The organism is Myxococcus sp. AM010, from assembly GCF_013372585.1.
Lineage (GTDB): Bacteria > Myxococcota > Myxococcia > Myxococcales > Myxococcaceae > Myxococcus > Myxococcus vastator.
The window spans coordinates 1-55,786 of record NZ_JABXEO010000005.1 but is presented as its reverse complement, the minus strand read 5'-3'; the positions used below and the strand labels follow the sequence as shown (position 1 = coordinate 55,786).

Annotated in this window: 50 protein-coding genes and 1 pseudogene (1 of these 51 cut by a window edge); 23 read left to right on the top strand and 28 right to left on the bottom strand. The window is 70.3% G+C overall.

What is annotated here, in order from left to right; all coding sequences use genetic code 11:
• Positions 1-171, bottom strand: the beginning of a protein-coding gene (panD, locus tag HV826_RS04695) for an aspartate 1-decarboxylase (protein WP_163781340.1). The gene continues 222 nt to the left of window position 1, outside the view; only the first 171 of its 393 coding nucleotides appear in the window; it begins with the start codon at positions 169-171; its stop codon lies off the left edge, out of view.
• A gap of 106 nt (positions 172-277) precedes the next feature.
• Positions 278-1,120, bottom strand: a complete 843-nt coding sequence (locus HV826_RS04690; protein ID WP_176415799.1) for an LEA type 2 family protein — start codon at positions 1,118-1,120, stop codon at positions 278-280.
• A gap of 84 nt (positions 1,121-1,204) precedes the next feature.
• On the opposite strand from HV826_RS04690, the gene HV826_RS04685 reads away from it, so the two are divergent.
• The 4 genes from HV826_RS04685 to HV826_RS04670 all read left to right on the top strand — a co-directional run bounded on the left by HV826_RS04685 (position 1,205) and on the right by HV826_RS04670 (position 5,838).
• The gene (locus HV826_RS04685; RefSeq protein WP_176415798.1) at positions 1,205-2,722 is read left to right on the top strand and encodes an alpha/beta hydrolase; all 1,518 of its coding nucleotides are present in this window, start codon (positions 1,205-1,207) and stop codon (positions 2,720-2,722) included.
• Between the two features lie 13 nt (positions 2,723-2,735).
• Positions 2,736-3,473: an ATP-binding cassette domain-containing protein gene (locus HV826_RS04680; protein ID WP_163781336.1), complete on the top strand. Its 738-nt coding sequence runs from the start codon at positions 2,736-2,738 to the stop codon at positions 3,471-3,473.
• Complete coding sequence (locus HV826_RS04675; protein WP_176415797.1) at positions 3,470-4,642, top strand: ABC transporter permease; 1,173 nt, start codon at positions 3,470-3,472, stop codon at positions 4,640-4,642. The genes HV826_RS04680 and HV826_RS04675 overlap by 4 nt, the downstream gene beginning before the upstream one ends.
• A gap of 128 nt (positions 4,643-4,770) precedes the next feature.
• Positions 4,771-5,838 (top strand): DUF2804 domain-containing protein, encoded by a 1,068-nt coding sequence (locus HV826_RS04670; protein ID WP_176415796.1) that lies wholly within the window; start codon positions 4,771-4,773, stop codon positions 5,836-5,838.
• 15 nt (positions 5,839-5,853) lie between these two features.
• On the opposite strand, the gene HV826_RS04665 is transcribed toward HV826_RS04670, so the two are convergent.
• From HV826_RS04665 to HV826_RS04640, 6 genes are read right to left on the bottom strand one after another with little or no spacing between them, the layout of a single operon-like run.
• Positions 5,854-7,128, bottom strand: a complete 1,275-nt coding sequence (locus HV826_RS04665) for a hypothetical protein (protein ID WP_176415795.1) — start codon at positions 7,126-7,128, stop codon at positions 5,854-5,856.
• A gap of 21 nt (positions 7,129-7,149) precedes the next feature.
• Complete coding sequence (locus HV826_RS04660) at positions 7,150-8,514, bottom strand: DUF6986 family protein (RefSeq protein WP_176415794.1); 1,365 nt, start codon at positions 8,512-8,514, stop codon at positions 7,150-7,152.
• A complete protein-coding gene (locus HV826_RS04655; RefSeq protein WP_176415793.1) occupies positions 8,511-11,063 on the bottom strand; it encodes a M1 family metallopeptidase in 2,553 nt (850 codons plus the stop codon). Before HV826_RS04655 ends, HV826_RS04660 begins: the two co-directional genes overlap by 4 nt.
• A 13-nt stretch (positions 11,064-11,076) precedes the next feature.
• Positions 11,077-11,655, bottom strand: coding sequence for a Wss1p-related putative metallopeptidase (locus HV826_RS04650; RefSeq protein WP_176415920.1), 579 nt, complete (start codon positions 11,653-11,655; stop codon positions 11,077-11,079).
• 46 nt (positions 11,656-11,701) lie between these two features.
• Positions 11,702-12,289: a hypothetical protein gene (locus HV826_RS04645; RefSeq protein ID WP_255208134.1), complete on the bottom strand. Its 588-nt coding sequence runs from the start codon at positions 12,287-12,289 to the stop codon at positions 11,702-11,704.
• Positions 12,286-12,912, bottom strand: coding sequence for a hypothetical protein (locus tag HV826_RS04640; protein ID WP_368670836.1), 627 nt, complete (start codon positions 12,910-12,912; stop codon positions 12,286-12,288). The genes HV826_RS04645 and HV826_RS04640 overlap by 4 nt, the downstream gene beginning before the upstream one ends.
• 321 nt (positions 12,913-13,233) lie before the next feature.
• On the opposite strand from HV826_RS04640, the gene HV826_RS04635 reads away from it, so the two are divergent.
• Positions 13,234-14,619, top strand: a complete 1,386-nt coding sequence (locus HV826_RS04635; protein WP_176415791.1) for a DUF2156 domain-containing protein — start codon at positions 13,234-13,236, stop codon at positions 14,617-14,619.
• 3 nt (positions 14,620-14,622) lie between these two features.
• Here the strand turns inward: HV826_RS04635 and HV826_RS04630 are convergent, their stop codons facing one another.
• Positions 14,623-14,871 (bottom strand): DUF2171 domain-containing protein, encoded by a 249-nt coding sequence (locus HV826_RS04630; RefSeq protein WP_163781318.1) that lies wholly within the window; start codon positions 14,869-14,871, stop codon positions 14,623-14,625.
• 174 nt (positions 14,872-15,045) lie between these two features.
• On the opposite strand from HV826_RS04630, the gene HV826_RS04625 reads away from it, so the two are divergent.
• Genes HV826_RS04625 through HV826_RS04615 form a run of 3 tightly spaced genes read left to right on the top strand, consistent with a single transcriptional unit; the run spans position 15,046 to position 18,281 of the window.
• The gene (locus tag HV826_RS04625) at positions 15,046-16,359 is read left to right on the top strand and encodes a cytochrome-c peroxidase (RefSeq protein WP_176415790.1); all 1,314 of its coding nucleotides are present in this window, start codon (positions 15,046-15,048) and stop codon (positions 16,357-16,359) included.
• An 11-nt stretch (positions 16,360-16,370) separates the two neighbouring features.
• Positions 16,371-17,489, top strand: coding sequence for a metallophosphoesterase (locus HV826_RS04620; protein WP_176415789.1), 1,119 nt, complete (start codon positions 16,371-16,373; stop codon positions 17,487-17,489).
• Between the two features lie 15 nt (positions 17,490-17,504).
• Positions 17,505-18,281, top strand: coding sequence for a cytochrome C (locus HV826_RS04615; protein ID WP_176415788.1), 777 nt, complete (start codon positions 17,505-17,507; stop codon positions 18,279-18,281).
• Positions 18,282-18,287: 6 nt separating this feature from the next.
• On the opposite strand, the gene HV826_RS04610 is transcribed toward HV826_RS04615, so the two are convergent.
• From HV826_RS04610 to HV826_RS04600, 3 genes are all read right to left on the bottom strand, one after another.
• Positions 18,288-19,322, bottom strand: coding sequence for an acyltransferase (locus HV826_RS04610; RefSeq protein ID WP_176415787.1), 1,035 nt, complete (start codon positions 19,320-19,322; stop codon positions 18,288-18,290).
• A 4-nt stretch (positions 19,323-19,326) separates the two neighbouring features.
• Positions 19,327-20,493, bottom strand: coding sequence for a bestrophin family protein (locus HV826_RS04605; protein WP_176415786.1), 1,167 nt, complete (start codon positions 20,491-20,493; stop codon positions 19,327-19,329).
• 164 nt (positions 20,494-20,657) lie between these two features.
• A complete protein-coding gene (locus tag HV826_RS04600; RefSeq protein WP_176415785.1) occupies positions 20,658-21,389 on the bottom strand; it encodes a 2OG-Fe dioxygenase family protein in 732 nt (243 codons plus the stop codon).
• Positions 21,390-21,579: 190 nt separating this feature from the next.
• Here HV826_RS04600 and HV826_RS04595 point away from each other — a divergent pair, with 190 nt between their 5' ends.
• From HV826_RS04595 to HV826_RS04570, 6 genes are all read left to right on the top strand, one after another.
• A complete protein-coding gene (locus HV826_RS04595) occupies positions 21,580-23,667 on the top strand; it encodes a prolyl oligopeptidase family protein (protein WP_176415784.1) in 2,088 nt (695 codons plus the stop codon).
• A 119-nt stretch (positions 23,668-23,786) separates the two neighbouring features.
• The gene (locus tag HV826_RS04590) at positions 23,787-24,332 is read left to right on the top strand and encodes a hypothetical protein (RefSeq protein ID WP_176415783.1); all 546 of its coding nucleotides are present in this window, start codon (positions 23,787-23,789) and stop codon (positions 24,330-24,332) included.
• A gap of 165 nt (positions 24,333-24,497) precedes the next feature.
• Positions 24,498-25,898 carry a 3' terminal RNA ribose 2'-O-methyltransferase Hen1 gene (locus HV826_RS04585; RefSeq protein WP_176415782.1) on the top strand — a complete coding sequence of 467 codons (1,401 nt, stop codon included), beginning with the start codon at positions 24,498-24,500 and terminating at the stop codon, positions 25,896-25,898.
• On the top strand, positions 25,895-28,459 hold the full coding sequence (locus tag HV826_RS04580; RefSeq protein ID WP_176415781.1) for a polynucleotide kinase-phosphatase: 2,565 nt from the start codon (positions 25,895-25,897) through the stop codon (positions 28,457-28,459). The genes HV826_RS04585 and HV826_RS04580 overlap by 4 nt, the downstream gene beginning before the upstream one ends.
• A gap of 47 nt (positions 28,460-28,506) precedes the next feature.
• The gene (locus HV826_RS04575) at positions 28,507-28,956 is read left to right on the top strand and encodes a hypothetical protein (protein ID WP_255217039.1); all 450 of its coding nucleotides are present in this window, start codon (positions 28,507-28,509) and stop codon (positions 28,954-28,956) included.
• A gap of 197 nt (positions 28,957-29,153) precedes the next feature.
• Positions 29,154-30,155, top strand: coding sequence for an alpha/beta fold hydrolase (locus HV826_RS04570; RefSeq protein ID WP_176415779.1), 1,002 nt, complete (start codon positions 29,154-29,156; stop codon positions 30,153-30,155).
• Positions 30,156-30,219: 64 nt separating this feature from the next.
• Here the strand turns inward: HV826_RS04570 and rpsD are convergent, their stop codons facing one another.
• The 5 genes from rpsD to HV826_RS04545 form a co-directional block, all read right to left on the bottom strand.
• Positions 30,220-30,852: a 30S ribosomal protein S4 gene (rpsD, locus tag HV826_RS04565; protein WP_176415778.1), complete on the bottom strand. Its 633-nt coding sequence runs from the start codon at positions 30,850-30,852 to the stop codon at positions 30,220-30,222.
• 136 nt (positions 30,853-30,988) lie between these two features.
• Positions 30,989-32,428 carry an MATE family efflux transporter gene (locus tag HV826_RS04560; RefSeq protein WP_176415777.1) on the bottom strand — a complete coding sequence of 480 codons (1,440 nt, stop codon included), beginning with the start codon at positions 32,426-32,428 and terminating at the stop codon, positions 30,989-30,991.
• A gap of 11 nt (positions 32,429-32,439) precedes the next feature.
• A complete protein-coding gene (locus HV826_RS04555) occupies positions 32,440-33,141 on the bottom strand; it encodes an SDR family oxidoreductase (RefSeq protein WP_176415776.1) in 702 nt (233 codons plus the stop codon).
• A 74-nt stretch (positions 33,142-33,215) separates the two neighbouring features.
• A complete protein-coding gene (locus tag HV826_RS04550) occupies positions 33,216-33,779 on the bottom strand; it encodes a TetR/AcrR family transcriptional regulator (protein WP_176415775.1) in 564 nt (187 codons plus the stop codon).
• A 73-nt stretch (positions 33,780-33,852) separates the two neighbouring features.
• On the bottom strand, positions 33,853-34,908 hold the full coding sequence (locus HV826_RS04545) for an NAD(P)-dependent alcohol dehydrogenase (RefSeq protein ID WP_176415774.1): 1,056 nt from the start codon (positions 34,906-34,908) through the stop codon (positions 33,853-33,855).
• Between the two features lie 247 nt (positions 34,909-35,155).
• Between HV826_RS04545 and ppsA the strand changes: the two genes are divergently transcribed.
• A complete protein-coding gene (gene ppsA, locus HV826_RS04540; protein ID WP_176415773.1) occupies positions 35,156-37,537 on the top strand; it encodes a phosphoenolpyruvate synthase in 2,382 nt (793 codons plus the stop codon).
• On the opposite strand, the gene HV826_RS04535 is transcribed toward ppsA, so the two are convergent.
• Together HV826_RS04535 and HV826_RS04530 are read right to left on the bottom strand one after the other, a co-directional pair.
• Entirely contained in the window at positions 37,514-37,984 is a 471-nt protein-coding gene (locus HV826_RS04535) for a hypothetical protein (protein WP_176415772.1), read from the bottom strand. The genes ppsA and HV826_RS04535 overlap by 24 nt on opposite strands.
• Before the next feature lie 103 nt (positions 37,985-38,087).
• The gene (locus HV826_RS04530) at positions 38,088-38,969 is read right to left on the bottom strand and encodes a bile acid:sodium symporter (protein WP_176415771.1); all 882 of its coding nucleotides are present in this window, start codon (positions 38,967-38,969) and stop codon (positions 38,088-38,090) included.
• A gap of 190 nt (positions 38,970-39,159) precedes the next feature.
• Here HV826_RS04530 and HV826_RS04525 point away from each other — a divergent pair, with 190 nt between their 5' ends.
• Positions 39,160-40,452: a type I restriction enzyme HsdR N-terminal domain-containing protein gene (locus tag HV826_RS04525; protein WP_176415770.1), complete on the top strand. Its 1,293-nt coding sequence runs from the start codon at positions 39,160-39,162 to the stop codon at positions 40,450-40,452.
• 16 nt (positions 40,453-40,468) lie between these two features.
• Here the strand turns inward: HV826_RS04525 and HV826_RS04520 are convergent, their stop codons facing one another.
• Complete coding sequence (locus HV826_RS04520) at positions 40,469-40,867, bottom strand: hypothetical protein (protein ID WP_176415769.1); 399 nt, start codon at positions 40,865-40,867, stop codon at positions 40,469-40,471.
• Positions 40,868-40,993: 126 nt separating this feature from the next.
• Between HV826_RS04520 and HV826_RS04515 the strand changes: the two genes are divergently transcribed.
• Both HV826_RS04515 and HV826_RS04510 read left to right on the top strand, forming a co-directional pair.
• Positions 40,994-41,725, top strand: coding sequence for a helix-turn-helix domain-containing protein (locus HV826_RS04515; protein ID WP_176415768.1), 732 nt, complete (start codon positions 40,994-40,996; stop codon positions 41,723-41,725).
• Between the two features lie 3 nt (positions 41,726-41,728).
• Positions 41,729-42,079 (top strand): VOC family protein, encoded by a 351-nt coding sequence (locus tag HV826_RS04510; RefSeq protein ID WP_176415767.1) that lies wholly within the window; start codon positions 41,729-41,731, stop codon positions 42,077-42,079.
• 43 nt (positions 42,080-42,122) lie between these two features.
• Here HV826_RS04510 and HV826_RS04505 read toward each other — a convergent pair whose 3' ends face one another.
• From HV826_RS04505 to HV826_RS04495, 3 genes are all read right to left on the bottom strand, one after another.
• The gene (locus HV826_RS04505) at positions 42,123-42,530 is read right to left on the bottom strand and encodes a hypothetical protein (RefSeq protein ID WP_176415766.1); all 408 of its coding nucleotides are present in this window, start codon (positions 42,528-42,530) and stop codon (positions 42,123-42,125) included.
• An 81-nt stretch (positions 42,531-42,611) separates the two neighbouring features.
• Positions 42,612-43,529, bottom strand: coding sequence for a hypothetical protein (locus tag HV826_RS04500; RefSeq protein WP_176415765.1), 918 nt, complete (start codon positions 43,527-43,529; stop codon positions 42,612-42,614).
• Positions 43,530-43,661: 132 nt separating this feature from the next.
• The gene (locus tag HV826_RS04495) at positions 43,662-43,967 is read right to left on the bottom strand and encodes a DUF378 domain-containing protein (protein WP_176415764.1); all 306 of its coding nucleotides are present in this window, start codon (positions 43,965-43,967) and stop codon (positions 43,662-43,664) included.
• A gap of 240 nt (positions 43,968-44,207) precedes the next feature.
• Between HV826_RS04495 and HV826_RS04490 the strand changes: the two genes are divergently transcribed.
• Entirely contained in the window at positions 44,208-44,936 is a 729-nt protein-coding gene (locus tag HV826_RS04490; RefSeq protein ID WP_176415763.1) for a glutathione S-transferase family protein, read from the top strand.
• A gap of 57 nt (positions 44,937-44,993) precedes the next feature.
• On the opposite strand, the gene HV826_RS04485 is transcribed toward HV826_RS04490, so the two are convergent.
• From HV826_RS04485 to HV826_RS04475, 3 genes are all read right to left on the bottom strand, one after another.
• Positions 44,994-46,028 carry a rod shape-determining protein gene (locus tag HV826_RS04485; RefSeq protein WP_120598366.1) on the bottom strand — a complete coding sequence of 345 codons (1,035 nt, stop codon included), beginning with the start codon at positions 46,026-46,028 and terminating at the stop codon, positions 44,994-44,996.
• Positions 46,029-46,194: 166 nt separating this feature from the next.
• Positions 46,195-46,746, bottom strand: coding sequence for a putative ABC transporter permease (locus HV826_RS04480; protein ID WP_176415762.1), 552 nt, complete (start codon positions 46,744-46,746; stop codon positions 46,195-46,197).
• A 186-nt stretch (positions 46,747-46,932) separates the two neighbouring features.
• Positions 46,933-48,843 (bottom strand): hypothetical protein, encoded by a 1,911-nt coding sequence (locus tag HV826_RS04475; RefSeq protein ID WP_176415761.1) that lies wholly within the window; start codon positions 48,841-48,843, stop codon positions 46,933-46,935.
• A gap of 386 nt (positions 48,844-49,229) precedes the next feature.
• Between HV826_RS04475 and HV826_RS04470 the strand changes: the two genes are divergently transcribed.
• Positions 49,230-49,679, top strand: coding sequence for a hypothetical protein (locus tag HV826_RS04470; RefSeq protein WP_255208357.1), 450 nt, complete (start codon positions 49,230-49,232; stop codon positions 49,677-49,679).
• Positions 49,680-49,819: 140 nt separating this feature from the next.
• Positions 49,820-51,919: a cation:proton antiporter gene (locus tag HV826_RS04465; protein WP_176415759.1), complete on the top strand. Its 2,100-nt coding sequence runs from the start codon at positions 49,820-49,822 to the stop codon at positions 51,917-51,919.
• 10 nt (positions 51,920-51,929) lie between these two features.
• Here the strand turns inward: HV826_RS04465 and HV826_RS04460 are convergent, their stop codons facing one another.
• Both HV826_RS04460 and HV826_RS04455 read right to left on the bottom strand, forming a co-directional pair.
• Complete coding sequence (locus HV826_RS04460; RefSeq protein WP_176415758.1) at positions 51,930-52,649, bottom strand: glycosyltransferase family 2 protein; 720 nt, start codon at positions 52,647-52,649, stop codon at positions 51,930-51,932.
• Between the two features lie 81 nt (positions 52,650-52,730).
• Entirely contained in the window at positions 52,731-54,173 is a 1,443-nt protein-coding gene (locus HV826_RS04455; protein WP_176415757.1) for an aminotransferase class I/II-fold pyridoxal phosphate-dependent enzyme, read from the bottom strand.
• 188 nt (positions 54,174-54,361) lie between these two features.
• Here HV826_RS04455 and HV826_RS04450 point away from each other — a divergent pair, with 188 nt between their 5' ends.
• Together HV826_RS04450 and HV826_RS04445 are read left to right on the top strand one after the other, a co-directional pair.
• Positions 54,362-54,598, top strand: coding sequence for a SelT/SelW/SelH family protein (locus HV826_RS04450; RefSeq protein ID WP_238539988.1), 237 nt, complete (start codon positions 54,362-54,364; stop codon positions 54,596-54,598).
• A 369-nt stretch (positions 54,599-54,967) separates the two neighbouring features.
• Positions 54,968-55,786: pseudogene (locus tag HV826_RS04445) on the top strand (hypothetical protein); the annotation flags it as partial.

Here is a 55,786-nt window from a genome sequence, read left to right as displayed (position 1 = left end):
GGTCTCCAGGCGCGTGCCCTGGGTGATGTTCCAGACCGCGACCTTCTCGTTCTCCACGATGTCGGCGGCGCGGAGCAGGTCGCGGTCGATGGTGACGGACCCTTCGTAATCCAGGTCAGCCTGGGTGACGGTCGCGCGGTGGATTTTCGACTTGAAGAGGATGCGGCGCATGTGGGTCTGGACCTTGGAAAAAGCGGCAAGGACGCCCCACCGTAACGTCTGGGGCGCCCTGGGACAACCCTGCGTTCAGCTCCCCTGCCCGCAGTGCAGGCAGGCGTCACTTAACGAAATTGACGAGCTGACTGAGACTCAGGGGAACGCTCTGGGATTCCGAGGTGAGCTTGCCGTCCAGGCGGACCTGCGCATTTCCGCCCGAGCGCAGGGCCAGCGCCGCGTTCGCCGCGCGCGCGAAGTTGATGGTGAGGGGCAGGGTGACCTGCTTCGTCCCGCTGCCGTCCAGCTTGCCCAGGTTGCCGGTGGAGAGCGTGCCCACATCCGCGCCCGCCACCTTCAGCGCGCCGGTGATGCCGGCCACCGGCAGCGGGAAGCTGTTGCGGTTGGTGATGGACAGCGGGAACTCCACGGTGGCGCCGGACAGGGTGATGTTCTTGATGCGCGGCGCCTGGAAGGACACCTGCGGAACCTTGGGGACCTCGAAGGTGCCCTCCTTCGCCAGCGGGAAGCTCAGCACGCCCACGGGCGTCTTCACGCCCAGCTTGCCCTGCGCCTTGAAGGCGGCCTTGTCCTGCTTGAGGAACGTCTCCAGCACGGGGACGATGTCCGCGAACTTCACGTTGGCGGGGAAGACGAGCTCGCTCTTGCCGTTGGCCTTGAGCGCCAGCCCGGAGCGCGGCTTTCCAGCCACCACCTGCTTGCCCTCCACGAAGAAGGCGTAGTCCACCTCGGCCAGGTTCAACCCGAAGCCGTTGGGGTTGTTCAGCTCGTAGACCAGGTTGATGGTGGCGTCGGACAAGGACGCATCCGCGAGCCGGGCTGTCTTGAAGGAGAGGGTGGGCTTCTTGAAGGCCCCCTTCAGCATCTTCTGGAGGGCGGCGCAGCCACTGAGCGTGGTGAGTCCAAGGACGGCCAGGACGAGGAGGGCGCGTTTCATGGTGGGCATGGGCGTATCACCGGACGGCCCCTCTCCGCGCGGATTCAATGCAATGCCGTGGGAGGTGGTATGTGGGAAGCCTCCCGTACCCAGATGGAGGCACCCTTGTCCGGGGTCCGTGCACACATCTCCGCCCATCTTCCACCCTGGCGCGCCTGGCTGGCCCTGGGCTTGCTGGCCGCGGCCTCGGTGTCCTGTTCCAAGAGCAGCCAGGACCCCGCGGAGCGGCGGACCCTGTCGCTGAAGCCCTGCCGGTTGGAGGGGCTGGCCACGCAGGCCCAGTGCGGAACCTACGAGGTCTTCGAGGACCGGGCCGCTCGCACGGGCCGCAAGATTCCCCTGCGCGTCGTGGTGGTGCCGGCGCTGGCGGCGCAGCCGCGGCCGGATCCGCTGGTGCTGCTGGCGGGAGGCCCGGGCCAGGCGGCGTCGCGTTCGACGCAGGTGTTGATGGCGGTGGAGCGCATCCGCCGCAAGCGCGACATCGTGCTGGTGGACCAGCGGGGCACGGGAGACTCGAATCCGCTGAACTGCAAGACGGACACGCCGGAAGAGGGCCTGTCCTCGCGGCTCGAGGAGAGCGGCGCGGCGGAGGAGGTGCGCAAGTGCCGCGAGGGCTGGGACGCGGACGTGCGCCACTACACCACGCCCGTCGCCATGGACGACCTGGACGAGGTCCGCGAGGCGCTGGGCTACGAGCAGCTCAACCTCTGGGGCGTGTCCTACGGCACGCGCGCGGCGCTCGTGTACATGCGGCAGCACCCGGAGCGCGTGCGGACCGCCATTCTGGACGGCGTGGCGCCCATGGGGCTGTACCTGCCGCTCTATGCACCCCGCGACGCGCAGCAGGCGCTGGACCGCCTGCTGGCGAACTGCGAGGCGGACGCGGCGTGCGCCAAGGCGTATCCGGACCTGCGGCCCAGGACGGAGGCGTTGCTGACGACGCTGGAGACCACGCCCGCGCGCACCCGGGTGGCGCACCCGCGCACCGGCGTGCTGGAGGAGGTCGTCCTGTCGCGCCGCGCCTTCCTGTCGCAGCTCTTCGTGCAGCTCTACAGCCCGGAGCTGTCCTCCCTGGTGCCGCTGATGCTGGACCGGGCCACGCAGGGAGACTGGTCCCCCTTCGTCGCGCTCAGCGTGGGCCTGACGGAGAACCTGGGCCGCACGGTGAGCCAGGGCCTCTACTTCGCCGTCGTGTGCGCGGAGGACGCGCCCTTCTACGACGAGGCGGTGGTGGCTCGCGAGTCGCAGGGCACCTGGTTCGGCCCGACCATGGGCCGGGAAGTGCTCTCCGTCTGCGCGGACTGGCCGCGCGCCGCCCTGCCCCAGGGCTACCGCGAGCCGGTGGTGTCGTCGGTGCCCACGCTGCTCTTGTCGGGCGAGCTGGACCCGGTGACGCCGCCCGCGTGGGCCGAGGAGGCGAAGCGCACGCTCTCCAACAGCCTGCACGTGGTGGTGCCCGGCGTGGGCCACAACACGATGGGCGTGGACTGCGCGCGCACGCTGATGGTGGACCTGCTGAACCAGGGGCGCGTGGAGGGGCTGTCGTCCACCTGCGGCGCCAGTCTCACCCGGCCTCCCTTCTTCACCTCCTTCGCCGGCCCGGTGCCGTGAGGACGCGCGCGCCATGATTGAAGCCAGGAACCTGCACAAGCGCTTTGGCAAGAAGGTGACGGCGGTGGAGGACGTGTCCTTCACGGCGGAGGACGGCGTCATCACCGGCCTGCTGGGCCCCAACGGCGCGGGCAAGACGACGACGATGCGCATGCTCTACACGCTGGTGCGGCCGGACCGCGGCACCGCGCTGGTGGACGGCGTGGACGTGGTGCAGCGGCCCCAGGAGGCCCGGCGGGCGCTGGGGGTGCTGCCGGACGCGCGCGGCCTCTATCCGCGCCTCACCGCCCGCGAGCACGCGCGCTACTACGGCGAGCTGCACGGCCTGTCCGGCGCCGCGCTGGACAAGCGCGTGGACGAGCTGCTGGACCTGTTGGACATGCGGGACATCGCGGACCGCCGCACGGAGGGCTTCAGCCAGGGCCAGCGCGTGAAGGTGGCCCTGGCGCGGGCGCTGGTGCATGGGCCTCGCAACGTGCTCCTGGACGAGCCCACCAACGGGCTGGACGTCATGAGCACGCGCTCGGTGCGCACGCTGCTGCGGCGGCTGAAGGATGAGGGCCGGTGCGTGGTGTTCTCCAGCCACGTCATGCAGGAGGTGGCCGCGCTGTGTGACCGCATCGTGGTGGTGGCGCACGGACGGGTGGTGGCGGACGGGACGCCGGAGGCGCTGCGCGCGAGCACCGGCAAGGACAGCCTGGAGGAGGCCTTCGTGGCCACCATCGGCACGGACCAGGGGTTGATGCAATGAGCGGGCTGTCCTTCTCCGTCTTCCGCAAGGAGTTGAAGGACCACCTGCGCGACAGGCGCTCGGTGCTCACCTCGCTGGCGTGGCCGCTGATTGGCCCCGTCGTGTTCATGGTGATGTTCAACCTGCTGGCCTCCTGGTACCGGCAGGACCGGCCGCTGGCGCTGCCGGTGGTGGGGCGGGAGCACGCCCCCAGCCTGATGGCCTTCCTGGAGCGCTACGGCGCGCAGCTGGAGGCGGCGCCGGAGGACTACGAGTCGCGCATCCGGGCGGGCTCGCTGGACGCGGTGCTGATAGTGCCGGACGACTACGCCGAAGCGTACTCCGCCGGGCGCACCGCCGAGGTGCAGCTCGTGGTGGACAGCTCGCGCCAGTCCGCGCGCCAGTCGGTGCTGCGCGCGCGGCGGCTGCTGGAGGCGTACGCCCAGCTCCTGGGCACGCAGCGCCTGTATGCGCGGGGCGTCGCGCCGGAGCTGGCCATCCCCGTGCGGGTGCAGGAGGCGGACCTGTCCACGCCGGAGCGCACCGCGGCGGGCCTGCTCAACATGGTGCCGCTCTTCCTGGTCATCGCCGCCTTCGCGGGCGGCATGCAGGTGGCCAGCGACGCCATGGCGGGTGAGCGCGAGCGCGGCTCGCTGGAGCCCCTGCTGCTCAACCCGGCGCCCCGGGGCGCGGTGGTGACGGGCAAGTGGCTGGCCACCGTGGTCATGGCCGTCGCGGCGGTGCTGATAACGCTGGTGGGCTACATGCTGGTGGTGCGGCGCGTGCCCTTGGAGGACCTGGGGGTGAAGGCCCGCTTCGACGCGTCCGCCGCCCTGGGCATGGCCGCCGCCGTGCTGCCGCTGGCGCTGGCCGCCTCCGCCGTGCAGGTGTGGGTGTCCACCTATGCACGCTCCTTCAAGGAAGCGCAGACGTACCTGTCCCTGCTGATGGTGGTGCCGATGATGCCGGGCATGGTGCTGGCCCTGTCGCCGCTCCAGCCGAAGCTGTGGATGTTCGCGGTGCCGGTGCTGGGCCAGGAGGTGCTCGCGGGCGAGGTGATGCGCGGTGAGCCGCTGGGCGCGCTGCCGTTCCTCATCGCGGGCGTGTCCAGCCTCCTGCTCACGGTGCTGGCGCTGGTGGTCACCGCCCGGCTGTTGTCCCAGGAGCGCATCGTCTTCGGCCGGGGCTGACGGGGGGCCCCAGCGCGCCGACGTTGCGTTACGCTCCGCACACCCTCTCAGGTGTCACTGTCGGCGGGTGGCACTTGGGCGGCGGCCTGACATGACAGCCACGCGCCTTTTCCTTCCAATGGGGCCAGATGAAGCCAGAGCGAGACGCCTTGTTCCCTCCCGCGCCAGCCTCCGTGGCCACCTCCGGGGGGGAGCCCCGATTCGGTACCTACCAGGGTGAGCTGCCCGAAGTGGACCTGCCGCGCCTGCGGGGGCAGTGGGCCCCGGGCCGCGCCACGCGGCTGCTGAAGCGCAAGCGCTGGCACTACACCTTCGCGGCCACGCCCGAGGTCGCCGCGCTCTTCGCGGTGGTGGACCTGGGCTACACGTCGAGCGCCTTCGCGGTGGCCCTGGACCTGCGCGAGCGCAAGCCGCTGTGTGACGTGAGCTTCCTGGGCGCGCCCGGCCCCATGGTGGAACTGGGCGACAAGCCGGGGCAGGGCCTCAAGGCCTCCTTCCGCACGCTGGGCGGACGGCTGTCGGTGCAGCGCGGCCAGGACGACGAGCGCTACCGGGTGGCGGTGGACGTCAGCCGGCTGCGCACCGGGAGCCTCCAGTCCTTCCAGTGGGAGGGCGACTTGATGGTGGCCGGCGGCCCGCCCGCGCTCACGGTGGTGGCGCCGGTGGAGGGGGACGGGCTGGTGAACGTCACCATGAAGAGCAACGGCCTGCTCGCCTTCGGCAGCCTGGAGGCGGGCGGGAAGCGCTTCCGGTTGGACGGCGGCGTGGGCGGCATGGACTACACGCAGGGCTACCTGGCGCGGCACACCGCCTGGCGCTGGGCCTTCGCGGCGGGGCGGCTGGCGGACGGCACGCCGGTGGGCATCAACCTCGTGGAGGGCTTCAACGAGGGCAACGCGGACGCCAATGAGAATGCGCTGTGGCTGGGGGACACGCTGTACCCGCTGGCGCGCGCCCGCTTCGAATACGACGCGAAGGACCTGATGGCGCCGTGGCGGCTGGCGACGGTGGATGGCGCGGTGGACCTGCGCTTCGAGCCCCTCCATGTGCACCGCGAGGACCGGAACCTGCGCCTCGTCGTGAGCCACTTCGCGCAGCCGGTGGGCTTCTTCAACGGAACCGTGCGCGTGGGGAGCCGCACGCTGGAGCTGTCCAACGTCCCCGGCGTCACCGAGGACCAGGACATGCTCTGGTGAGGTGAGGGGCCGCGTTCAGGGCGTCGGGGCGGTGTGGATGAGCTCGGACGTGAGCCGGCCCTCAGGGTGGGCGCGCTCGGTCCACTCGAGTGCGCCGTTCGCGTCGGCCCGCGCCTCCTCGGTGATTGCCCCCGTGGTGAGCGTCAGGGCTCGCGGTCCAGCCGAGGGGGTCCGGCGCAGCACCAGCTCCATGGGGGCAGAGAGCACCTCCGCGGGTCGGTAGACGTCGAGCACTGCCTCCGCCGGGCCACCCGGCCGCAGCACGTCGCGCACGGTGTCGTGGACCCGCTCTTCCGTGGCGAGCCCCCGCTTCGACGTGAAGGTGCCCTTGAGCGTGCGCGAGCCCTGGCGCCCCTCGTAGCGGTACGCCGTCCCGGGAGCGGCGGGCGGGGGCTCCCGTTCGCGGCGGAGCGTCACCTGGAGCGTGAGACGTCCGTCTTCCGCATGCGCATGGCGCTGCTCCGTCAGCCGCCCCGCCTCATCCGTGACGGTGGTGAGGGTGCGGTCCTCCGCGCGCGGACCCTTCGCGGCGCCTGGCAGCAGCAGGCTGGTGGAGACCTCCGTGCGTCGCGAGCCGCCCTCCAGAAGTCGCTCGGTGCGCCAGTCGAAGCCCGCGAGCCGGCCATCCAGCTTCAGCACGCGAAGCGCCTTCGTGCGCGCGGACGTCCGGGCGGGGCCGGGCACCTCGAGCGTGGCGGCCAGGCCGGTGGTGACGCGGCGGAAGGTTCGCGCGTAGCCGGGCTCGTCGTGGGCGCACAGCAGGGGCAGCTCCGGGCTCGCGCTCACCATCAGCTTGAGCCGTCCCGCGCTCACGCTGTCCCCGGGGGCGGCCACCTCGTAGTCCACGTCCACGAACATCACCGGTGCGTCCGCGACGATGGAGACGTCCGTGGGCGTCATGCTCCGGACGGTGACGCCCTGGTGGCCTTGCACCGCCTTGGCCACCGCGAGCACCGCGCCCGCCGCGTCGATGGGGCGCTCGTACACGAAGCAGCTCAGCGGCGCCTCCGTGCCCAGGGGAATCTCCAGCCGCGTGGAGCCTTCGTGCCGCGTCAGGCGGGGCGCGGCGGTGGCTTCCACCTCGGCGGTGAAGATGCCTTCGGCGGAGCGCACGCGCTGCTTGGGCAGCGGCGCCAGCTCCCGAGCGAGGGGACCTGTCGGCGCGGGTGCCGACGGAGGTGCCTTCGAGGCGGGCCCCGGCTCGGGCACGGGCTGCTCGGGCCGGGCCGTCATCGCGGACGGTCCGGCACAGGCGGAGGAGAAGCACAGCAGGAGCGCGAGACGCCGCATGACGAAGCCTGGAGCCGCGACCTAGCTGGAATTGGCCCGGGCGCGGCGCGCCGCGACGATGTCCCGGAAGGAGCGGCTGCGCAGTTCCTCCAGCGTGAGGCCCGCGGCCAGCACCTCGTCCTGGGTGAGCGCGCCGCAGCTCAGGCCGCGCAGGAAGAAGTTGAGCAGGCCCTGGCCGGTGGCCGCGTCGTCGAAGACGTCTCCCACCAGCGTGGCCTGCGCGGCCTTGTCCATGAAGGCCCTGAGCCTGCGCGAGGCCGCGTCCAGCCCCTCCAGGAAGAACGCATACACCGCCGCGTAGCGCACGGGGAGCTGGCCCGGGTGCAGGTCCCACCCCTGGTACCAGCCCCGCTCCAGCGAGTGGCGGATGTGCCGGTACGACACCTGCCAGACCCGGTGAATCGCCTCCATGTTCTCCCGGCGCTCGGTGGGCAGCAGCGGCTCGTCCTGCTTCGCCCGGTGGGGCGGCACCGGCATGACGTTGGTGGCGCCGTCCGCCAGCCGGATGCCCGTGTCCGCGAGTGACACCTGCACCAGGTCCCTCAGGAAGTCGCAGGCCGGGTGCAGCATCGTCTGCGCATGCGCGCTGACGCCCAGCGCGGCGGTGTAGTCGTACACGCCCAGGTGGACGCTGGTGCAGCGGCCCGCGCTCGCGGTCACCAGCGTGGGCAGGTGCAGCCGGCCCTGCTGGTCGAAGAGCGCCTGGGGCGTCTCCACCATCAGCTCGATGCCCACCGTGCCCACCGGCAGCCCGTGCCGCGTCTCCAGCACCTCCAGGACGCGGGCGAGCGCCGCCACCTGCTCCGGCAGCGACACCTTGGGCAGCGTGACGACGAAGCCGGGTGGCAGCTTCCCACCCGAGCGCTCCAGCAGCGTGGTGAGGAACAAATCCAACGTGCGCGTGGCGCGGTCGAACAGCTCCTCGGTGAAGGACTTCACCCGGATGCCGATGAAGGGCGGTAGCAGCTCCCGCGCCAGCCCGCGCGCCAGCTCCTCCGCGGTGGACACGGCGTGCCCGTCCTCCTCCGCGTCGGAGCGGTGCCCGTAGCCGTCCTCGAAGTCGATGCGCAGGTCCTCCACCGGCTCGCGCTCCAGCTTGGCCACCACGCGCGCGTAGACGCGCTGGGCGAAGCGGCCGCGCTGGGGCAGCCCCAGCCCATGGGCGAGGACGGGCGCGTCCGGTGCGTACTCCTTGAGCGTGTTCAGCGCGATGCCGCCCAGCTTCCGGGCCGTCTCCGCCCGGAAGAGGTGCGCGCCGCCGTACACCACGTGCACCGGCTGCCGCCGGGTCGAGTCCCCCGGGTAGGCGCGCTCGAGCCCCGCGTTGGCCTGCCGCAGGGCCTCCCGCACCCCCGAGAGGCTCGCCTCCGTCAGCGTCGTCTTCATGGCTGGCGCTTCAGCCACGCGGACACCTCGGGCATGCAGCGCTCACGCAGCGCCACGTCCTGGGACAGCCGCTCCAGCGTCTGCGCCGTGGCCTGCTGCGCCTCGGGGATGGGCTGGGCCTTGAGCAGGGCCTGCATCTGCTCCAAGTGCTCGCGCGTGCGCAGCATGCCCATGGCCTCGACGATTCGGCGCAGCAGCATGGGGGCGCCGCCGGTGCGGGCCACCACGTCCTTCCACTGCGTGCGCATCTGCGCCCACCACGCGTCGCGGCCGACGCGGTTGCCCAGCAGTCCGGCGACGAAGCTGGCCACGTCCTGCGTCTTCACCGTGTCCGTGTAGAGCAGCCCGCGCGCGCGCTCGGTGAGCTCCGGGGCCTCGAAGGCGGTGAGCGCCAGGAGGTAGCGGCGCTGCGTGGCCGGGTCGGGCTCTGACGGGAGCTTCTGGAGGAAGGTGTCGAAGAGCGCCGCGTCGCCCGCGCGCGCCACCATGCCCACCGCGGCGTCCAGCAGGTTGGGCTCCAGCGCGTCCCGCTGTCCCTGGAGCATGCGCTCCACGCGGGGCCGGGCCTCGGCGAGCGCGTCCTGGCCGCGCGCCAGCCCGCCCACCGCGCGCACCAGCGATGCGCGCCGCAGCTTCACCCGGTCCGCCTCGTTCGGCGTGGGCTGCCAGCCCAGCTTCTTCAGCCCGGGCCCCAGCAGCTTCTCCACCCACGCGCGGAAGCGCACCTGGTCCTCGCCGTCCGTCAGCCGGCCTTCGATGTAGGCCAGCCGGCCCACCAGCTCGTCCAGGACGGAGTCGTCCTCCTCGTCACCGAAGCGGCCCGCCAGGTCCAGCAGGTCCGCCACCGACACCTGTCCCGCGCGCACCAGCGCCCACTGGTCCGCCAGCAGGGCGGTGCGCTCGGAGGGGGCCAGCGCCTTCAGGTTCGCCGCCAGCTTCGCCAGGGCCGGCTTGTCGTAGGCCACCCGGTAGAAGCCGGTGGAGCCCGCGTTGGCCGTCAGCCACTTCACCTCGCCCTCGCCCTCCAGCTTCACCGTGGCCTGGGCGTCCCGCAGCAGCACGCGCTGTTCGCGCACGCCAGTGCTGTCCTCGTAGCGCAGCACCACCGGCACCGGCCACGTCTCACCGCTCCGCGCGCCGGGCTCGGTGTAGAAGCGCCGCTGCGCCAGCGACAGCCCGCGCCCGTCCAGCGTCGCCGTCACCAGCGGGAAGCCGCTCTGGCCCACCCACGCGGTGGCCAGCTCCTCCACCGGCTGCTTCGCGGCGTCGCCCAGCGCGTTCCACAAGTCTTCCTTCACCGCGTTGGCGCGCGCGTGCTTGCGCATGTACTGGCGGATGCCCTCGCGGAAGGGGCCTTCCCCGAGGAAGCCCTCAATCATCCGCAGCACCGCGCCGCCCTTCTCGTACGTAATCGCGTCGAAGCTCTCGCCGGCCTCACCCGCGTTGCGCACCTCGCCGTGGATGGGGTGCGTGGACTTGAGCGCGTCCAGGTGCAGCGCGCTGGCGCGGTGCGCGTCGAAGTCCAGCCACATGCGCCACTCGGGGCGCCACTGGTCCACGATCTTGAAGGCCATCCACGTGGCGAACGCCTCGTTGAGCCACAGGTCGTCCCACCACACCATGGTGACCCAGTTGCCGAACCACTGGTGCGCCAGCTCGTGCGTCACCACCTCCGCAACGCGCTTCTTCACCGACAGCGGCGCGGTGGCAGGGTCCAGCAGCAGCGCCACCTCGCGGTAGGTAATCAGGCCGGCGTTCTCCATGGCGCCGGCCTCGAAGTCGGGGATGCCCACCTGGTCCACCTTGGTGAAGGCATACGGCAGCCCGAAGTAGTCCTGGAGCCTGGGCAGCACCGCCAGGGCCACGTCCTGGCCGAAGCGCGTCAGGTGCGCCTTCTCCGGCAGCGCCCAGGTCCGCACCGGCACGCCCTGCACGTCCTCCGCGTCCGTGCCCACCAGCGGGCCCACCACCAGGGCGATGAGGTAGCTGCTGAGCACCTCCGTCTCCTGGAACGTCACCGCGCGCAGGTTGCCCTCCTGCGTGTCCTTCACCACCGGGCCGTTGCCCAGCGCGGTGAGCCCCGGCGGCACGCGCACGGTGAGGGCCCAGCGCGCCTTGAAGGCGGGCTCGTCGAAGCAGGGGAAGAGGCGGCGCGCGTCGGCGGCCTCGAACTGGGTGGCCGCCACCTTGCCCGCCTGGTACAGGCCGCGCAGCCCTTCGGTGAAGCGCCCCGTCCACGCGACGTCCAGCGACGCGGCGCCCGTGGGCAGCGCTTCCTCGAAGCGGAGCACCACCGTCTCGCTCGCCTGGGCGGGCTGGATGGAGGACGGCTTGCGCTGCTGGCCACCGGCGCGGAACGTCACGTCGCCCAGCGCCAGGGAGATGCCGTGCAGGATGATTTCGTTCGACGGCGCCGCCACGTCCAGCTCGACGGTCTGCTGGCCGGAGAAGGACTTCGCCTCCAGGTCCAGGGTCAGCGTGGCCGTGTAGCGGCGGGGACGGATGGAGGTCGGCAGGCGGAAGTTCTTGTCTTCGGTCGGATGCGCCATAGGGAGGCGGAATCTAGCCTCCGCGCCGCCGCCTGCCTGGACTTATGTCGGGGGTGTCCGCCGTCACACCCTTCCTGACCCCGGAACGCCGTGGCCGGGCCGGGCGGGGCACCAGCTGGTGGAAGAGGCTGGATTCGCGCTGGAAGAAGCCTTCCGTGTGGAAGGAAGCGGGCAGCTCCAGCAGAAGAAAGTCCAGGTGGTGACACAGCTCATGCAGCAGGGTGCGGAGGTAGGTGCGGAAGGCCACCACCCGCGCGTGCTTCGCGGTCCGCATCCACAGCTGGATGCGAGGGCGACGACCCCGCTCCAGGCTGTACAGGCCGTGCAGCTCGCCCGTCGTCGACGACGGGCGGACCTCCAGCACCTCCACCCGCGGCGCGAACAGGTCCAGCCGCTCGCAGAGGGCGTCACTCAGCCGGACGGTGGCGCGCTCGGTGTCCGGCTGCCGGCCCGTCGCCAGGGCCTCGCGCAGCGCGGCCACCAGGGGCTCCAGCGTCTTGGGCTCGCGGAGCCGGAGCGCGCTCACCGAGTCACTCATCCGGTAGACGCGCCGCTGGGCGGGGGTGAGGGTGTCGTAGTAGGCGAAGGGCACGGGCGAGTCGCTCTCGCGCAAGCTTCCCACCCGCGCCCGCCCCTGGCTACAGGCCGCCGGCCTCCAGCGCGCCGCCCAGCCCGGGGAAGGGCTTGGTGAGCAGGGCCTGGAAGACGATGTCCTCCAGCCGGACTTGCGCCGGGAGCTGGGGCAGGGAGAGGCCGGAGCGGACCACCGTGTTGCTGACGATGACCCAGACGCGCCGCCGGCCAATGGCCTCCTTGAGCGCCGGTGAATCGATGCGCACCGGCGTGCGCGAGTCGGGCTGGAAGGTCCGCTCGGCGAGGATTTCCGTCGCCCTGTCGTAGTAGGCCGGCCGGTTGAAGTCCGTGTAGAGCCGCGGGTTGTTCGGCGTGGCGCTTCCGGTGAGCGACAGGCGCGCGGACGTGCGCAGGGTGAGCGTGGGGGACGGGTTGACCACCACGAGGGTGGCGGAGACCTCGTTGACGATGATGTCCAGGTCCTGTGTGTTGACGGACTCCTCCGGCAGGTCGAGCGCCACCTCCGCGTAGACGGGCTCGAGCAGCGAGGTGACGGGCACCACCTGGTCGAAGGGCTCGGTCTGGATGGCGATCTCCGCCGAGCAAGCGGACAGTAGCAGCACGCAGGGAAGCAGCAGGGCGCGCATCATCATCGGAAGCTCCACGACAGGTCGAGGACGGGAAGGACGGGCAGGCTCTCTCCCGGAAGGGCTGGGTCGCTCATGTCCACGTAGGTGGCGCCCAGGCCCAGGCCGAAGTGCTCGCCGCCGTAGCGGATGCCCGCGGCGGCGCGCAGGGTGGTGCCCCCCTTCACGCGAACGCCCGCCTCGCCCACCACGGACCAGGGGCCCGCGAAGTTGAACGCCAGCGCGCCGGTGAAGGAGAGGTAGTCGGACGTGTAGTGGCCGTAGCGCGCCTCGCCCTGCACCAGCACGGGGCCCAGCGCCAGGCCGTAGACGCCGTAGAAGGAGGGGCCGGACAGCTCGGGCTCGAAGCGCTGGAGCGCCGGCGTGTCCGCCTCCGACGTCACCACGTCCGAATAGACGGAGGCGCCCACGAAGTGCGTGTAGCGCGCGCCCAGCACGATGCGGTGTGGCCCGGCGGCCATCGCCCAGCGCAGCCCCACGTTGGGCGCCAGCAAGGCATTGGCATACATGGACGTGTCCACGGCCAGTCCCGAGAACAGCGGCAGCGCCGTGCGCTGGAGTCCCAGCACGGGCGTGTCGATGACCTCCGCCGCGTCTGTCGTCAGCAGGCGCGCGGTGTTGGTTCGCACGCCACCGGCATCGTCTCCATTGGCGGCAGCCAGACAGGGGGATAACAGGGCCGCGAGCGCGCAGGCCGCGAGTGAAGGAGATTTCAATCCACGGGCTCCAGTTGGAGGGAGTGCCCCGCACGCTAGGCTGACTTTGGCTTTCCCTGAGTGCCCGCCTGCCCTCTTGTGCTGCAACTGTCGGCTGGCGCGCGCGTGTGGTCGCTGGAGACCTCGCTGCGTCGCGCGCGCTCATGCGCGCCGTATGAGGCACGCGGCTCTGGTCCGGACAGAGGGTGTTCTCGTTTGCCGTCCACGGGGTGGGGCACATACCTTCCGCCGCGCGTGGAAGGACATTCCCCAGAGAAGGACCCGGCTGGCCCGGAGTCACGCGAGCAGGTGCTGGCGCTGCTGCGCCGGTACGGGTGGAACGCCACCTCGTTCCAGGTGCTGCAGCCCGGCTTCCGCTACTGGTTCGACCCGGCGGGCGACGCGTGCGTGGCGTACGTGGACACGGGCGGCGCCTGGGTGGCGGCCGGAGCGCCCATCGCCGCGCCGGAGCGGCTGGCTTCTGTGACGGAGGACTTCCGCGCGGCCGCGCGAGCAGTGAGTCGGCGCGTGTGCTTCTTCGCCACCGAGCCGCGCTTCCTGGAGCTGGCCCCCATGGCGTCGCTGTCCATCGGCGAGCAGCCCGTCTGGGACCCGGCGCACTGGGACGACGTCGTGCGAGGCAGCCGCGGCCTGCGTGAGCAGCTGCGCCGTGCCCGCGCGCGAGGCGTGAAGGTCCGCGAGGTGCCCGCCACGGAGCTGGGAGATTCGCTGCACCCCACGCGGCGCGCGGTGGAGCTGCTGAAGGCGCGCTGGCTGGCGTCCCGCCGCATGGCGCCCATGGGCTTTTTGGTCCAGCTCCGTCCCCACGCCTTCGCGAGCGAGCGCCACGCCTTCGTCGCGGAGGTGGACGGCGAGGTGGTGGGCTTCCTGTCGGTGTCGCCCGTGTATGCCCGCGAAGGCTGGTTCCTCCAGGATCTGCTCAGGGATCCGGAGGCGCCCAACGGCACCGCGGAGGCGCTGGTGGACGCGGCCATGCGCGCGGCGGTCGCCACCGGGCGGCGCTACGTGACGCTGGGACTGGCGCCGCTCGCGGGGCCCGTGCGGCCGTGGCTGCGGCTGGCGCGGGCGTGCGGCCGGCCGCTCTTCGACTTCGAGGGGCTGCGCACCTTCAAGGGGAAGTTTCGCCCTGACGCCTGGGTGCCCATCCATCTGTCCTATCCCGAGCCTCGGGGTGGGCTGGCGGCGGTGTACGACGCGCTGCGGGCCTTCGCGCAGGGCAGCCTGCTGCGCTTCGGCGTCGCCACGTTGCTGCGGCGTCCGCGCCTGCTGGTGCACGCGCTCGCCGTGCTGCTCGTCCCGTGGACCGCGCTGCTGGCGCTGCCCGCCACGGCGCGCTGGTTCCCGTCCGTCCAGGTGCAGTGGGCGTGGGTGCTGTTCGACGTGGGCCTGACCGTGGGCCTCTTCTCCCTGGTGCGGCGCTGGCGGGACTCCCTGGCCACGGTGCTGGGCGGGCTGACGGCGGCGGACGCGTGTCTGACGTTCGTCCAGGCCGTCACCTACAACGTGCCGCTCGCCCGGAGCCCGCTGGACTGGGCCATCATCGCCCTGGCCGTGCTCGCGCCGGCGACGGCGTCCGGGCTGCTCTTCCTCTCTCGCGACCTGCGCCTGCCCGGACGCTAGCCGTCAGATGTATGCGCCGCTGTCGGGCGCCTCGTCCTCCGTGGGCACGGTGGCGCCGTGGCCGGGGTGGAGGAACACGTCGCCGTGGTCCACCCGCGCCACCAGGTGGAAGCTCACCATGAAGTCGCGGCTGGGCGGCCAGCCCTGCTCCAGCTCGAAGTGCGTGTCTCCGATATGCACCACCGTGCCGAGCCTCCGCCCGTGCTCGTCCCTCACGGCCATGCCCTCGCGCAGCTCTCCCGGGTCCCACATGACGCCCTCCTTTTGCGAAAGATGCGCGCGTCCGGGATGTTCGGCAGCCCACGCAAGGGTGAACGCAAGCTGGACCGCGGCACGGGGATAGTGATGTTTTCGGGAAAGAACTGACCCCAGCCCGGCGCCTCGACTCCTCGCGGCGTGCAACGCGGTTGGTGGGGAGGGGAGACCATGCGCCCGCCGTGTGGCGTTGCACTGTCGCTCGCCGTCCTGCTGTTCGCCCAGGCCGGGCAGGCCCAGACGGCTGGGAAGGAAGCGGCGCCTCCGCCCGCCGACCTGCCACCGGGCGTGTCGGCGGCGCTGTGGAAGCTGTCCGTCCCGGCCAGCCTCGCGCCCACGCCGGAGCGGGTGTTGCTGGGCGAGAAGCTCTTCAACGACCAGCGCCTGTCGGTGGACAACACCGTGTCCTGCTCCACCTGTCATGACGCTCGCTTCGGCTTCACGGACGCGAAGCCCGTGTCGGAGGGCGTGAAGGGCCAGAAGGTGACGCGCAACAGCCCCACGCTCCTCAACGCGCTCTTCAATGCCTCTCAGTTCTGGGACGGCCGCGCGTCCACGCTGGAGGACCAGGCGAAGCTGCCCATCCTCAACCCGCGGGAGATGGGCATGCCCGACGAGGCGGCGGTGGTGGCCAAGGTGAAGGCCATCCCGGAGTACGTGAGGGACTTCCAGAAGGTCTTCGGCCGCGAGGTGAACTTCGACGACCTGGCGACGGCCATCGCCGCCTTCGAGCGCACGCTCTACTCCGGCGACGCCCGCTTCGACCGCTTCATCACCGGGGACTCCAAGGCGCTCACCGCCGCGGAGCGTCGGGGCTGGGCGCTCTTCAACGGCAAGGCCCGCTGCAACACCTGCCACGCGGGCAACGTGGTGTCGCCGCTGTTCAGCGACCAGAAGTTCCACAACATCGGCATCGCGGCGCACAAGCAGGACTTCGTGAAGCTCGCCCGCGAGGCCCTGAAGGTGGTCCGCACTGGCGACGAGCAGCAGATTGACGAGCTGGCGCTTCAGACGCGCTTCTCCGAGCTGGGCCGCTTCCTGGTGACGAAGCAGGAGAATGACGTGGGCACCTTCAAGACGCCCACGCTGCGCAACATCGCCATCACCGGTCCGTACATGCACGACGGCTCCCTGGCGACGCTGTGGGACGTCCTGGACCACTACAACAAGGGCGGCGTGCCCAACCCCTACCTGGATGGCGGCATGCAGCGCCTGGGGCTGACGGAGGCGGAGATAGACGACGTGGTGGCCTTCCTCCACACCCTCACCGACGCGCGGTTCGCGAAGTACGCCACGAAGGAGCAGGCCCGGCAGCGCGGGTTGAAGCACAGGCGCCCGGAGCGCGACACCGCGGTGGCCATGGGGAAGAAGGGGAACCTGGGAGACCTGGCCCCCAACCCGGACCTGTCGGTGAAGAACCCGGCGGACATCGGTGTGTACGGCACCGAGACGCTCGTGAAGCCCGCCTCGACGTCCAGGCCCTAGGAGCCGCCGCCATGGGGAACAAGTTCCGCAGCATCGAGACGAAGCACCACGCAGAGCGCGACGCCTTCTTCGACGACCTCAAGAAGCTGGACCGCCGCGCCTTCCTGCGCGTGGCCGGCATCTCCGCTGGCATCGCCGCGGGCCTGGGCCTGCGCACGCCGCACAGCTTCCAGCTGGTCAACGTGGCGGAGGCGCAGGGGACGAAGCCGCGCTTCTCCTTCGCGTACATCTCCGACACGCACCTGTACGAGAAGAAGCTCAACGACCGCTTCGTGCGCGCCATCCTCAAGGCCGTGGATGACGTGAATGGGCTGGACCCGCAGCCGGACTTCGTCCTCTTTGGAGGCGACCTGGCGCAGCTGGGCAAGCCCGGCGAGCTGAAGCTGGGCGCGGAGATTCTGAAGGCCGTGAAGGCGCCCGTTCGGATGATGGTGGGCGAGCACGACTGGTTCCTCGACATGGGCGAGCTGTGGACGGACCTGTTCGGCCCGCCGAACTATTCGTTCGACCACAAGGGCGTCCACTTCGTGGTGCTCAACTCCATCCTGGAGAAGGACTTCTGGACGGAGCGCAAGCTCACGCCCGAGGAGCGGATGCAGATTGTCGCCGGCCTGGACAACGGCATCCAGTCCCGCTTCGAGGTCGGCGCGCCGCAGCGCGAGTGGCTGCGTCAAGATTTGGCGAAGGTGAACAAGGCGACGCCCATCATCGTCTTCAGCCACTCACCGCTCTACAAATACTACCGGCCCTGGAACTTCTGGACGGACGACGCGGACGAGGTGCAGGCGCTGTTCAAGCCGTTCCAGACGGTGACGGTCATCCACGGCCACACGCACCAACTCCTCAGCAACCGCATTGGCAACATGAGCTTCCACGGCATGTTGTCCACCGCGTGGCCCTGGCCCTACGCGCCCGAAGGCCTGCCGCGGCTGACGGTGCAGATGAACCGCTCCGACCCCTTCAGCCAGTTCGACGGCTGCGGAGACGGGCGGATGGACGTGTTGGAGTCGGGGATGGTGGACAAGCTGTACAACCTCTGGGAGCGCAACCCCATCACCGTGCGCGCGAGCTACCTCGCGTCGGGTGGGAAGCAGGACGTGCCGCCCCGGACCAAGCTGCCGAGCTACTGAGCGCGAGGGGACACCATGACCTTCCGGATGAAGCTGCTTGTGGGAACGGGCGCCGTGCTGTCGTTCGTGGGAGGCGCGGCGCTGGCTACAAGCCCCGTGCCGCCGCCGTCGAAAGCGGCCGCCCAGGGCGCCGAGGTGAAGAAGCACGAGCTGCCGGTGTCGAAGGACGGCAACCTCGTGGTGGGCCTGTGTGACGGCGAGACGTCCATGGAGGTGAAGGGCGTCAAGGCGGGCCAGTCGTTGACGCGCGCGCAGGCGCAGCATGTGTCGGGCGCGCTGATGGAGGAATGGCTGCGCAAGAACCCGAACGCCCACTGGGACCCGGTGCCCCTGGTGGCGCAGGCGCCCTCGGCCAGCGAGACGGTGCGTCCGGGGGGCGTGACGCCGGAGAGCGGCGGCTCGCAGGTGAAGAAGCAGATTGCCACGCCTATCCAGGACGGCCACACCTATGGCGCGTTCTCCGACCGGGACGAGGCCATCTGGGCCGCCTCCACGGAGCAGTTCGTGGACGAAGGCCACCGCGTCTTCCATGACGCCAAGGCCATAGGTGGCACGGTGGGCATCTCCTGTGACATGTGCCACCCGGACGCGTCCAACACGCACCCGGAGACGTATCCGAAGTACCAGGTGCAGCTGGGCCGCGTGGCGCTGCTGCGCGACATGATCAACTGGTGCATCGAGAACCCGGCGCGCGGCAAGCCGCTGGCGGATGGTGACCCGCGGATGCGCGCCATGGAGGCGTACATCTACGCCAAGCGCAAGGGCGTGAAGCTGGAGTACGGGAAGAAGTAGGCCCGCTCAGCGCCCCAGGCCCGGCACGGCGTCACGTGTCCGCTGGAAGAGCCACCGAGGCTCCCACAGCGGGCGCGTGGCCTGGACCACGTGAGGGTGGCCCAGCAGCACCGTGAGCAGCGCCCCCGCCCCCAGCGCGAGGGCGACGCCCACCGGCCCCTGGAGCAGCGCGTACGCGCCCAGGTGCTCGGCGGCTCGCACGACGAAGCCGTGCAGCAGGAAGGGCGCCAGGCTCCGGCCACCCAGCCGCGTGAGCGCGCTCTCCTCCCTGGGGCTGAGCGTGAACAGCGCCCACGTCAGCGCCAGCGCACCGCAGAGGAGGGCCGCGCGCGCCGCCATGCCCGTGAGCGCGGTGGCGCCGAGCACCGCGTAGCCGCTGCTCCCGTACAGCCACTGCGGCGCGGGCGCGGGCAGCGCGCCCACGGCCACCGCTCCGACGCAGACGCCAAGTCCCACGGCGAGCGACGCCGCGAGCGCGACGCGCCAGCCCCGGGTGTGTCGAGGGGCCAGCAGCCACTCCCTTCGCGTCAGGTGGCCGGCGACGAAGCAGGGCAGGAACACGAACGTCCGCGACAGTCCGAACAGGTAGCCCACCCAGGGCAGCAGGCCCGCGACGAGCGCCAGCGCCGCGGCCCACAGCAGCGGCCGGGGAAGGCGGAGGAGCAGGGGCAGCACCAGCCGCCAGCACCCGAGGCTCAGCAGGAACCACAGCAGCCAGTACGGCTGCACCAGCCAGTGGAAGCCCCAGCCTCGGCCGAGCACCCACGCGTCGAAGGCGACATACAGCACCTGGAACACGGCCAGCGGCGCGAGCTGCCCCCAGGCGATGGCGCTCAGCGCGCGTGGGCCGCTGTCCGCGCGGGACAGGTGCCCGGAGAGGAACGCGAAGGCGGGGATGTGGAACAGGTACAGGCCGGAGTAGAGCGCCTTCGCCAGCGGCTCGCGGCCGAGGAGGGGCTCGAGCGCATGCCCCATCACCACCAGGGTGATGAGGACACCTCGCACGTTCTCGAACAGCGGGATGCGGCCAGCGGTCGTCACAACCTCAGTAGAGAAGCCCATCTTGGGGCTGAACGGGAGGGGGGAGCTCCGTTTCTCCCAGCATCTGCCGCAGGTTGATTTCGATGGTCCGGCAGAGCGCCGTCATGGGCGTATCGCTGAGGTCGTCCTCGAAGGGCGTCTCGATGTCCCGGCCCACGGCGTCCAGCCCGATGAAGAGGAACGCGATGACGGCGGTGACGAGCGGGGTGAGCCAGCCCAGGTCCTCCACCACACCCAGGGGGAGCAGCACCAGGTAGGCCCGTGTCATGGCCAGCAGCAGGATGTCGTACTGGCGGGGCAGGGGCGTGTTCTTGATGCGCTCACACGCGCCCAGCAGGTTCGTCAGCTCGGACAGCGTGCGGTCCATCGTTACGTGGAGGAAGAACACCTGCTGCGTGTCGGTCACCTGGCCGTAGATGCGGCGCAGGCGCGTGCCCATCCACAGCAAGAGGGCGGACGGAACGTTCTGCTCTTCGCGCAACGCTTCAATGACGGGGGGCCGGAAGAAGGGAACGATTTCTGGCAGCGGGTCCTGCCGGCGCAGGTGGCAGCGCATGGCATTCACGAAGCCAATCTGCGCGTACACCAGCTCGCGCGCGTCCTCGGTGATGTCCTGCACCATGCCGCCGGTGATGGCGCCGCGGGCCTCGCCCTCCGCCTGGGTGGCGGTGCCCATGTCGGCGAGCTTCTCCCGGGGGCTGCCCTGCTCCGGGTGTACGCGGGCCTGGCCGAACTGGTCGCGGACGGCGCCGTCGCTCGCTCGCGTTCCCGACACCGTCAACAAGCGACGGGTGCGCTCCGCCGCCGTGCGCAGCAGGGGCGACGCCGACGGCGCCAGCTCCAGCTCCGTCAACGCCGCACCGGCCCCGCGCTCCGGGCGCGGCAGCAGCGTCAACACCTGCCGGGCGAAGGTGCGCGACCAGTTCACCACGCCGCCCCAGAGCGAGCGGGCTTCCCACCAGCGGTCGTAAGCGGAGCCGTTGCGGAACGCGAGCAGCACGCCCAGCGCCGCCGCGAGCACCGACACGGGCATGGCGGGGACCGCCATCCACCAGGCGTCGAACACGCGGTAGCCCACGATGACAGCCAGCGCGAAGAGGACGTGCATCGCGACGCCCCTGCCGGTGTAACGCAGGATGATGTGCCAGGACAGCCTCCGGCCAACAATCATTCGGGGAATGCTCCAGGGTGGGTGAGGTCGCCTCGCGCAATGCGTCTAGTGACGCCGGCGCGCACTGGCAACACACGCACCCCGCTCGGTTGCGCGCGTGTGTCAGGCGAGCACGCGGACCGAAGCTGCAAGTGTCCTGGAGCGAGCAGAGGCGCTCCCGGGCGCTACCCGGGGCCCTGGAATCCCCCAGCCCGGAACGTGAGCACCAGCGTGTCCCGGTGGCCGGTGCCTCCCAGCGGCTGGATGGGCGTGCTCTCGTGAATCACGCGGGCATCATCGAGCAGCAGCGCGGACCAGGGCTCCGTCAGCGTGAAGCGCAGGCCGTTGGGACCCTGGGCCTCGAAGACACGCGTCTCACCGCCCTTGATGCCCTCGCGGCCCACGAGCAGCACCGCCACGAAGTCCACGCCGTCCCGGTGCGCGCCCTCGGGGGTCGGCCGGCCGATGCCGTCGGTGGTGTCGATGCGGAACTGGTGGGCCTCGACGAACCAGGGGCGCTCGCCCTTGAGGTGGGAGCAGCACGCGGCGAGGCCTCGAATCAGCCCCGCCCACACCGGCTGGGACACGACGTCGGGCTGCACGGGCTCGAACCAGCGCTCCAGCCCACCGTGAAGCGCGTTGTATTCCACGGGCTGCCAGTGCGCGCGGTGAGGCGCCTGCGTCACCGAGGCGCCGTCCACGATGAAGCAGGCGTGCCGCCGTGAGCGATAGCGGCCCCCATCCCGGAGGAAGCCATCCTGCGGCAGCGCGTCCCAGGACGGCCGCAGCGCGTCCAGCGCGGGCGAGTCAATGCCCGCGAGCTCGCAGAGTCCGTCGCGGTTGAGCACGGCGTAGCCACGCCCGCTGAGGGCCGTGGGGACTTCGGACGCGGGGGTGACGGGGGGCTGGAAGCTCATGGGCGTCGGACTCCACGCGCGGACCCATACTCCCTTGCAGGCCATCACCGCCAGCCCCGATGCGATGCACGCACGGCGGGCGCTCACGGGCCCGTGAGCACGGCCGCCGTGGCGCAGGCGTCATCGTCGGGGGAATGGGAGGCGGCTCGGTCTGTTGGGGGGGCCACCTCGGGCATCGGGAGATGAGGACATGAGAAGGGCGTATGTGGCGTCGTTGCTGACCGGGCTGTTGACCTCCGCCGTGGCGATGGCCGAGGCCCCACCTCAAGACCCCTTCCTGTGGCTCGAGGAGGTCCAGGGCGAGAAGGCGCTCGCATGGGTGCGCGCCCAGAACGCGCGGACGCTCGCGGTGCTGGAGAAGGACCCGCGCTTCGAGACCTTCCACGCCCAGGCGCTCGAGCTGCTCACCTCCACCGACCGCATCCCCACGCCCGGCTTCCGGGCAGGCGGTGTGGACAACTTCTGGCAGGACCGCGGCAACCCCCGAGGCCTCTGGCGGCACACCTCGCTGGACGGCTACACGCGCGCCCAGACACCGTGGGAGACGGTGCTGGACGTGGACGCGCTGGCGAAGGCCGAGAAGGCCAACTGGATTTGGAAGGGCAGCAACTGCCTGCCGCCCGCGGACCAGCGCTGCCTCGTCTCCCTGTCCAACGGCGGCAAGGACGCCGTGGAGCTGCGCGAGTTCGACGCCGCCGCGAAGCACTTCGTGGAAGGAGGCTTCCAGGTCCCGGAGGGCAAGCTGTCCGCGTCCTGGTTGGACACGGACACGCTGCTGGTGGGGCGTGACTGGGGCGGGGACACGCTCACGGAGTCGGGCTATCCCTTCGTGCTCAAGCGCTGGAAGCGCGGCACGCCGCTGACGGAGGCGCAGGAGGCCTTCCGGGGCGAGCGCACCGACGTCTCCGCGTCTCCCTTCCCGCTGCGGGACGCGGAGGGCGCGCTGCGGGCGGTGCTGGTCAACCGCGCGGTGACCTTCTTCGAGTCGGAGTACTACCTGCTGGGAGACGCGGCGCCGGTGCGGCTCCCGTTCCCCCGGAAGTCCTCCCTCCAGGCCTTCGTGGACGGGCAGGTCGTCTTCACGATTGAAGAGGACTGGGGCCGCTTCAAGCAGGGCGCGCTGCTGGCGTACCCGCTGGCCGCGCTGAAGGCGGACCCGGCGAAGGCGAAGCCCACGCTGCTCTTCCAGCCGGGCGCGCGTCAGGCCATCGAATCGGTGGCGGCGACGCGGGGGCGGGTGCTGGTGAACCTCTACGAGGACGTGAAGGGCGCGCTGGATGTCTACACGCCGGTGAAGAACCGCTGGAGCCGCAAGCGGCTGGCCTTGCCGAAGAACGCCTCGGTCGCCATCACCGCGACGTCGTCTTCACATGACCGCTTCTTCGTGAAGTCCCAGGGCTTCCTCGAGCCGACGGCGCTGTGGCTGGCGGACGCGAAGGCGGGCACGGTGAAGAAGGTGAAGTCGCTGCCCGCGCGCTTCGATGGCTCGAAGCTCCGGGTGGACCAGTACTGGACGAAGTCAAAGGACGGCACCCGGATTCCATACTTCCTGGTGCGGCCGAAGGCGCGGAAGCTCGACGGCACGCTGCCGACGCTGGTGTATGGCTATGGCGGCTTCCAGGTATCCAAGCCACCCGTCTACCTGCCGGAGGAGGGCAAGTTGTGGATGGAGCGCGGCGGGGCCTACGTCGTCGCCAACATCCGGGGCGGCGGCGAGTTCGGTCCGCGCTGGCACCAGGCGGCCCTGCGGGAGCACCGCCAGCGCGCGTTCGACGACTTCGCGGCGGTGATGGAGGACCTGGTGCGCAGGAAGGTCAGCTCCCCGCGCCACCTGGGAATCTACGGCCGCTCCAACGGCGGCGTCCTCACCAGCGTGGCGATGACGCAGCGCCCGGACCTGTTCAACGCGGCCGTCATCGAAAGCCCGCTCATCGACATGATGCGCTACCACAAGCTGCCGGCGGGCGCGTCGTGGGTGGGGGAGTACGGCGACCCGGAGGTGCCCGGGGACGCGGCGTTCATCTCGAAGTACTCCGCCTACCAGAACCTCCGCGAGGGCGTGCGCTACCCCGCGCCGTACATCACCACCAACACGAAGGATGACCGCGTCCACCCGGGCCACGCGCGGAAGTTCGCGGCGCGCCTGGAGGCCATGGGGCTGCCGTACCTGTATTACGAGAACACCGACGGCGGGCACTCCAACGACGCGGACCCGCTGCTCAACGCGCGCCGGTGGGCCCTGCACCACGTCTACCTGTCGCGGCAGCTGATGGACTGAGCGGCCGATGGAGGCGGGCGTGCTGTCCAGGAAAACACCTTGGTTGTGATTTTAAGATTATTCTTGATTTGGGCTGATAGGGTGCTCCGCGCAGCGCTTTCCCTTTCAGGAGCACCCCCATGTCCCAGCTCAAGATGCGGCTCGTCTCGTTGTCCATCCTCACCCTGTCCCTCGCGGCCGTTGGCTGTGGTGTTGGCGCGGAGGTGGAGCCGCTGCCGTCCGAGTCGGAGTCGGCGGGGGAGCATGTCGTTGATGAGGAAGTCCTCTACGGAGGAGACGCGCACGATGAGGGCGAGGTCTCCGCCATGGCCTCCGCCGCGGCCTGCGCGGGCTTCTGTAACGACGAGTGTGTGGCGTATGCCCGCTGCCGGGCGCCCAATCTTCCCTATGGGCTGTTCACGTGGGCCGACAAGCGCGCCATCATCAACAGCAACCACGCTCACGTGGGCTGCGTGGCGATGATTCTGGGCTCGAACCCCGCGGGGCACACGGCGTTCGTCGCGAAGGTCAACAAGACGGTCAACCCGTACCGCATCACCCTGAACGAGTCCAACTGGGGCTCGCGCACGTGCAACACGCGCACGGGGACGAAGGGTGGCCTGAACATCACCAACTACTGGTGCCCGCGCGCGGCCCACACGGCGAGCTGCGCCGGCCCCATGTAGTGCTGCCGAGGCCCGCGGGGTTTCGCGGGCCGTGAAGGCGCTGAATGCGCACGGCCGGGTGGGCCCACGTTGTCAGGCTCGCCCGGCACCCCAGGTCTTCGCCGCGCTACAGTCCCGCGTCATGGGAAACGTCCCTGACGCCGTGGAACCGAAGCTGGGAAGGCCATGCTGCTGACGCTCTCGACGACGCATCATCCCGCGACCGACCTCGGGTACCTGCTCCACAAGAATCCGCACCGTCCGCAGTCGTTCGAGCTGTCCTTCGGACACGCGCACGTCTTCTATCCGGAGGCCACGGAGGCGCGCACCACGGCGGCGTTGCTGCTGGAGGTCGACCCCGTCGGGCTCGTCCGGGAGCGTCGCGGCCCTTCAGGCGAAGGCGGTGTGCTGGACCAGTACGTGAACGACCGACCCTACGTGGCCTCGTCGTTCCTGAGCGTCGCGCTCGCACGCACCTTCCGCAACGCGATGTCGGGCAGCAGCAAGGAGCGGCCGGACCTGGCCGGGCAGCCGCTTCCGCTGGTGGCCCGCCTCTCCGTGCTCCCTTGTCGCGGCGGCGAGCCCTTCCTGCGGAAGCTCTTCGAGCCCCTGGGCTACACCGTCACCGCCACGCGGCACGCGCTGGACGAGACACGCCCGGACTGGGGCCACAGCCGCTACTTCACCGTCACGCTGGAGGCCCACACGCGCCTGAGTGAGTTGCTCACGCACCTCTACGTGCTGATTCCCGTGCTGGATGACGACAAGCACTACTGGGTGGGTGACGAGGAGGTGGAGAAGCTCCTGCGGCACGGGGAGGGCTGGCTGGCGGCGCACCCGGAGCGGGACCTCATCACCCGGCGCTACCTGCGCCACCGCAAGAGCCTCGCGCGCGATGCGCTGGAGCGGCTCTCCGGTGACGAAGCGCCCGAGCCGGAGGAGGGCGCGCAGGCGCGCAACCAGGAGGAGGCCGCGCTCGAATCGCGGCTGAGCCTCAACGAGCAGCGCCTGCAGGCCGTGGTCGCCGTCCTAAAGGAGAGCGGCGCCACGCGCGTGGTGGACCTGGGCTGCGGCGAGGGCAAGCTGCTCCGGGCCCTGCTCAAGGAGCGGCAGTTCACCGACATCCTCGGCATGGACGTGTCCTTCCGTTCGCTGGAGATCGCCCGGGAGCGGCTGGACCTGGACCGGATGTCGGAGCTTCAGCGGCGACGGATACAGCTCCTCCACGGCTCGCTCATGTACCGGGACGCGCGGCTGGCCGGGTACGAGGCGGCCTCTGTCATCGAGGTCATCGAGCACCTGGACCCGCCGCGGCTCGCGGCCTTCGAGCGCGTCCTCTTCGAAGCCGCCCGGCCCAACGTGGTGGCGCTCACCACGCCCAACGCCGAATACAACGTGCGCTTCGAATCGCTCCCCGCGGGCACCTTCCGCCACCGCGACCACCGCTTCGAGTGGACCCGGGCCGAGTTCGAGTCCTGGGCCCAGGGCCTCTGCGAGCGCTTCGGCTACAGCGTTCGCTTCCTCCCGGTGGGTCCCCTGGACCCGGACGTCGGTGCACCGACCCAGATGGCGGTGTTCGCGCGATGAAGCTCACGATTCCTGAACTCTCCCTGGTCCTGCTCATCGGTCCTTCCGGCGCGGGCAAGTCCACCTTCGCGCGCCGGCACTTCAAGCCGACCGAGGTCCTGTCATCGGATGCCTACCGGGGCATCGTCTCCGATGACGAGAACAGCATGGAGGCCACGAAGGACGCGTTCGAGACGCTGCGCTTCGTCGCGGCCAAGCGGCTGGCGCGGGGGCTGCTCACCGTCATCGACGCGACCAGCGTGCAGCCAGAGGCGCGCAAGCCGCTGGTGGAGCTCGCGCGCGAGTTCCACGTGCTGCCCGTGGCGGTGGTGCTCGACGTCCCCGAGAAGACATGCCAGGAGCGCAACCGGCAGCGGCCTGACCGGGCCTTCGGTGCGCATGTGGTGCGCAACCAGCTCCAGCAACTGCACCGCTCGCTGCGAGGGCTGGAGCGCGAGGGCTTCCGCCATGTCCACGTGCTGAAGCCGGAGGTGCTGGAGGCCATCGAGTTCGTGCGGCAGCCGCTGTGGAACAACCGCAAGCACGAGCACGGGCCCTTCGACATCATCGGCGACGTCCATGGGTGCCGGGAGGAGCTGGAGGCGCTGCTGGGCAAGCTGGGCTACGAGGTGCGTCCCCGCGCGGACGGTGCGCCAGGGTTTGACGTGCGTCCGCCCGAGGGGCGCAAGGCCCTCTTCGTGGGAGACCTGGTGGACCGGGGGCCGGACACGCCGGGCGTGCTCCGGCTCGTCATGGGCATGGTGGCGGCGGGCAGCGCGTTGTGCGTCCCGGGGAATCACGAAGTGAAGCTGATGCGCAAGCTGCGCGGCCGGGACGTGAAGGTGTCACACGGGCTGGCCCAGTCGCTGGAGCAGCTGGAGCGTGAGCCGCCCGAGTTCCACAAGGCGGTAGTGGACTTCATCGACGGGCTCGTCTCGCACTACGTCCTCGACGAGGGGCGGCTGGTGGTGGCGCACGCGGGCCTCAAGGCGTCGATGCAGGGCCGTGGCTCCGGCCGGGTGCGTGAGTTCGCCCTGTACGGGGAGACGACGGGCGAGACGGACGAGTTCGGTCTGCCCGTGCGCTTCAACTGGGCCGCGGAGTACCGGGGCAAGGCGGCGGTGGTGTACGGGCACACGCCGGTGCTGGAGGCGGACTGGCTCAACAATACGCTCTGCGTGGACACGGGCTGCGTGTATGGCGGCAAGCTGACGGCGCTGCGTTATCCGGAGCGGGAGCTCGTCTCGGTGCCCGCGGCGCGGGCCTACGCGGAGTCCATCCGGCCGCTGGGCGGTGCTGTCACGCCAGGGAGCGGGCTGAGCGCGCAGCAGGTCCATGACGACCTGTTGGACATCGAGGACGTGCGGGGCAAGCGCGTGGTGACGACGCGGCTGAGCCAGAGCGTGACGGTGCGCGAGGAGAACGCCACGGCGGCGCTGGAGGCGATGAGCCGGTTCGCCATTGACCCGAAGTGGCTCATCTATCTGCCGCCGACGATGTCGCCCTCGGAGACGAGCAAGGCGCAGGGCTACCTCGAACACCCGGCGGAGGCGTTCGCCTACTACCGCAAGGAAGGGGTGGCGAAGGTCGTGTGCGAGGAGAAGCACATGGGCTCGCGCGCGGTGGTCGTGGTCGCCCGCGACGAGGCGGCGGCTCTCCGGCGCTTCGGCGTCACGACGGGCGCGCCAGGCGTCTGCTACACGCGCACGGGGCGCCGCTTCTTCACGGACACGGGGCTCGAAGCGGCGTTCCTGGCGCGGGTGCGCGCGGCGCTCACCGCGTCGGGGTTCTGGGAGGCGCACCAGACGGACTGGGCGTGCCTCGATGGGGAGCTGATGCCCTGGTCCTTCAAGGCCCAGGAGCTGTTGCGCGACCAATACGCTTCGGTGGGGGCGGCCTCGCGCGCGGCGCTCACGGACGTGGTGTCGGTGCTGGAGCAGGCGGTGGGGCGTGGGCTGGAGGTCGGGGAGCTGGCCACACGCTTCGGCGAGAAGGCGCGCAGCGTGGAGCGGTACGTGGAGGCCTACCGGCGCTACTGCTGGCCCGTGCATTCGTTGGAGGACGTGCGGTTCGCGCCCTTCCATCTGCTGGCGACGGAAGAGGGGGCGCACATGGACAAGGACCATGTGTGGCACATGGAGACGCTCGCGCGGGTGTGCCAGGCGGACGCGACGTTGCTGGTGGCGACACCGTTCCGCGTGGTGGCGCTGGAGGATGACTCCGCGGTGGCGGAGGGCGTGCGCTGGTGGGAAGAGCTCACGGCGCGAGGAGGGGAGGGGATGGTGGTCAAGCCGCTCGACTTCGCGGTGCGTGGGCGCAAGGGGCTGCTCCAGCCAGCCATCAAGTCACGAGGGCCGGAGTATCTGCGCATCATCTACGGTCCGGAGTACACCGCGCCCGCGAACCTGGAGCGGCTGCGCCAGCGGGGCTTGTCCACGAAACGCTCCCTGGCGCTGCGTGAGTTCGCGCTCGGGGTCGAAGGCCTGGAGCGGTTCGCGCGAGGCGAGCCGCTGCGCCGCGTGCACGAGTGTGTCTTTGGAGTCCTCGCCCTGGAGAGCGAGCCGGTGGACCCACGGCTTTGATGTAGGCTTTGGGGCGGGAGCGCCAGGCGCCCAGTGGAGGGATGAGGATGAACTTCTACGACGAGCCGTCCCCATTTCTCTGGTGGGAGTCCAACCTGTGGTGGGTGCTCGCGCTGGCGATGTCCGCCGGGCTGGGCGTGTGGTGCTGGTTGATGTGGGGCTCACGTCAGCCTGGGGATGTCCTGCGGGTGGCGCCCGCGCCCGGCGTCGGCCGTCTCCGGCGGGGGCTGGACGCTGTCGCGTGGGCCGTGATGGCGGCTGCCTTCATGGGCCCCATGGCGTTCGTCACATCCTGGCTGGTGGCGACGGACTCGCTCGTCCCTCACGATGAGGTGATGGAAGGGCGTCCGTCGTTCTCGTTCTTCATCCGGTTGCCTTGGTTCGGATTGGCCCTGGTGACGCTCGTGGGCGGCATTGCCTACGCGCGCCGGACTCGAGCACCCAGGGACATGCGTGACGTGCTCCTGGCGGTGGAGACCGCGCGGCGTCCCACCTGAGGCCGTTGCGCCGTGCCTGGGGCATCATCGCCGTGACGAACAGGCGCCTCAGGCAGTGGGCGAGCCGCACCGCGCTGACGTCCGTGGCGGCGGCATCCCGGTTGTGCGGGGCGCACCTGGCCCATGCGGGCAAGGGGAGAGGCAGCCCCCGCGGGCGCTGGTGCCTGGCGAAGGCGCTCGCCAGAATTCCCAATCACATGCGAACGAACCTCGTGGGTGCCGCGCTTCTCCTGCTGGCTGCTTGTGATTCCACTCCGTTGGACCCTGGGCCCGATGACCCGCCGTCCCTTCACCAAATGACGCGGGTGGAGGCGGTCCGGGGCGTCGAGCTGGAGGTGCTCGACTATGGCGGCCAGGGCCCGGCGCTCGTGTTCCTCGCGGGCATGGGCAGCACGGCCCACATCTTCGATGAACTGGCGCTCGAGTTCCGGGACACACACCACGTCTACGCGCTCACACGCCGTGGCTACGGCGCCTCGGATTGGCCCGACACCGGCTATGACACCGCCACGCTGGCCACGGACGTCCTGGGGGCGCTGGACAAGCTGGGGCTGTCGAAGGCGTCGTTCGCGGGCCACTCCCTGGCGGGGGACGAGCTGACGTGGCTGGCGCTCCACCACCCCGAGCGCGTGGAGGCGCTCGTCTACCTGGACGCCACTGACAGCCGGGGCGAGATTGCTGCGTTCCTGGAGGGCGCGCCGTTGCCGCCGCTGCCCTTCTCCGTGCTCGACGGCCTCCCTTCACGGCAGGCGGTGGCGGAGCGGCTGGCGCGAGATTTGGGCGGAGGGCTCCCCGCGCACGAGGTCGAACAGGCGTATGAGTTCGACGCCGCGACAGGGGCCTACCTGCGCGAGCGCCGCCATCCTGGTGCCACGGAGCAATCCGTCCGGGGCGCGGCCATCATGGACCTCGAGCGCGTGCAGGGGCCCGTGTTGTCCCTGTCGGATGGGCAGGGCTTCACCGGCTGGGTGGAGGCCCTGGTGGCGGCTGAGTCGCTGCCGCTGGAGCTCCGGGAGAAGGCCCGCGGCTTCCTGCCCCACATCCGGCAGCACGAGACGGACCAGGAGGCCGCGCTGCGGCGTCATCCCGGCTGGAGACACCTGCAACTGGAGGGCGCGGGGCACTACATCTGGCTGACGAACCGGGCGGAGGTCGTGACGCGGATGCGCGACTTCTTCGCCGCCACCGCCGCGCCGTAGCACGCTCCCCGCTGGCGTTGCCTGTCCGAGCCACATGCCCGGACAGACAGCCACGGAGCACCGCTCAGCTCCGCTGCGCGTAGTACTCCACGATGAAGGGCTCGTTCACGTCCACGGGGATTTCCTCCCGCTCGGGCAGGCGCACGTAGCGCAGCCCTTCGCCCTCGCCCAGCACCTGGACGTAGGCGGGCACGGGCCGCGACTTCATCCGGCTGAAGGACTCCTGCACCACGGCGAGCTGCAGGTTCGCCGTGTGGAAGCGGACTTCGCTGCCAGGCTTGACGCGGAAGCTGGGGATGTCCGCCCGCTTGCCGTCCACCTGGAGGTAGCCGTGGCGCACGAACTGCCGAGCCTGGCGGATGCTGGTGGCCAGCCCGGCGCGCAGCACCAGCGAGTCCAGCCGGCTCTCCAGGAGCTGCAGCAGCACCGTGCCGGTGTTGCCCGGGGCCTGGCGTGCCTCCTTGAAGGCCGCACGGCACTGATGCTCCAGCAGGCCGTAGTACAGCTTCAGCTTCTGCTTCTCCCGCAGCCGGCGCGCGAAGTCGCTCACGCTGGTACGCGCGGTGGCACCGTGCTGGCCAGGAGGATAGGGCCGGCGCAGCACCGGGTCCTTGTCCGGGTCCTTCGCGGTGACGCGCGAAAGCGGAATCCCCAGCCGACGACACATCTTCCCCCGCGGTCCCAAGTCGCGTGCCACGTCGTGCTCCTTCGACCATCTCCCGGTGTTTGAATTGGAGATGAAGTTGATAATCAGTATCAATTTCAATAACTCCAATTTGGGCCCGGGGTCAAGCCCGGAGTTCGAGGTGGGGACGCGGGCTGGGCGGCTTCACTCAGTTGCCGTGCGGCGCCGTCTCCCGTCGGAAGATGGCGCCCGCGAGCACCGCCACGACGGTGACGCCGGCGTAGGCCACCAGCCCGGCGGCGACCATGGCGAACAACGCGGAGAGCCCCCCATCGAGCCGCGCGGCGACGAGCCACCCTGCGCCCGCGCTGATGACCAGGCGCGAGGTGCCCGCCAGGAAGGGCCACAGCACGCGGCCCGCCCCCTGCGCGGCGAACGCGAGCACGAAGCCCAGGCCCAGCAGGCCGTAGAACGGCGCCACGATGCGCAGGTAGTCCAGGCCCGGCGCCACGACGGCCGGCTCGCGGCTGAAGGCATGGAGCCAGACTTCCGGGGCCAGCGCCGCCGCCAGTCCAATGACTCCCGCCGCCACGAAGCCCAGCCCGCCGCCCAGCCAGGCGATGCGCCGGGCGCGCTCGTGCTGGCCCGCGCCCACGTTGGTGCCCACCAGCGTCAGCACGGCGGTGCCCAGGCCAAAGAGAACCGGGATGATGAGGTAGTCCAGGCGTGACGCCATGCCGTAGCCCGCCAGCGCCTCCACGCCGAACATCCCCACGACGCCGGTGATGACCATCACCATCAGGTTGGGCTGCAGCGTGCTCAACGCCGTCAGCAGGCCCACGCGCAGGATGTCGCGGAGCAGCCGCGGCTCCACCGGCCCCTTCGTCAGCCGGACCACGGCCCGTCCGGACGCCATGTAGCGCAGCAGCCAGAGCGCCGCGCCCACATAGAACAACGTCATCGCGAGCCCCGCGCCCGCCAGCCCCAGGGCGGGCACCGGGCCGAAGCCGAAGATGACCCCTGGCGTCACGACGAGGAAGACGGCGGCGCCCACGAGCGTCACCAGCGCGGGGACGCGCACCTCGCCCGCGCCGCGCAGCGCCGCCGCGAGCAGGTTCACCAGCCAGAAGGGAATCGAGCCCGCGAACACATAGTTCGAATACTGGAGCGCGGCGTCCAGCGCGCCCGCCCGTCCACCCAGCGCCGTGTACAGCGCGGGGCCGGTCATCCAGGCGAGGACGCTGAAGAACAGGCCAATGGCCAACGCCAACACCACGGCATGCCAGACCAGGGCATTCGCATCGTCCCGCCGGTTCGCGCCCAGGGCTCGCGCCACCGCGGAGGCCACGCCGCTGCCAATGCCTCCGTTGGACATCATCGTCATCAACATCACGACGGGGAAGACGAGAGAGACGCCCGCCAGCGCCTCCGTGCCCAGGAAGCTCGCGTACCAGTTCTCCGCCACGCCCACCAACGACTGGGCAATCAGGACCAGCGTGGTGGGCACGGCGAGCTGGAGCAGGGGCTTGAGCAGCGGGCCCCGCAGCATCGCGTCTTGAAGGGACGCGCGCCCGGGGAGCGCGGAAGGCGTGGACCCGGGCGCTGCCTCCTGCGCTGGGGCTGCGTTGCTGCTGGCTGCGTCACCCATGGGATGTCACCTCACGCGCTCAGCGCACCAAGATAGCCACCGGCGGACAAGCCTTGTTTGACCATGCGGCTCACGTCGTCGGCGAGCACTTCCTCCTCGCCAGCCTCCAGCGCGGTCAGCGTGAGACGCACCACGTCTGTAGGATTCGCCTTCGGCGCGGTGACCTGCTGGGCCATGTCGGTGTCCATGAACCCGACGTGCAACGCCAGGACCTGGGTCTTCTGCCCGCGCAACTCCTGACGCAAGCCATTGGTCATCGCCCAGGCCGCGGCCTTGGAGGCGCTGTAGGTCGAGGCGCCCGGGAAGGAATGCCAGCTCAGCACCGACAGCACGTTGATGATGCCGCCTCCGCCGTTGCGAGCCAGGATGGGGGCGAAGGCGCGGCTCGTCGCGAGCGGGCCCAGATAGTTCGTCTCCATTTCGTTGCGGGCATGCGTGAGCACGTCCTCGCTGGTCAGGCTCGCCGGCTGGCTGATGCCCGCGTTGTTGATGAGCAGCGTCACGTCGCCCGCCTCACGCACCAGCGCTTCGAGCTGGTCTGGGCGCGTCACGTCCAGGCGGACCGGCACGATGCCCGGCACCATGCTGGGGCCGGGCTCACGAGCCGCCGCATAGACTTTGCGCACGCCCCGCTCGAGCAGGCCCTTGGCGAAGGCGAGCCCAAGGCCGCGATTGGCTCCGGTGACCAAGGCCACTGCGTTCTGGAGATGCATGGTTCGGCTCCTTTTATGATGACCGTCATATTTTGCGGCGCGTGGCCGCGGTGAAGAGACCTGCCGCGGTGGGCTCAGCGGCGCTTGTTGCTCACGGCATGCTTCGCGGCGGTCCGGAAGGACCGCGCCAACTGGGTGTCATTGACCGCGCGGGAGATGAGCAGCGCGCCGACCAGGGTACTCAGCGCCGCCATGGCGCGCTCGCTCTGCTGGGAGGCTTCTCCCGAGGGGAGCTGGCTTTCGAGCAGCTCCAGCAGCCGCCGGACCTGTCGGGTGGTGACGGCCCGGACCTCGCTGGACTGGCGCCGGGTCTCCGAGCCGAGCGCGGCCAGGACGCAGCCCTGCTCGGGATGCTTCGCGTGCGAATCGGACAGGTAGGTGTCCAGCAGGGCCGCCAGACCCTCACGGGCCGTGGCGTCCTCCAGAGTTTTCATCGTCTCGGCCCCGGCGGCCTCCAGCGCTTCGGCGAGCAGGGCCTCCCGGGACGGGAAGTGGGCATAGAAGCCGCCGTGCGTGAGCCCCGCCTCCTTCATGATGTCCGCCACGCTGACGCCCTGGTAGCCCTCCTTGCGAATCGCACGGGACGCACTCCGGAGGATGCGCTCGTGGGTCTGCTCCTTCTTGGAGGGGCTCTTCATATGATGGTTATCATAAAATCGCGCGCTCGATTGTCAACCGAGAGTGTGGAGGCCCCCCGGGGAGGGGTGGGGCTCACGGTTGGATGGCCACCTTGAAGACGCCGTCACGGCGCTCGCCGAAGAGGGCGTAGGCCTCCTGGATGTCCGCGAGCTTGAAGCGGTGGGTGATGAGCGGCGACAGGTCGACGCGCTGGTGGTGCACCAGGTCCATGAGGCGGCGCATGCGCTCCTTGCCTCCTGGGCACAGGGTGGTGACGATGCGGTGGTCCCCCAGGCCGGCGGAGAACGCGTCGTAGGGCAACTGGAGCTTGCCCGAGTAGACGCCCAGGCTGGACAGCGTGCCCGCGGGCCGCAGGCAGCGCAGCGCGCTCTCGAAGGTCTGCTGGGTGCCCAGCGCCTCGATGGCCACGTCGGCGCCGCCGCCCGTGAGCCGCTTCACCTCGGCCACCACGCCCTGCTGACGGTAGTCGAGCACCACGTCCACGCCCATCCTCCGCGCCATCTTCAGGCGCGCCTCATCGCCGTCCACGCCCACCACGAGCGAGGCGCCCATCAGCCGCGCGCCAATGGAGGCGCACAGCCCGATGGGCCCCTGCGCGAAGACGACCACCGCATCGCCGATGCACACGCCGCCCGCCTCCGCGCCGCTGAAGCCCGTGGAGGCGATGTCCGACAGGAGGACGACCTGCTCATCCGTGAGCCCGTCCGGAATGGGCGCGAGGTTGGCCTGCGCGGAGGGGATGCGGATGTACTCGGCCTGGGCGCCATCCTGGGTGTTGCCCATGCGCCAGCCGCCCAGGGCCTCCCAGCCCGCGCCGTGGCCGCACTGCGAGAGGTGGCCGGACAGGCAGGCCCTGCATTGTCCACACGGGGTGATGGCGCCCACGAGGACACGCTGCCCCGGGCGATAATCCGTCACGCCGGGGCCAAGCTCCTCGATGACGCCCACGGGCTCGTGACCGATGACGAGCCCCGGGCGCACCGGGTACTCGCCTCGGACGATGTGCAGGTCCGTGCCGCAGACCGTGGTCAGCGTCATCCGGATGACCGCCTCGCCGGCTCCCGCGTGAGGACGCTCCACCTCTTCGATGCCGAAGCGGTTCACAGCCTGAAAGACATTGGCTCGCATGCGCTCCCCCGTGGCTTGTGGATGCCCACCCGTGAAGTGTCGGCACGGTGTTGGAAGGTGTCATCCGCTCAGGCGTGGATGCGGCGGTGGCGTTCGTGCCGGGCGCATGCTCGGGGGCATGGGGACCTGACAGTGGCTCGGGCCCGCGCGCTCCGGGCCCAGGTGGATGTCATCTCCTGACACCGGCCGCATCGTCCTCGGTGAGTCGCGCCCGCGCAATCAGGCGTCTACTTCAGGGGGCGGTACCATGAACGTCGCACCGGATACGGAGAAGCCACGGCAAGCCGAGCATCCGGAGGTGGCCGCCGCGCCTCGCCTGCTCTGGTTCAGCGAGCTGTCCCGCGCGGACGTCGCGCTGGCGGGTGGCAAGGGCGCGAACCTGGGCGAGATGACGCGGGCAGGGCTGCCCGTTCCGCCGGGCTTCGTCATCACCGCCGCAGCCTTCCAGGAGGCGATGGCGCCGGTGCGCGCCCGGCTGAGCGCCCTCTGGGCACAGGTGGACCCGGATGACCCTTCGTCACTGACCCGAGTCACCCAGCAGCTCCGTGAGCACGTGCGGAGCGCGCCCATCCCGGAGCGGCTGCGCGCAACCCTCCTGGAGGCGTATCAGCAACTGGGCGCGGACCGGGCCGTGGCGGTGCGTTCCTCGGCGACCTCGGAGGACTCGGCGGCCACGTCCTTCGCGGGCATGCACGAATCCTTCACTCACGTGATGGGCGAGGACGCCTTGATGGATGCGCTGCGGGCATGCTGGGCCTCGGCCTATGGCGAGCGCGTGGTGGCCTACCGCAAGGCGGCAGGGCTCACCGAGGAGCCCGCCATCGCCGTGGTGGTGCAGGCGATGGTGGACGCGTCCCGCGCGGGCGTCATGTTCACCGCGGACCCGTCCTCGGGAGACACCGGCCGCATCGTCATCGAGGCGGCCTGGGGGCTGGGAGAAGTCGTGGTGGGCGGGCAGGTGGAGCCGGATACGTATTGCGTCACCAAGAAGGAGCCTCGCGTGCGCGAGGTCCGGGTGGGCGACAAGAGTGTCCGCCTGGTGCGCGATGCCGAGGGGCACACGCAGCGCGAGACCCTGAGTCCGGAGCAGGCCCACGAGCGCGTGCTGAGCGACGTGTCGGTGCTGGAGCTGGCGCGGTTGGGGCTGCGGGTGGAGCAGCACTACGGCGCGCCGCAGGACATCGAGTGGGCGGAGGAGCGCGGCCGGTTGTTCCTGGTGCAGACGCGGCCGATTACCACGTTGGGCAAGCCCTCCGTCGCGCCACCGCCGGAGGAAGGCCCCGCGGGCAAGGCGCTGGTGCGGGGACTGAGCGCGTCGCCCGGGGTAGCGGCGGGCCGGGTGCGGGTGCTGGCGTCGCCGGCGGAGGGAGGGCAGCTCCAGCCGGGCGAGGTGCTGGTGGCCGAGATGACGTCGCCGGACTGGGTCCCCACCATGCGGCGGGCCGCCGCCATTGTCACGGACCGAGGCGGCATGACGTGCCACGCCGCCATCGTCAGCCGGGAGCTGCGCAAGCCCTGCGTGGTGGGAACACGCACCGCCACGCGCACGCTGCGAGGTGGCGAAGCGGTGACGGTGGATGGCTCGACGGGAGAAGTCCGGGAGGGACAGGAGGCGCCACGTCCGCGGGCGGTGGAGGCGACCGCCAGCGCGCCCACGGTGGGCACGGCCCCGGTGCTGGCCACGCGCCTCTACGTCAACCTGGCCCTGCCCGCGCAGGCCCGCGAGGCCGCGGCGCTCCCGGTGGATGGCGTGGGCCTGCTGCGCGCCGAGTTCATGCTCACGGAGGCGCTGGGCGGTGTGCACCCGCGCAAGCTGATCGCGGAGGGCCGGAGCGGCGAGTTCGTGGAGCGCATGGCTGCGGCCCTGCTCCAGACGACGCGCGCCTTCCATCCGCGCCCCGTGGTGTACCGGACGACGGACTTCCGGACGAACGAGTTCCGCGGCCTGGAGGGCGGCGCCGAGTTCGAGCCCAGGGAGTCCAACCCGATGATTGGCTTCCGGGGCGCCTACCGGTACCTGCGCGAGCCCGACGTGTTCAACCTGGAGCTGGAGGTGCTCGCGCGGGTCCGCGAGCAGACGCCCAACCTCCAGGTGATGCTGCCCTTCGTGCGCACGCTCTGGGAGCTGGAGGCGTGCCTGGAGCTCATCGCCCGCAGCCCGCTGGGGCGGCAGCGGGGCTTGAGGAAGTGGGTGATGGCGGAGGTGCCCTCCATCGTCTACCGCCTCCACGACTATGCGAAGTGTGGGATTGACGGCGTGTCCATCGGCTCGAATGATTTGACGCAGCTCATGCTGGGCGTGGACCGGGACTCCGAGTCGTGCGCCGAGCTGTTCGACGAAGCGGACGCCGCGGTGCTGGCCGCCATTGGCGACATCATCCGCGGGTGCGAGGAAGCGGGCCTGACGTCTTCACTGTGTGGGCAGGCGCCGTCGAACCGGCCGGACTTCGCGGAGCACCTGGTTCGCGCGGGGATTACGTCCATCTCCGTGGACCCGGCGGCGGTGCTCGCGACGCAGCGGGTGATGGCGGCCGCGGAGCAGCGGCTGCTGCTGGCCGCCTCGAAGCGGGCGACGCTTCAGGGTGGCCAAGGAGGGGAGCGTCGCTCAGGGCTGCTTGTCGGGCGGTAGGGGAGCGCTGGTGGCCTCGACCTCCGCGGGCAGCGGCTCGGCATGGGCGGCAATCCGCGCTCGCTCTGCCGCCAGCTTGCGCGGCAGCTCGGGGGAAGGGACCTTGACCAGCCGGAGCGCGAGCACCTCGACGCCCCGGTCCTGGAAGTGGCGCCCGAGATAGGAGGCGATTCCACTTGGGCTGGGAGCCAGTACGGGCGTCTTCGCGATGTGCCTGGGCAGGGCCTCGAGGTAGGCCAGGGCCTTGTCATTGTCGGGTGTCTTGCCCCCCACCCAGGGAATCAGCGTTCGGGCCAGGAGCCGGGGGAGCGGCGCCGGGTCCGCCAGATGGCGGCTGAGCTCCGCGACTGCCGCCGCACCTCTTCGGCGCAGCTGTGCCTCCGCGTCCAGGTAGGCGTCATCCTGGGTGCTCAGCGCTTCATTGAAGAGGTCGCGCTCGGTCTTCATCGCTGTCTCGAGTTCAGCGGGGCAGCGCAATGTCGCACACGCGGCTTCCGAAGTGCGCGGTCGGTGGAAGAAGCCACAGCGGACACTGCATGTGGCTTCAGCCTCAGGTCCGTCCGTGGCGGAGGACGTGGTGCTTGTTCCAGAGCAGATAGGGGAGCAGCGCGAGCGTCCGCAGCACCAGGTAGACGCAGATATATGGGAGCAGTCGCCGCCCCTGGTCGCTGACGCTGGCGACGGCGAGCGCGATGGAGGGATTGCCGAAGACGGCGGCGAGCGCGAGGGCTGTCCGGTCCTCTGGCTGGGGCCCCCCCGCCAGGTGGCCCATCATCGCGGAGCCCAGCGTCATCACCAGCATGCCCAGCAGCATCCAGTCATTCACGACGTGCAACCTCGGACCGCTGATGAACAGCAGGGCGAGCACGGCGCAGACGAACACGGCCTTGAAGAGCCACAGCATGGGCCGCAGCAGGCGCTTCGCCAGCGCCGGGCGCCATGCGCGCAGGGTCCAGCCCGCGATGAGCGGCACCAGGAAGGGCATCATGACCCGCTGGATGAGCCGGGTGGTGGGCGGAGCCTGGAACACCGCCGGAAAGAAGTCACTGAGCAGCCGCAGCGAGAGCGGTAGGAGCAGGATGGCGGCCAGCGACAGCGTGAGGGACAGCGCCACCGTGAGGCGCAGGTCGCCACGCTGCCGGTAGGACGCGACGGCGACGCTGGGCACGCCGGGGCTGACGGCCATCAGCAGGATGATTCCCGCCGCGAGAGGCGGCAGCGGGAGGGCATGCACCAGCACGAGGGCGAGCAGTGGGACACCCAGCAACACGGTGGGAAGCCCCCGCGCATAGGCCGGCAGGCGCATGGCGCGCCTCACGGCGCTCGCGTCGACGGCGAGCCCCAGGACGAACCCCATGAGCACGACGAGGTGCTGCACCGCGAACTCGACTGCGTGCCGCAGGCCCAGCGCGGCAACCACCCCGGTGTCCATGGGGAGAGGATGGCCACGGCAGGTCCCTGGGAGGCACGTTGAGGCGGCCAGCCGCGCGTGCGTTCCTCGGAGTGGCCGCGGAGTCAAGGGGGCGGGCCTCACCCCTGGGAGGGATGGCCGCCAGGGCCCCCTCGGCTTGAAATCACCTCCACGCCTGGACGCCTCGCATGACCGGGCAAGGGGACGTGCCATGGACGCGAACCATCTGCTGGAGCTGGTCAAACGCTATCAAGACAACAAGGCGTTCATCTCCAATGAGGAGACCGCGAAGATAGCGCTGGTCGTCCCGTTCATCCGGAGCCTCGGCTACGACCCGAGCGTCCCGCGGGAGGTCCGCCTGGAGTACACGGCGGACTTCGTCCAGGGAGACGGCAAGAAGCTGCCGGACCGCATGGACTTCGCCATCTTCGACCAGACGGGCACCAAGCCGCTCATCGTCATTGAGACCAAGCCCCTGGGCACCGACCTCAAGGCCCGCGCGCAGCAGCTGGCGCGCTACCTGTCGCAATTGCCGGAGCTCCACTTCGGCATCATCACCGACGGGTGTCACTACCTCTTCTTCGGGGACTTGGAGAACCCCAACGTCATGGACCCGGAGCCCTTCTTCACGTTCTCCCTGGAGGACACGAAATCGGACTGGGTGAAGGTGGCCAAGTTCCTGTCCAAGTTCAGCCGTGAGGCCTTCAACGCGACGACGCTGATTACGGACGCGGAGAACAGCCGCTACCGACAGGGGATGATTGACAAGCTCGCGTCCGCCCTGAAAGCGCCCGGCGAGCACGAGGCCTTCCTCAAGTGGCTCACGGAGGACATCTACAAGGGCAAGCGGACCACCGCGGTGATGGAGCGGCTCGCGGATGTCGCGAGGGAGGCCATCGAGCCGACGCTGCTGCGGGTCATGGGCGACGACTTCCTGAACAAGCTCAAGGAGCGCATCCAGCGACTCAACGAGGGCGCGGAGCCCGCGGTGGCGCAGGAGGGCACCAACGTGGTGAAGCCGGAGTCGGCCAAACCCTTCGAGGCGGAGGGCCGCGCCGCGCCCGACGAGAAAGGCCGCGCCGCCGTGGAGACCACCGAGACGGAGTTGGAGTTCTTCGGCGTGGTGCGGGACATCTGCGTCAAGAACGGCCACGCCGCCGAGGACATCCTCTTCCGGGACACAGCGTCCTACTTCAACGTGTCGTTCAAGCGGCCCACGAAGTGGTTCGCCCGGTTCTTCGGCAATGGCAAGCGCAAGAGCATCGTCACCTGGGTGCCGGTGGACGAGGCCCGCGCCATTGCCGCGGGCTTCGAGGTGGAGGCGGCGCCCGCCGGGTTGGGCACCACCCGCATCTTCATCGAATCGGTGCCCCAGGTCTGGGCGCTGAAGGCGCTGGTGATTCGGAGCCTGGAGCTGTCCAAGACGGTGCGTGACGAGCCACCGTCTTCAGACGCCGCCACACCGGAGGACGGGAAGCCCGCCCTCAAGGTCATCACGGGCTGACGCTTCGCCGCGGAGCTCACGCCGCCGCGCGAAGCGACGTGAGTCCCATGGCCTTGAGGGCCAGCACGCCCACCACGGCGAAGGCCTGCCCGCCGAGCAGCGCGACGCCCAGGGGCGTGAGCTCCTGCGCATGCATGACGACGAGCAGCACGCTGCCCACCACCCAGGCGGCGTCCACCAGGACGTGCACCAGGGCCGCGCCCAGGACGGGCTGCTTGAGCCCGACCCAGAGGTTGAAGGCCGACCAGGGCAGCAGGAAGAGGCCCACGCCGAACAGGAAGCGGGGCGGCAGTGTCCACCCCGCGAGCTGGGTGAGGGTGGGGGCCAGGAGCAACAAGGCCACGCCCATGAGGAGCGAGGCGGCGGCGTCGAAGCGGTAGACGAAGCGGGGATTGCGAAGCAGGTGGGGCATCATCTGGGCTCTCCGGGTGGGTGGGAACGGGAGCACAGTGTTCCTGGCGGGGAAGGTTCTCAATTACCTCGAAGGTCATCGTCCCGCGTCACGCTCTGGGGCAGTCTGGGCTCGGAAAGGGACACGGCGATGATTGGACCCCTGCTCAAGGAATGGAGGACGCTGCGCGGCAAGAGCCAGCTGGCCCTGTCGCTGGAGGCGCAGGTATCGGCGCGCCACCTGTCGTTCCTGGAGTCGGGCCGCTCCGGAGCCAGTCAGGACATGGTGCTGCGGCTGGCGGAAGCCCTGGGGCTGGGCCTGCGGGACCGCAACGCCCTGCTGGTGGCGGCGGGGTTCGCGCCTCAATTCGGCGAGCGCGGCTGGCACAGCGCGGAGCTGGCGGAGGTCCGGCGGGCCGCGGGGCTCATCCTCGCGTCGCATGAGCCGTATCCCGCCATCGTGGTGGATTCGACCTCGACGGTGCTCGATGCGAACCCGGGCGCGCTCGCGATGATGGGGCAGACGCGTGAGGCGCTGGGGCGCGTCAACCTGATGGACCTCGTCTTCGTGCCCGGGCCCGTGCGCTCGGCCATTGGCAACTGGGAGGAGATCGCGGGGTATCTGCTCCACCGGCTGCGGGAGGGCGTGCGCATGCGAGGCCCCCGCTCACCCGTGGCGTCAGTCCTGTCCCGCGTCCTGGCGCAGCCAGGTGTCGAGGCGTTGACCGCGCTGCGGCCCGCCAACGCCGGCTCGGTGCTGGTGCCCTTGACCTTCACCCGGGATGGCGTGACGACCCACTGGTACACCACGCTCACCAGCTTCGGCGCTCCCCAGGATGCGCTGGTGGAGGAAATCACCATCGAGCAGTTCCATCCGATGTGATGGATGACTCCCTCGGTGCGCGACGTGGCGGCGGCCCGGAAGTTCCACGGCGAGGCGCTGGGCCTGAAGACGTCCGAGTCGGACGGCATGTTGCCGCCGCACCTCGCGGGCGGCGTGGACATCCTCGTCTACCCCAAGGACAACCACACCCCGGCGTCGTTCACGATTCTCAACTTCCCCATGGCGGACATCGACAAGGCGGTGGATGCGCTCACCCGCCGAGGCGTGCGCTTGGAGCGGTATGACGGCTTCGACGCGGATGCGAAGGGCATCGTCCGCGGTGACATGGGGCCGCCCATCGCCTGGTTCAAGGACCCTTCGGGCAACGTGCTGGCCGTGCTCGAGACGAAGTGAGCGGCCTGGGAGCGCCCAGGCCGCCCGCGTACAGCAACGCGGCTCAGAGCGCCTTTTCGAGCGTCTTCTGCAGCGTGTGGGTCCGGTCGTCCACGTCATCGGCGTTGCAGAACTGGTGGTCCAGCGTGAGGGTTCCACCCTCGAAGATGGCCCAGTCGGAGCTGTAGCTGTCCTTCGCGTCCTGAATGATGACTTTCTTCAGGCCGCCCGCCAGCGCTTCCTTGCCCATGTCATCCACGCAGATGTTCTTGAAGGCGTTGATGATGGGCTGGAAGTAGATTTTCGGCCAGGAGGCAACCCAGGCTCCCGAGTACTGGTCGCTCTTGGTGAGCGTGTCCCACTTCACTTCGACGGGGACATCGAAGCCCGCGGCCTCATCAATCTGCTTCTTCAGGTCCGGGAAGATGTTGGTCTCGAAGTCCTTCACGATGCGACGTTCAGCGAGTCCCATGAATGCCCCCTCTAGGATGGTTGCTGTTCATCAGACTATCCAGGGGGTGCCTTCTCGTGAAAGCGGGAAATTCTCAGCGATTCAGGGCCCGCAGGTCACCGTGTGCCACTGGCCGTCGTGAATCCGTCCGATGGTGTGGTCCGCGAAGGACCAGACGCCGTCGGACGCGCTCCGCAGCACGGTGAATTGCAACGATGTTCCTCCTGAGAGCTTCAGGGGGCGCAGCGTCTGGCCGGACGCATGGTCGATGCCGGCCAGATGCGCGACGTAGAGCGTCCCCTGGTGCGCCGCGATGCCCCAGTAGTCACGGTCCCCGTCGACCGGCGTGAGGTCGCTCCATTCGTCCTCGCTGCCCGTCATCACGGCTCCGCTCTTCCCGCAGATGGCGTAGCCCTGTGCCAGCTTGCAGATGGCGATCAGCTCCGTGTGGATTGGCAGCGCCAGTATCCGCCACGTGCTGCCATTGAAGTGGGCGGCGTAGCCATCGGAGGCCACCGCGATGAAGTCCTCGCGGCTGTTGCCGGCGAGGTCCTCGATGGTGACGGGCTCTCCGTCCACCGTCAGGGGCGGAAGGGAGTCGAAGCGCTCGCCGTCCAGGCAGTACACCTGGCCCACGGAGCCGGCGCAGAGCACGTCTCCGCCGAGCACGCGCAGGCGGCGCAGGGGCCCCTTGTCGTGGACCGCTCCGTTGGCGAAGGGCTTGCGCGATTCGCGGAGCGCATCCCGCGTCCTGGGCGTCTTCCAATCGAAGCGGACGACGGTGCCGTTCTCCCCCAGGACGTAGGCCTCTCCGCCCGGAGCGGCGTCCACCGACAGGATGGCCTCGTTGGAGAGGCCGAAGTCCAGCCATTCGCCGTCTCGTCGGACGCCTACGCGGTTCTTGGGCGCGTCTTCGTCATCGCCCACGGTGCACGCGGCGATGACCACGCCAGGGGCCGGGCTGACGCCCTCCTGGATGAAGGCGTCCTGAAGGAACTCGGCATCGGGGATTCCAGACATGGCGACAGCTTCCTCGTGCGGCGGCCCCGGCCCGGGATGGGTGGGCCGAGGCGGAACCGCTGCGTTGTAGGTCGCCGAACGTATCACCCGAGCTGGACTCAGGGGCCCGTGAGGACAGCGGGCCTGCCTGCGTCAGGGACGCACTTCGGTTCGGCGGTGAATCCCCATGTCCGTTCTCGGCGTGGTGGTCGTGGTGGCTCCCAGGCTCTTCTTCCACGGGAAGGTGAGTGCCAGCGCGATGCCCGACAGACCCACGATGGAGTAGATGAGCCGGCTGAGCGCGCTCATCGCTGTTCGTGTATCGCCGCCGAAGAGCGCGTTCACGAGGTTCCAATTGAAGAAGCCAACCAGGCCCCAGTTGATGGCGCCGATGATGGCCAGGACGGCCACCGCCTTGGCGATCCCTCCTCTGGTTCGGTCCGCGTCCGCTCGTTCCATGGCTCGTATCCTTGGCTAGGTGTGTTCCACTCGTGCAGGTGGGTGATGCCTCCCGGATAAGGTGTTGCTCCGGCGCGTCCTGGCTACTCCACCGGCATTGATTGTCCGGCTCGGTGCTTCGACTGTCGTGCGGCTCAGCGAGGGGAGGGGTCCGCCAGTCGCTCGGGCATGCGCGCACGGTGTCCACCGTCGTCACACGCTGGAGTGGCACAGGCGCACGGGCGTACTGTCCCGGGCGGTATGCGCACACTCTATGGAATCAGCTACTCGCCCTGGACGGAGAAGGCCCGCTGGGCGTTGGACCACCACCGCGTGGCCTACCGCTACCGCGAGCACCTGCCGCTCATCGGTGAGCCGCTGCTGCGCTGGCGCACGCCGCGTGGCGCCCGGCCCGCCGTGCCGCTGCTCATCGAAGAGGGTGAGGCCTTCCCCGGCTCGTTCGTCATCGCGCGGCGCGCGGAGGAGCTGGGGCAGGGGGAGCCCCTCTTCCCCGCAGCGGAGCTCCCGGTGATTCAGCGCTGGGATGACGACAGCGACCAGGGACTCTCCGCGGCGCGCGTCAAGGTGGTGGCGGCGTTGCTGGAGAGTCGTCAGGCCCAGATGGAGAGCCTCCCCTCGTTCCTGCCCGAGGGGCTCCGGTCGGTGTTCGCGCCGGCCGCGAGGCTGGGCGCGCGCTTCGTGGCCCGCAAGCACCAGACGCCCGCGGACATCGACGCCGCCGTCCATGACAAGGTCATCCCCACGCTGGAGCGCCTGCGCGCGGCCCTGGGCGGCCGGCCCTACCTGCTGTCGCGCTTCAGCTACGCGGACGTCACGGCCGCGGTGATGCTCCAGTTCGTGCGGCCGGTGGACGACCGCCACCTTCCCCTGGGCCCGGGGACGCGCGCGATGTGGAGCGACGCGGCGCTCGCCTCCCGTTTCCCGGACCTGCTCGAGTGGCGGGACGGCCTCTATGCCAGGCACCGCTGAAAGCGAAACGGCGCCAGCCTCGTGAGAGGTGGCGCCGTGGAGCCGAAGCCCGAACGCTCAGCCCGGCTGGCAGACCTGCCGGAGGATGTCGAGCGACTCCAGCGCCTTGCCCGCGCCAATCACGACGGCGGACAGCGGGTCCTCGGCCAGGAACACGGGCAGGCCCGTCTCCTCGCGCAGCAGCGTGTCCAGGTTCTTCAGCAGCGCGCCGCCACCCGCCAGCACGATGCCGCGGTCGGCGATGTCGCCGGCGAGCTCGGGCGGGGTGCGCTCCAGCGTGAGCTTCACCGCCTCGACGATGCCGTTGACGGGCTCCGCCAGCGCGTCACGCACTTCGTCACTGGACACCGTCAGCGTGCGCGGCACGCCGGCCACCAGGTCGCGACCCTTGATCTCCATGGTCATGACCTCGTCCGTCGGGTACGCGGTGCCGATGCCCATCTTGATGAGCTCCGCCGTGCGCTCACCGATGAGCAGGTTGTACTTGCGCTTGACGTACTGGATGATGGCCTCGTCCAGCTTGTCGCCGCCGATGCGCACGCTCTTGGCGAACACGATGCCGGCCAGGCTGATGACCGCGACGTCGGACGTGCCACCACCGATGTCCACAATCATGTTGCCGCTGGGCTCCGTCACCGGGAGGCCCGCGCCAATGGCCGCCGCCATGGGCTGCTCAATGAGGTAGACCTCGCGGGCGCCCGCGTTGGCCGCCGCCTCGCGCACCGCGCGGCGCTCCACCTCGGTGATGCCGGAGGGGATGCCGATGATGATGCGCGGGTTGACGAGCGTCTTGCGGTTGTGCGCGCTCTGGATGAAGTAGCGCAGCATCGCGGCCGTGATTTCGAAGTCCGCGATGACGCCGTCCTTCATCGGACGGATGGCCACGATGTTGCCCGGGGTGCGCCCGAGCATCTCCTTGGCTTCCTTGCCCACCGCGAGGACCTTCTTGCCCCCGCGCGAGTCATGCTGGACGGCCACCACCGAGGGCTCGTTGGAGACGATGCCCTGGCCTCGGATGTAGATGAGCGTGTTCGCCGTGCCGAGGTCGATGGCGAGGTCACGCGAGAAGAGGGTGTGAAGCCAGTCAAACATACGGGGGCGGGAACTTTCGGGGAGGCGGCGGAATTTCCCCGTCATCGCGGGGGCAGAGGCAGGCCAAGGTACTACGCGACGCAGCACGGAGGAAGAAAAGCCGGTAGCGGCTTTCACATCCGGCTGGGGGGCAGTCGGCCAGCGGACTCAGTCGCGCTCCCGGCTCTCAGGGAATGGGCGCGGGCTCGGCCTGCGCTGACTCGAAGCGCGCCGCCACCAGGCCCGCCTCCAGCGGCTTCTCCTCGGGGAGCGTCGTGGGCGGCAGCGCCCCCTGGGCCTCCGCGTCGCGGTACTCCGGCGTCTGGCGCAGGGCCTCGCTGGTGACGTGGAGCAGCGTGTCACGGACGGGCTCGAACAGCAGGGCGGTAAGGTACCAGGCCGGGGCGTAATCCAGCCGGATGAGGCCGTGCACGCTCCACTTGTGCGGCGCGTAGTCCCACGGGCAGCGGCCGAGCAGGCGCTTGAGCAGCCACCCCGTGCCGTACTCGGCGCCGAAGATGAGCCCCGTGTAGGCCAGCGCCCGCAGCGGCCGGGGCAGGGGCTTGAGCCGGGCGGAGACCTCCTCCAGCGCCAGGGCCGTGCCTCCGTAGATGGGGTGCATCCACAGGTAGGTGCGCGCCGTGGCGCTCCGGTCCTTCTTCAGCGCGGCGCCCGTGCCGGTGAACATCACCTCGAGCACCCAACCCACACACCCGTAGACGAGGAATCTTGAAAGCACTTCGGAAAGCTAAGTCCGCCCCGCAAAAGGGGCACTCCTGCCCCGCAGGCCAGTGCTGGCCGCCTGCCTCGGCTGTGCCATGGCGGACGGTGTGCCTGTCCCCATGGCCGGGAATCCAACCCGGACGACACGGGCCCACAGGCCCAGGAGCCCGCCCAGGGCGGGCGGGCTCCCGAAGGCGCAGGCTCAGCCCGGGATGCCGGCCGACCAGCGCTGCGTGAGGTACAGCTCGGCGAGCTGCGCCGCGGTGAGGTCCTGCTCCTCGCCCGCGTAGGTGCGCTCGGTGGAGATGCCCACCTCGCCGCCGCCCACGCCCGCGTGGATGCCCACGCCCAGGTCACCGGTGACCTTGTGCTTGTCCTGGACGGTGGCCTTGATGTCGACCTTGTCCTTGAGCTGCTCCAGCGCCTGGCCCACGTCGCCCCGGGCGATGCTGCCGAAGGCGCCGCTGGTGGCGATGTCGTTGATGTTGCCGCTGATCTCCGCCTTCACCTCGCGGCCCGTCGCGCCGCCCAGGCCCAGCGCGGACGCGTTGGCCTGACGCGAGTCGGTCAGCGTCAGCTTGGCCTCCTGGGTGTCACGCACGCTGGCGCCCAGCTCGCGGGCGGTGCCCTTCGGGTCCTTGATGAAGTCGGTCGGGTTGAAGCCCTCGGGCAGCTCCACGCTCTGCTCCAGCTCCACCCCGAGCGAGCCGGAAACGCCCGCGGACGCGTTGGTGGGCAGGGACACGGAGTCCCCGCCGCCAGTGGGGATGCCCACGCCCGCGGACGCGCTGGCGTTGCCGTTGATTTCCAGGCTCTGCTTGAGGGTCAGCTTCTGGGGCTTGCCGCCCTCCATTTCGATGCGGGCCGTGGTGCTCTGGTTGATTCCGGCACCCGCTCCGGCGCCCGCGCTGATGGCCTCTGGCAGGCCCTTCATGCCCAGCTCGGCGTTGACGCTGGCCTCGGCGCCCAGCTTGAACTCCACGGCGCTCATGTTCTCCGTCAGGCCCGCCAGGTCCGACAGCGGATCTCCAAGGACCTGATTCACGCCCGCGCCCAGCACGGGGTTGCTGGCGGTGGCGCCCGCGGTGGCGGTGGAGGCCGCGATGATGCGGGTGGCGCGCTTGGCCTCCTCGGCGGTGTCGAACTGGAACTCCACCGTGGCGCCGGCGGTGCCGAAGGCCTCGGCGCCCACGTCCGCCGCGCCCTTGGCGCCCAGCTTGGCGGCGACGCCCGCGCCCACCTCGCCGGTGACGGACACCGTGTAGCCGCCGTCTTCCTCCTCACTGCGGCTGACGCCCAGGGTGCCCTTCACCTTGCCGGCCAGCGTGGCGCCGTTGGCCTCCGCGTAGAGGCTGATGGAGGTGCTCTCACCCGGCTTGAGCTGGTCCACCTGCCGGTTGAGGTTGACCGCGTCGCCAATGGCCCGGGCCGTGTCCACCGGGTCGCGCACCACGTCGGCCGTGCCCTGGAGCACCCCGCCGATGATGTCGTTGCCGATGCCCTGCAGGGGGTTGAGCGTGGGCGCGTCCTGGATGGCCCGGCCCGCGAAGTCCAGCCCGTCCGCGGCGACGTCGGTGGCCTTGTCGAGCACCGGGCCCGCCCGGCTCACCGTCTCCTGGAGGACATTGCCCAGGCCATTCGCGGTGACGGTGGCCGCGGTGCGGCCCGCCTCGAACACGTCACCAGCGGCGTTGCGCACGTTGCCCGCCGCGTCCTGCACCCGGTCCTTGGTTCCCTCGACGACGTTCTGCGTCGTGTTGGCCACGCCGCCCACGGCCTTCTTGGTGACGTTGGCCACGCCGCCCACGACGTCACCGGCCTTGTCCTTGGCGCCCTCGACGACGTTCTGCGTCGCGTTGGCCACGCCGCCCACGACGTCACCGGCCTTGTCCTTGGCGCCCTCGAAGACGTCCCGGGTCCGCTCCTGGGCCACGTTGGAGACCTTCTCCTTGGCCTCCTGCGCCTTGGCGGCCGCGGCCTCCGCGGCCTCCGCGGCCCTGCGCGCCGCCGCCTCCGCCGCGCGCCGGGCCGCCTCCGCCGCACGCTTCGCCGCGGCCTCAGCGGCCCGCTTCGCCGCGTCCGCCGCTCCACCAATCAGTTTTCCGATTCCCATGGGGGGCTTCCTTCTCCAGCTGTCACGGCCGTGGGTCGTCTCGCGGGGGCGGGACGCGGCGCGTGCGCGCATCAGGGGTGTGGTGCCGGCTGGGGCCTTGTGGCGGGCCAGCCGGGGCCCTCAGCAGCGCCGCGTCTTGAAAGCAGGCATGGACGGCTCCTGCCCTTTAGGAAGAGCGGTACTGTGTGAGGGCTGCGGGGATTCTCAGGAAATGAGGCGAAGAGTTTCGTCGGCGCGGCAGAAAGCGGGCCGCCGAGCGCTGGATGGGCGTTTTCCCGCCGTGGGGGAGCGCTTTACTGGGTGGCACCCGCGTAATACAGGAGAAGCGGATGTGCTCCGCCGGCCCGACAGCTCCGCTATCCCGACCCGGGCGACGCGCGCGCGGAATGCTGCTGGCCTTTGCCCTGGGCACGGCGCTTGCGTCCGTGCCGTGGATCAACACGCTGGGACTGGTGGTGGCCGCGGAGGCCCACGCCGTGTACGGGCCCTCCGAGGGCAGCGGCGCGTGGGTGGACCGGGGCGGCGCGGCCTTCGTGGGCAGGCGCACCCGGCAGTGGCGCTGTGGGAGCCTGGCCGGGGTGGGGAGCGACACCTGGGCCGCGGTGCTGAGCGCCCCGGCCGGGGCGAAGGCGAAGCCGTCCTTGGGGCGGGAACGAGAGCCCTTCCAGCCGGGCTTCCATGAGGCCCACCGTCAGGCTCGAGAACGGCGGCGGGCCGTTGCCTCCGACACCGTCCGGCTGCTGCGCTCCGTGGCCCTGACGGTGCCAGGAGGCAACGCTGGTGACCGGCCAACGCTCGTCACCCAGTCGTTGCGCGGGCCTCCCGCGCTCGGCTGACGACGGCGCTCGGAGTCGGGCCGGCGGGCCAGCTGCCTGCCTCCGTTCGCTTCCTCCCGCATGATGCGCGGTCCGACGCACGCCGCCGGGCCGGTCCGAACCTCAATCTTCCGCTGGGTTTGTTCTTTCGAGGTGTATCGATGCATGGAGCCCACGAGGTCCTCCAAGCCATTGCCGTCGTCCTGTGCGTCGCGGCCGTGACGACGGTCCTCTTCCAGAAGCTTCGCCAGCCCGTGGTGCTGGGCTACATCCTGGCCGGCCTCGTCGTCGGCCCGTACCTGCCGATTCCGCTCGTCGCCGACCCGGAGGTGGTGACGACGCTGTCGGAGCTGGGCGTCATCCTCCTGATGTTCTCGCTGGGGTTGGAGTTCAGCCTCCGCAAGCTGTTCGCCGTAGGCCCCACGGCGGGGGTCACCGCCGTCATCCAGTGCAGCATCATGATCTGGCTGGGCTTCGTGGTGGGGCGCGCCTTCGGGTGGACCACCCTGGAGAGCCTCTTCACGGGGGCGCTCATCGCCATCTCCAGCACCACCATCATCGCCAAGGCCTTCGACGAGCAGAACATCCGGGGCCGGCTGCGGGAGCTGGTGGTGGGGGTGCTCATCGTCGAGGACCTCATCGCCGTCCTCCTCATGGCCACGCTGACGGCCGTGTCCACGGGCACGGGCCTGTCGCTGGGCGAGCTGTCCCTCACCACCGGCCGCCTGGTGGCGTTCCTCGTCGGGCTGGTGGTGGTGGGGTTGTTCACCATCCCCCGCGCGGTGCGCTACGTGGTGAAGCTCAACCGACCGGAGACGACGCTGGTGGCCAGCGTGGGCATCTGCTTCGCGGTGGCGCTGCTGGCGCAGGCCTTCGGCTACTCGGTGGCGCTGGGCGCCTTCCTGGCGGGCTCGCTGGTGGCGGAGTCCGGCGAGGAGAAGGTGGTGGAGCACCTGGTGCAGCCGGTGAAGGACATCTTCGCGGCCATCTTCTTCGTGTCGGTGGGCATGCTCATCAACCCGGTGCTCGTCGCGGAGCACTGGGCCGCCATCCTGGTGCTCACCGGGGTCGTCATCACCGGCAAGATTCTCAGCGTGGCGCTGGGCGCGTTCCTCACCGGCAACAGCACCCGCACCTCCGTGCAGGCGGGCATGAGCCTGGCGCAGATTGGCGAGTTCTCCTTCATCATCGCCGGCCTGGGCCTGACGCTGAAGGCCACGGGCAACTTCATCTACCCGGTGGCGGTGGCCGTCTCCGCGATTACGACGCTCACCACGCCGCTCTTGATTCGCGCGTCGGGGCCGGTGGCCAGCTACGTGGACCGCAAGCTGCCCAAGCCGCTGCAGACGTTCGTGACGTTGTACGGCACCTGGGTGGAGCGGCTGCGGGACGCGCCCCGGCGCCAGACGTTCGGGGCCGCGGTGCGGCGGCTGGCGCGGCTGCTGGTGCTGGACGCGGTGCTGTTGATTGTCCTGGTGATTGGCACGTCGCTGATGGCGGGCAAGCTGGCCTCCATCATCGAGCAGCAGCTGGGCATCGATGAGAGCCTGTCCCGGTACCTCATCCTGGGCGGCGCGGTGCTGCTCTCCATCCCGTTCCTGGTGGGCGTGGTGCAGGTGGCGCGCCGGCTGGGCGAGGAGCTGGCGGAGGCGGCGCTTCCCGGGCGCAAGGACGGGCGCGTGGACCTGGCGGCGGCGCCCCGGCGCGTGCTGCTGGTGACGCTGCAGCTGGGCATCATCCTGCTGGTGAGCGTGCCGGTGGTGGCCATTACGCAGCCCTTCCTCCGGGGCGCCATGGGCCCCCTCGTCGTGCTGGCGTTGATTGGCGCGCTGGGCGTGACGTTCTGGCGGGGCGCCACCAACCTGCACGGCCACGTCCGCGCGGGCGCGCAGGTCATCGTGGAGGCGCTGGCGGCGCAGTCCCACTCGCGCGAGCCCGGCGCGGACGAGCACGCGCTGGACCACGTCTCCAAGGTGCTCCCGGGCCTGGGCGAGCCCGTGCCGGTGCGGCTGGAGGCCTCCAGCCCCGCGGCGGGGAAGACGCTGGCCGAGGTGAACCTCCGAGGCCTCACGGGGGCCACGGTGCTGGCCATCCGGCGCGGGGACTCGAGCGTGTCCGTGCCGTCCGCGCAGGAGGTGCTGCAGCCCGGTGACGTGCTGGCGCTGACGGGCACGCACGACGCGGTGGAGGCGGCCAAGAGCCTGCTCACCGGTGTGCCGGCGCCCGCCTCGACGCCGGAGCCGACGGGCGTCCAGGCGTGAGGGAGGGGGACTACCGCTTCACGCTGTACTTGGCGATGGCGTAGAGGGCGCGCACGCCATCCTTCCAGCCAATCTTCTTGCCCTCTTCGTAGGTGCGCCCGTGGTAGCTGATGGGCACCTCGAAGACGCGCCAGCCGCCGCGGGCCACCTTGGCGGTGATTTCCGGCTCGAAGCCGAAGCGGTCCTCCTCCACCTGCACGGAGCGCAGCACCTCGGCGCGGAAGGCCTTGTAGCAGGTCTCCATGTCGGTGAGGTTCAGGCCGCTGGTCATGTTGGACAGCGTGGTGAGCACGTTGTTCAGCACGGTGTGCCAGTAATAGAGGACGCGCCGAGGCGTGCCGGTGAAGCGGCTGCCGAAGACGACGTCCGCGTCCCCGTCGAGGATGGGCTGGATGACGTTGGGGATGTCGCGCGGGTCGTATTCCAGGTCCGCGTCCTGGACGATGATGATGTCACCCGTGGCCTCGGTGAAGCCGCGCCGCAGCGCCGCGCCCTTGCCCTGGTTCTCCTCCTGGAAGAGGACGCGCACCTCGTTGCGGTTGCGCGGGGTGCCGCCCAACAGGCCCACCCCCTGCTCCTGAAGCTGGCGCAGGAACTCACGGCTGCCGTCCTTGGAGCAGTCGTCGATGAGGACGAGCTCCTTGGGGAAGTCGACGGCGACGCAGCGGCGCAGCAGTTCGGCGAGGGTGGGAATCTCGTTGTAGACGGGGATGACAAGTGAGACGAGCATGGCGTTTTGCGGCTGTACCGCATTTTGCGTCATGGGGCGACCTTCTGACACGGAAGGTGTGGGCCGGGTGGCGCGCGGCGTTCAGCGGAGCGCCGCGGCCCGGAGCGCGTCCATGAGGGCGTCCAGGTCCGCGTCGGTGGTGAGCGGGTTGATGAGGGTGACACGGAGATAGACGCCTCGGGGCAGCTTTGTCTGCACCAGGTAGAAATCTCCGCGTGTCACCAGGCGCTCGCGCAGCTTCGTCTGGAGGGCGTCCCACCGCTCGGCGGGGACGTGCGCGGGGGTGTGGCGGAAGCAGAGGATGTTGCACTCGGGCGGCACGGCGATTTCGAAGTCGCTGGCGGCGGAGAGGCGCTCGGCGAAGCGGCGGGTCTGCTCGTAGGACTCCGTCACCGCGTCGGAGAAGAGCCGGGTGCCCAGCACGGCGAGGCAGGCGTACACCTTGAGGGCCATCATCTCCTTGGTGCACTCCAGGGTGCGCAGGGCGATGTCGCTCCAGGGGCGCTCCGCGTCGCCGTGGAAGATGTAGCTGGCCTCCTGGGAGAAGGACTCGAAGGAGCGGGCGCCGTCGCGGAAGAGGACGGCCGTCACCAGCGCGGGCATCAGCAGGCCCTTGTGGGCGTCCCACACCACGGAGTCCGCCCGGTCAATGCCGCGCACCAGGTGCCGGTGGGCGGGGCTGAGCACGGCGGAGGCGCCGTGTGCGCCGTCGACGTGGAGCCACAGGCCGTGGCGCTCGCAGAAGTCGGCCACGGGCTCCAGCGGGTCGAAGGCGCCGGTGGCGGTGGAGCCGGCGCTGGCGACCACGGCGATGGGCTTGCGTCCCGCGCGCGTGGCGGACTCGAGCGCGGCGTCGAGCGCCTCGGGGCGCAGGCGGAAGTGTTCATCCACGGGGACGGGCGTCACGCCGCCTTCGCCAAAGCCCATGATGCGCGTGGCGCGGGCGAGGCTGTAGTGCGTCGTCTGGGCGGTGAGCACGGTGAGGGGCGGGCCGGCGTGAGCTCCGCCGTTCCACGCGTCGTACCCGGCCTTGGCTTGCCGCGCGGCGAGCAGCGCGGTGAGGTTGCCCAGGGAGCCGCCGGAGGTGAGCACGCCATCTGTCGTTTCGGGCAGGCCGAGCCGCGCGGCCATCCAGCGCAGGACGTTGCGCTCCATGGCGGTGGAGACGGGGCCCATCTCGTACACGGCCATGCCGTTGTTGAGCAGGGAGGACACCGCGTCGCACAGGGCGGCCAGCGGCACGGGGGCCGTCACCTGGTGGCCCACGTAGCGCGGGTGGTGCAGGTGGTTGGAACTGGAGAGCACGCGGGTGATGAGGTCGGCGAAGTCCCCCGTGGGGGCTTCGGGGAACGCTGCGGCGAAGCGGTCCACGTTCACCGCGGGGGCGGCCCACGGGAGCACCGGGCCTTCGGCGCGGGTGGTGCGCGCGAGGTAGTCGGAGAGCGTGTCCATCAGCCGGTGGGACTCCCGGCGGAAGGCGTCAGCGTCGTAGGCGGCGGCGATTCGCGCTCGGAAGTCCGTCATGGTGCGGCGGAACGTAGCCGTGCCGGTGCGAGGGCGGAATGGTCCCTTCGTCTGTTACCGGGTGTGCGGAGAACCCTTGATAAGAAGGGCCGAGTGAGCAGGCAGGGTGGCGTGTGGTGGCGGCGCGCACTAAGTCTGGTGCATGGGGCGCGCATGTCGTGTTCCCCGCTCACGTGAGGAGGATGGCCATGGCCGACCCGAAGGTGACGATTACCTACTGTACTGCTTGAGGCTACAGGCCTCGGGCCGCCCGTGCGGCGGCCGCATTGAAGGATGAGCTGGAGGTAGAGGCGGAGCTGTTGCCGGGCCCTTCGGGCAGCTACGAGGTCGCCGTGGATGGCAAGGTCGTCATCCGGAAGGCGTCGCTCGCATTCCCCACGGACCACGAGGTGGTGGACGCGGTGGCGAAGGTGCTGGGGCGGTAGCGCGACTTCCTGTGAGCCGGCTCCGCGATGGCATTTGAGGGGACTCCCTTCTGGAGCCCATCAATCAGGGCGCTCGAAACTGAGCGTCCATCCATCAACCACTGTGCTCGGCAACAGCGCTTCGTTGCGCAGCATGCCTGACGGACGTTGAGGAGCGCCGCCACGGTCCTTCCTGTTCGCGCGGTTGGCACCGTGCGCGGAGTTGGTCCGTCGCGGTGACGTAGCACGTCTGTCTATACCCCGACGGGCCGGGTTGCCCGCGACTCTTTCATCGCCATGCCCCACCCGGTCCGCCGTCTTGTCGGACCGAACAGGGAACCTCTGTCCTGAGCGCCCCTGCTGGGGCCGTCCACGGAGGCGTCGATGGGCATGCATTGGAGTTGGGCCGTCGTGTTGCTGCTGTTACCCGGGGTAGGCGGGGCGCAGGAGTCTGTCACCCCAGCGGACGTTGATGCCGCCGTGCGCAGGTTGGAGGAGGACTTTCCGCCCACTACGTCCGACTCGACACCTCCGTGGACGAACCTGTTGCGCATGGACGCGGCGACGTTGACGTTGCTGCCCCGAAGGGGCGAGGGCACCGAAGAAGGCTTCGTACAGGTGGAGCCCACGGTGGCCTTGGCGAAGGGGGAGTCGTTGAGCCTCATTCTCGGGGCGCCGGTGCGGCTGCTGCTGTGGGGCGGAGAAGAGGGCGCGGGCCTCGTGAGGAAGGAGGACTGGGACACGCTGTCCGACTGGGGGCAGGTGGTGCGCCTTTTCATGGTGGGAGGGGACACGCCCAACTCGGTGTGGCTGGGGATGATGGAGGGCTATTCCCTCCTGTCCGGGCACCTGGTGCGGCGTTACGGCAACCGCCTCAACCCCGACTACCACCCGGCCAGCGTCATCGCGACGGGGACATTGGGGCCGGTGTACGCGGAGGTCTTCGCCTCGGACATGCTGAGCGCTCGCCTGACGGGAGCGGAGGTGGCCCTGGACGTGCAGCACGTCCTCTTCGGCCGGCCCCCTGTCCCGGGGCGGTACACGTTGGCGCTGTCTGCGGTGCATGACTGGGGAGAGGTAGGCGGCACCTCGAGGCCCATGACGCTGGCGCACCTGGACGCCACTGCAGTGGTGCTGCGGCGCGGGCGCAAGGGCAAGAGAGTGGAGGCGCACCTGCTGGGCGGGTGGGGTGGACGCCCGGGCGCGGGC

Bases quoted from the DNA above. Each gene is read 5' to 3' on its own strand.
- HV826_RS04690 (WP_176415799.1), bottom strand. From the start codon at position 1,120: ATGCCCACCATGAAACGCGCCCTCCTCGTCCTGGCCGTCCTTGGACTC.
- HV826_RS04685 (WP_176415798.1), top strand. From the start codon at position 1,205: ATGGAGGCACCCTTGTCCGGGGTCCGTGCACACATCTCCGCCCATCTT.
- HV826_RS04680 (WP_163781336.1), top strand. From the start codon at position 2,736: ATGATTGAAGCCAGGAACCTGCACAAGCGCTTTGGCAAGAAGGTGACG.
- HV826_RS04675 (WP_176415797.1), top strand. From the start codon at position 3,470: ATGAGCGGGCTGTCCTTCTCCGTCTTCCGCAAGGAGTTGAAGGACCAC.
- HV826_RS04670 (WP_176415796.1), top strand. From the start codon at position 4,771: ATGAAGCCAGAGCGAGACGCCTTGTTCCCTCCCGCGCCAGCCTCCGTG.
- HV826_RS04665 (WP_176415795.1), bottom strand. From the start codon at position 7,128: ATGCGGCGTCTCGCGCTCCTGCTGTGCTTCTCCTCCGCCTGTGCCGGA.
- HV826_RS04660 (WP_176415794.1), bottom strand. From the start codon at position 8,514: ATGAAGACGACGCTGACGGAGGCGAGCCTCTCGGGGGTGCGGGAGGCC.
- HV826_RS04655 (WP_176415793.1), bottom strand. From the start codon at position 11,063: ATGGCGCATCCGACCGAAGACAAGAACTTCCGCCTGCCGACCTCCATC.
- HV826_RS04645 (WP_255208134.1), bottom strand. From the start codon at position 12,289: ATGATGATGCGCGCCCTGCTGCTTCCCTGCGTGCTGCTACTGTCCGCT.
- HV826_RS04630 (WP_163781318.1), bottom strand. From the start codon at position 14,871: ATGTGGGACCCGGGAGAGCTGCGCGAGGGCATGGCCGTGAGGGACGAG.
- HV826_RS04625 (WP_176415790.1), top strand. From the start codon at position 15,046: ATGCGCCCGCCGTGTGGCGTTGCACTGTCGCTCGCCGTCCTGCTGTTC.
- HV826_RS04620 (WP_176415789.1), top strand. From the start codon at position 16,371: ATGGGGAACAAGTTCCGCAGCATCGAGACGAAGCACCACGCAGAGCGC.
- HV826_RS04615 (WP_176415788.1), top strand. From the start codon at position 17,505: ATGACCTTCCGGATGAAGCTGCTTGTGGGAACGGGCGCCGTGCTGTCG.
- HV826_RS04605 (WP_176415786.1), bottom strand. From the start codon at position 20,493: ATGATTGTTGGCCGGAGGCTGTCCTGGCACATCATCCTGCGTTACACC.
- HV826_RS04600 (WP_176415785.1), bottom strand. From the start codon at position 21,389: ATGAGCTTCCAGCCCCCCGTCACCCCCGCGTCCGAAGTCCCCACGGCC.
- HV826_RS04595 (WP_176415784.1), top strand. From the start codon at position 21,580: ATGAGAAGGGCGTATGTGGCGTCGTTGCTGACCGGGCTGTTGACCTCC.
- HV826_RS04590 (WP_176415783.1), top strand. From the start codon at position 23,787: ATGTCCCAGCTCAAGATGCGGCTCGTCTCGTTGTCCATCCTCACCCTG.
- HV826_RS04585 (WP_176415782.1), top strand. From the start codon at position 24,498: ATGCTGCTGACGCTCTCGACGACGCATCATCCCGCGACCGACCTCGGG.
- HV826_RS04580 (WP_176415781.1), top strand. From the start codon at position 25,895: ATGAAGCTCACGATTCCTGAACTCTCCCTGGTCCTGCTCATCGGTCCT.
- HV826_RS04575 (WP_255217039.1), top strand. From the start codon at position 28,507: ATGAACTTCTACGACGAGCCGTCCCCATTTCTCTGGTGGGAGTCCAAC.
- HV826_RS04570 (WP_176415779.1), top strand. From the start codon at position 29,154: ATGCGAACGAACCTCGTGGGTGCCGCGCTTCTCCTGCTGGCTGCTTGT.
- HV826_RS04560 (WP_176415777.1), bottom strand. From the start codon at position 32,428: ATGGGTGACGCAGCCAGCAGCAACGCAGCCCCAGCGCAGGAGGCAGCG.
- HV826_RS04555 (WP_176415776.1), bottom strand. From the start codon at position 33,141: ATGCATCTCCAGAACGCAGTGGCCTTGGTCACCGGAGCCAATCGCGGC.
- HV826_RS04550 (WP_176415775.1), bottom strand. From the start codon at position 33,779: ATGAAGAGCCCCTCCAAGAAGGAGCAGACCCACGAGCGCATCCTCCGG.
- HV826_RS04545 (WP_176415774.1), bottom strand. From the start codon at position 34,908: ATGCGAGCCAATGTCTTTCAGGCTGTGAACCGCTTCGGCATCGAAGAG.
- ppsA (WP_176415773.1), top strand. From the start codon at position 35,156: ATGAACGTCGCACCGGATACGGAGAAGCCACGGCAAGCCGAGCATCCG.
- HV826_RS04535 (WP_176415772.1), bottom strand. From the start codon at position 37,984: ATGAAGACCGAGCGCGACCTCTTCAATGAAGCGCTGAGCACCCAGGAT.
- HV826_RS04530 (WP_176415771.1), bottom strand. From the start codon at position 38,969: ATGGACACCGGGGTGGTTGCCGCGCTGGGCCTGCGGCACGCAGTCGAG.
- HV826_RS04525 (WP_176415770.1), top strand. From the start codon at position 39,160: ATGGACGCGAACCATCTGCTGGAGCTGGTCAAACGCTATCAAGACAAC.
- HV826_RS04520 (WP_176415769.1), bottom strand. From the start codon at position 40,867: ATGATGCCCCACCTGCTTCGCAATCCCCGCTTCGTCTACCGCTTCGAC.
- HV826_RS04515 (WP_176415768.1), top strand. From the start codon at position 40,994: ATGATTGGACCCCTGCTCAAGGAATGGAGGACGCTGCGCGGCAAGAGC.
- HV826_RS04510 (WP_176415767.1), top strand. From the start codon at position 41,729: ATGACTCCCTCGGTGCGCGACGTGGCGGCGGCCCGGAAGTTCCACGGC.
- HV826_RS04505 (WP_176415766.1), bottom strand. From the start codon at position 42,530: ATGGGACTCGCTGAACGTCGCATCGTGAAGGACTTCGAGACCAACATC.
- HV826_RS04500 (WP_176415765.1), bottom strand. From the start codon at position 43,529: ATGTCTGGAATCCCCGATGCCGAGTTCCTTCAGGACGCCTTCATCCAG.
- HV826_RS04495 (WP_176415764.1), bottom strand. From the start codon at position 43,967: ATGGAACGAGCGGACGCGGACCGAACCAGAGGAGGGATCGCCAAGGCG.
- HV826_RS04490 (WP_176415763.1), top strand. From the start codon at position 44,208: ATGCGCACACTCTATGGAATCAGCTACTCGCCCTGGACGGAGAAGGCC.
- HV826_RS04485 (WP_120598366.1), bottom strand. From the start codon at position 46,028: ATGTTTGACTGGCTTCACACCCTCTTCTCGCGTGACCTCGCCATCGAC.
- HV826_RS04475 (WP_176415761.1), bottom strand. From the start codon at position 48,843: ATGGGAATCGGAAAACTGATTGGTGGAGCGGCGGACGCGGCGAAGCGG.
- HV826_RS04470 (WP_255208357.1), top strand. From the start codon at position 49,230: ATGCTGCTGGCCTTTGCCCTGGGCACGGCGCTTGCGTCCGTGCCGTGG.
- HV826_RS04465 (WP_176415759.1), top strand. From the start codon at position 49,820: ATGCATGGAGCCCACGAGGTCCTCCAAGCCATTGCCGTCGTCCTGTGC.
- HV826_RS04460 (WP_176415758.1), bottom strand. From the start codon at position 52,649: ATGCTCGTCTCACTTGTCATCCCCGTCTACAACGAGATTCCCACCCTC.
- HV826_RS04455 (WP_176415757.1), bottom strand. From the start codon at position 54,173: ATGACGGACTTCCGAGCGCGAATCGCCGCCGCCTACGACGCTGACGCC.